Source organism: Sinorhizobium sp. 8-89, assembly GCF_030124325.1.
Classification (GTDB): domain Bacteria; phylum Pseudomonadota; class Alphaproteobacteria; order Rhizobiales; family Rhizobiaceae; genus Sinorhizobium.
Window position 1 is genome coordinate 1 of the sequence record NZ_JASKLR010000011.1, and the last position, 57206, is coordinate 57206.

The following is a 57206-nucleotide window of genomic DNA, read 5'->3' on the forward strand; positions in this document are numbered from 1 at the left end:
TAGCTCGTCAGGCTCATAACCTGAAGGCCGCAGGTTCAAATCCTGCCCCCGCAACCAACAATCCACAAAAGGCGCCCTCCCGGGCGCCTTTGCCGTTTCCGGACATCGGTCCCCCATGTATCCGCAATGCCCGCCGCCTGTGGGGCGAAGCGGCGGGCTGCGAGCTCATGAATGGCCGCATCGCATCAGGATCTTGCGGCCGCGGCCCGCTGACGGCGATACTGCGCTGTTGGAAGCCCGCCCCACCCCCAATTGTCGAGGTCGACCTCCTCGATCACCACGTAGGTCGATTCGAGCGGCTTGTTCAGGACGTCGAAGAGCACCTCGCTGACGCCCTTGATGATGGCAGCCTTTTCCTCGGCGGTAACCGAATTGCGGTCTGGTGTCGTTCCTTCGCGGGTAACCTGTACGGTGACGATAGGCATCGCAGTCTCCTTTCGGGAATTGCTTCTGTCGTTGATTGGATCGCGACCGGGGCCGTTTCGGCTTACGGGCGCTGTCGTGCTACCAACGGCCAGCGTTCTGGCCGCCGTCGACGTGGAGAATTTCGCCGGTCACGAAGCCTGCGGTCTCGAGGTAGAGGACGGCATCGACGATGTCGCGAATTTCGCCCATGCGGCCAACCGGATGCAGCGCGTGCAACGTCGCGTGTGTCTCAGGCGCATGCATCGGGGTCTTGATGATGCCCGGCGAGACCGCGTTGACGCGAACGCCGCTCTTCGAGAATTCCATCGCCAGCGACCGGGTCGCCGCGTTCAGGCCGCCCTTGGTCAAGGAGGCGAGCGCGGAGGGCATGCCGGCCATTGGCTGGTCGACGAGGCTGGTGGTGATGCTGACGATATGGCCCGAACCCTGCTTCAGCATCTCCGCCGCGGCGCGCTGTGTGATGTGGAAGAAGCCGGCAACGTTGACTCCGAGGTTGTGGTCATAGTCCTCCTGGGTCATTTCGATGAACGGCTTGGCGAGGAAGACGCCGGCATTGTTGACCAGCGAGTCGATGCGGCCGAAGCGTTCGATCCCTTCGCGCACGATTCGCTCTGCGGTCTCGGGCCTGCTGATGTCGCCCGGCACCACGAGGATGTCCGGGTCGGCGCTCTCCTTGATCGACCTAGAACTGGCGATAACGCGGTAGTTCCGGTCACGGTAGGCGCGAACCAATCCGGCGCCGATCCCCTGCGATGCTCCGGTGATAATAACGACTTTCTGTTGAGTGCTCATGGATGTGATCCTTTTCGATTGCAGCAGTCGCTTCAGCGACCTGCCCTCCGCCCTCGGCGTTGGTGCAACTGTTTTAGATCCATCCGCTGATCGGGAGAATTGGCGCCGATTGACAGACAGTCGACCGTATCTCGGCATAATTAACCGAGGGTACCGGCTTCCACCGCGAGGCGTGCAAATTCGGAGCGCAGACGCGGCGCGGCGAAATCGACAAAGGCGCGGACCTTCGGCACCGACATACGGCCTTGCGGTGCGATGAGATGAACAGGCAGCGGCGGATGCTCGGCGTCTGCGAGCACGATCTTCAGCCGCCCGTCCTTCACATATTCCGCGACGTGGTAGGAATAGAGCCTGGTCAGGCCGTGGCCGGCAACGGCGGAAGCAGCCGCGGCGCGCACGCTGTTGACGATGCACCGCGGCGTGAACTGGACCGTCCGGGGGATGGACGACCCGTCTGCCGGCGTGAAGTTCCACGAATCGAGACCGAAATTGGTGAACGCGACGATCTGGTGCCTGGCAAGATCGGCCGGCTCCTCGATGCGGGGATGATTGGCAAGGTAGCGAGGTGAGGCGACCACGACACGCCGCACATCGCCCCCGAGCCGCGTGGAGATCTGTGACGAATCGGCAAGATGGCCAATGCGCAACGCGATGTCGACGCCTTCGTCCACCAGGTTGACGAAACGATCGAGGAGGAGAAGCTGGGCGGAAACGGCCGGGTGGAGGTCAAGGAAATCGTCCAGAATGGGGCGCAGCACCTCTTCCCCAAGGATCGGCGGCACCGAAATCGTCAGCATTCCACGAGGAGCCGAGCGCTCCCCGCCGGCGAGCATGTCGGCTTCCTCGAGATCGACGAGCACCCTCCGGCAGGCGGCTGCATAGCGTTGGCCGGCCTCGCTTAGCTTGAGCGTGCGGGTCGTTCGATGCAGCAGCTCGACGCCCACATGGGCTTCCAGAAAGCTCAGCGCCCGGCTGACCGCCGTTGGTGATCGCTTCAGCCGGCGTGCCGCACCGGCGAGGCTGCCCTCGTCGATCGCCGTGACGAAGACTTTCATTGCATCGATGCGATCCATCTATTCTACCGATCCGCGGGAGAGTGACTGCCGATCGGCAAGTATTCACCCGAAGATGGCATGAAGTAAATATAGCGACGGAGGCGGCAGTGGCCAACATACGGCCAAGCATCAGGAATAGGCTGCGAAGCGAAGGTCGGGCTGCGCCATCGAGGCATCCAAGCGGTCCAGTGCCCCGAGTTCGAGAATAATCCCGGCGATCCCGCATTTGGGCACGCCTCAACAGAGGGAGAATGACGATGAAGATCCTGATGGTTTTGACGTCGCATGATCAGCTCGGCAATACCGGCGAGCCGACCGGTTTCTGGCTCGAGGAGTTCGCCGCGCCCTATTATGTGTTCAAGGACGCCGGGGCCGAGATCACCGTCGCGTCGCCCAAAGGCGGCCAGCCGCCGATCGATCCGAAGAGCGACGATCCGGCCAACCAGACCGAGGCGATGGCGCGCTTCAAGGAGGACACGGCAGCTCAGAAGGAACTGGCGAACACCGCAAAGCTCGGCGACGTCAAAGCGAACGGTTTCGACGCGGTCTTCTATCCCGGCGGCCACGGCCCGATGTGGGACCTCGTCAACGACAGGAACTCGATTGCCTTGATCGAGGACTTCTACAACGCCGGCAAGCCGGTTGCCGCCGTCTGTCATGGCCCGGCTGTCCTGCGAAAGGTAACCTATCAGGGACAACCGATCGTCAAGGGAAAGCGCGTCACCGGCTTTACCAATTCCGAGGAGGAGGCGGTGCAACTGACCGACGTCGTGCCTTTCCTCGTCGAGGACGAGTTGAAACGCCTCGGCGGCCGCTACGAAAAGGCTGCCGACTGGGCGGATTTCACGATCGTGGACGGCCGGCTGATCACCGGGCAGAACCCGTCGTCGTCGACTTCTGCTGCCAGGGAATTGCTCAAGCTTCTGCAGGCGTAGCGCAATTCAAGTGCCTAACGGTTTTCCGCCCGGAGTTGGATAGTTTCAAAGCGTCAGATCATTTCGCTGGCTCAAGGAGACAATGAAATGATCGAGTTCTGGTCCGGCGCGAGCCGCGGGGTCCGCGCCGGATCTGCCCTCGTCGGCACCTGCATTCCGATACAGATCCCCCTGAAACAGGACACATCCCGGATACGTCCGGCTGATCCTCTGCAGTGAGCGTCAAGCGATCAACGCAAGAAGGCGTTGCTCCACTGCAGAGGAACGACAATGATCCTTTTCACAATAGCCTTTCTCGCGGGCGTGCTGACCATTGTCAGCCCCTGCATCCTTCCGGTCTTGCCATTCGTCTTTTCTCGGGCCGGTCAGCCATTCGCCCGGAGCGTCCTGCCGATGCTCCTTGGCAAGGTCGTGACATTCGCCGGCGTGGCGACGCTTGCCGCGCTCGGCGGAGAGTGGGCGGTGCAGGCCAATGAGATCGGCCGATATGCGGCGATCGCGGTGCTGGCCGTCTTCGGGGTGACCTTGCTTTCGCCGCGGGTGGCGGCGGTGGTAACCCGTCCGGCGGTTGCGCTCGGCAACCGGCTTTCGCAAAGGGCGGCCGGGCAGAAGGGGAGTGTCGGAGCATCCTTTCTTCTCGGCGTCGCAACCGGACTTCTGTGGGCGCCCTGCGCCGGGCCGATTCTGGGACTGGTGCTGACAGGTGCCGCCCTCCACGGGGCCAACGTCGAAACGACGCTTCTGCTCACCGCCTATGCGGCGGGCGCGGCTACCTCGCTGGCGTTGGCGGTTGTGGTCGGAGGAAGGGTGTTTGCGGCGATGAAGCAATCGCTCGGTATCGGCGAGCGACTTCGACAGGGTCTCGGCGTCGCCGTGCTGGCGGGCGTCGCGGCCATTGCGCTCGGGCTCGATACCGGGCTGCTGGCGCGCCTGTCCTATGCGAGCACCACCAATCTTGAGCAGTCGCTGCTTGACCATCTGCGCGGCAACTCCGCGCGCGCGGAAGCGGTGGCAAGCAACCGCATCGCGCCGGCGACGAATGATGCGCGGAATGCATACCAGAGCAACCTGCCCGTGGAGGGCACGTTCCCGTCACTTGATGGTGCCGTTGAGTGGCTCAATTCCGAGCCGCTGACCACGGAGCAGCTTCGCGGCAAGGTCGTGCTCGTCGATTTCTGGACTTATTCCTGCATCAACTGCATTCGAACAGTCCCCTATGTTCGCGCCTGGGCGGAGAAGTACCGGGATCAGGGCCTGATCGTGATCGGCGTGCATGCGCCCGAGTTCGCCTTCGAGAAGCGGATCGACAACGTCAAACGAGCGGTCCGGAATTTTGAGATCGGCTATCCCGTCGCGATCGACAACGATTTCGCGATCTGGCGCGCGTTCGGGAACAATTATTGGCCGGCTCATTATTTCATCGATGCAAAGGGGCGGATCAGGCACTCTCACTTCGGTGAGGGCGATTACGAGAGATCCGAGCGGGTCATTCAGGAACTGCTGGCGGAAGCGGCAGGTGACCGGAGGACTGGCGGCGGTCTTGTTACTCCGAATGCGCAGGGCGCCGAGGCCGCGCCGGACTTCGCCCGCCTTGGGTCTGGCGAGGACTATATCGGGTACATGCGCGCCTCCAACTTCATCTCGCCCGAAGGCATCGGGGTCGATGAAGCGCGCGACTACACGGTGGAGGAACTGCGGCTCAATCAGTGGGGTCTCGCCGGCAACTGGACGATGGGGGCGGAGCAAGCAACGCTCAATCGGGCCGGCGGGGGGATCACGTATAGATTCAGCGCGCGGGACCTCCACCTCGTTCTCGGACCAGGAGCAAGCGGCAGGGAGGTGCGCTTCCAGGTGAAGGTCGACGGGGTGGCGCCGGGTGCGGACCACGGTTCGGACATCGACGCCGACGGCAACGGGACCGTCTCGGAAACGCGGCTCTATCAGCTCATACGCCAGTCGGGAGACGTGCGGGAGCGGACGTTCGAGATCCGCTTTCTTGATCGGGACGTCGAAGCCTTTGTTTTCACCTTTGGATGAGAGGACCCGGCTGCAGTGTCGGGGGCCCTGTGAGGATCTGGTGGATCGCGGGCGCGAGAAGAAAAAGGAGAGATCAATGCGCATTTTCGTGACGTTCATCGGCGTAATCGCGCTGGCGGCAGCGCCATGCGCCTGGGATAGCGACCCGCGGGAGCCGCCGGCGATCGCAGCGCTTTTCGCGGTGCCCCCGGATGGCGGGCGCACAATCTTTGCTGCGCAGGTCCCGGCCGGGGCGGCCGTGCCGACGTCATCGGCCGTGAAGCCGATGGCCGAAATCTCAGACCGCTGAGGCGCACCGCGATGCATGCATGTTGCGCCGGCGCGCGCGCCGGAAAGCCAAAAATGTAGCTCAATGTATCGCCTCGCTCGATTCCTACACGGGCTTTCAATTTCGGCTGCCACACACACAGTGGCGACACATGAGTACCGGCTTCTGCGGCTGTGTTTCATGTAGAGGGGAGAAATCGATGACAGAGGAAATCAACCAGCCGCGTCGGCGGTTCATGGGCGTGGCGGCGCTCACCGTTGCGGCCGCTCAGTTCAATATGTTTGGCGTCGCCCGCGCGCAATCCGCCAGCAAGGCGGGGTCTAGCATTCCGGCGATCACGCCGGGAACGAACACGTCCTTCGCGTTGCTCAGGCAGATCGACGCGGGCGTCCTGAATATCGGCTACGCGGAAGTGGGGGCCAACGATGATGCGCCTGTGGTCATCCTTCTGCATGGCTGGCCCTACGACATCCACACCTATGTCGATGTGGCGCCGCTGCTGGCGGCCGCCGGTTATCGGGTGATCGTTCCCTATCTGCGCGGCTATGGCACGACGCGTTTCCTGTCTGCCGACACGCCGCGCAATGGCCAGCAATCGGCGATCGCCGCCGACGTCATCGCCTTGATGGATGCGCTGAAGATCGAAAATGCCGTCATCGCCGGCTGCGATTGGGGCGCGCGAACCGCCAACATTATCGCCGCTCTCTGGCCGGAACGCTGCAAGGCCATGGTTTCCGTGAGCGGCTACCTGATCGGCAGCCGTGAACTCAACAAGATGCCGTTGCCGCCGAAGGCCGAGCTTGCCTGGTGGTATCAGTTCTATTTCGCCACGGAACGCGGACGGGCCGGCTACGAGCAGCACCGGAACGAATTCGCCAGGCTTATCTGGCAGCTCGCATCGCCGAAGTGGAACTTCGACGACGCCACCTTCAACCGCAGCGCGGCGGCATTCGAGAACCCGGATCACGTCGACATCACCATCCACAACTACCGCTGGCGGATCGGTCTGGCTGACGGCGAGCGGAAGTATGACGGTCTGGAAGACCGGCTTGCCGGGTTTCCCCTCATAGGCGTACCGACAATCACGCTGGAGGGCGATGCCAATGGTGCCCCCCATCCGGAACCGAAGGCCTATGCGAAGAAGTTTTCGGGCAAGTACGAACATCGTCTGATCACCGGCGGCATCGGCCACAATCTGCCGCAGGAAGCGCCACAGGCCTTTGCTCAGGCCGTGCTGGACGTCGATCGTTTCTGATCATCTTCATCCAAAAGGCTGGGCGGGCCGGGGCCCGGATCCGCCCAGCCCCGAACTCTGGCCGGCCGCGAACCCTGGCCAGATCCTCAAAGCTCCAAAACCGCCTGCCGCAACTCTGAAGCGGTCGAAATCTCGCTCCGATCGCGATTGCTGGTGCGTCAGTTGCTCGGGAGAACATCTCACCGGCAATGAGCGCTTCGTATCACAGTGTGTCCGCACGGCATTCTCTTGGGAGTCGATTACATTTCGGCGCCGGTTGCGAAACATTCGATACACGTGCGGAGCGTCAAATGTGTCCCGACAGTCGGACAAGGCACTCAAGCCTCGACGTCATCAACTCTGTCGAAAAGAAGGACATCATGACCGAGATCGAGAAGGTACTTTACACTGGCAGGACCCATACCACCGGCGGTCGCGAGGGGGCATCCCTCAGTTCTGACGGGCGTCTGGACATCCAGCTCTCCTCGCCCGGCAGCTCAGGGCCTGGGACCAATCCGGAACAGCTCTTTGCCGCCGGCTGGTCGGCCTGTTTCATCGGTGCGATAGGAAAGGCGGCCGGCGAGCGGAAAGTTACGCTCCCGATCGATCTGGCCGTCGATGCCGAAGTCGATCTCGGCAGCGGTGCCGGCGGGTATTTCCTACAGGCGCGGCTCAATGTCAGCCTGCCGGGGATCGATCGCGACACTGCCCGGGCGCTGGTCGACAGGGCGCATCAGACCTGCCCCTATTCCAAGGCGACGCGCGGCAATATCAACGTTGCGATCAACATCGTCTGACGTGATGAAAGGCCCTGTCTGGAGAACCAGGCAAGGCGCTTCTCGAAGAAGCGGTGGCTGTGAAGGCTGCCGCTTTTTGTTTGGCTGCTGTCTTCGCCTTAAGACTGACCGTCTACTTTTTACGTTCGAACGCGGCGATGCAGCCTGCAATACTCCATCAGGGGTGTATGGCAATTTCTGCGGAAAGGCCGCCGCCGTCGCGGTTGCGCAAGGTGAGTGAGGCGCCGATCGCCGTCGCGAGTTGTTGGGCGATGGCAAGACCAAGACCGGTTCCGCCCGTATCCCGGTTGCGGGATTGCTCCAATCGATAGAAGGGCTTCAGGACTGCTTCCAGCTGATTTTCCGGAATACCGGGGCCGCGGTCGAGTACCTTGATGACCACGGTTTCATCGGCGAGGCGTTGCATCTCTATTTCGGCGCTGCCGCCGAATTTGAGCGCATTGTCGATCAGGTTGGTGAGAATCCGTCTGAGTGCGTGTGGGCGGGTCAAGATCGTGCCGCCCGTCACTTCGGTGATCGTGACCGCCTTGCCGGTATCCTGGTAATCATAGGCCAAGCTTTCGGTGAATGAGGCCAGATCGATGCGGGAGGCCTTTTCGACCTTGCCATGGGCACTCTTTGCATAGTCGACACCTTCCTTGACGAGGCGCTCTATTTCGCCAAGGTCCTGGATCAGCTTGTCCCTCTCGATGAAGTCCTCCGCCATTTCCGTCCGCAGCTTCATGCGCGTGATCGGCGTTTGCAGGTCATGTGAGATTGCAGCGAGGATCTGCACGCGTTCTTCGAGATACTGCGCGATGCGATCCCGCATCGCATTGAAGGCCGTTGCCGCATAGGCGACCTCACTCGGTCCCGCTTCGCTGAGCCGGGGCGTCTGCCTGTTTGGGTCGAGCGTGTCTGCGGCCGTCGCGAGATTGACGAGAGGGCGGATTGCCTGACGCACGGCAAACCAGCAGCACAACACCAGGAGCCCAAGCTGCACGACGAGCACATAAGGCAGCCAGTCTGCCAGGGGCATTACGCCTCTCGGCTTGACGTCTATTGTCAGCGGTGCGCCGTCGCTCAAGCGCAGATGCGCCTGCAGCCGCCTGCTTTCACCGGGAATGGATTCCACTTCGATCGGATAGCGCGCGCCGATCGTCGCCTGAATCTTGGAAGCAATCTCGGCGCTGCGTGCGTCGAGCGCGGGATCGCCCGGCATGCCTTGCCCGAGAATGAAACTGTAGCTCCCGCGATCGAGCCGATCCAGCCAGTCGGCACGTTCGGCAGCGGGCAGCCGGTCGAGAATGGCGATCGACGTGGCGACGTCGCTTTCAAGCGTATTGAACATCACCGACCTGGCGGCCATGTAGCGCTCGAAAAACAGCACGGTGAACGACATGGCATGCGCGAGCGCCAGTCCGGCAAGGAGAATGACGAACAACCGCACCCTGAGAGTGCGTGGCCATAGGCGAAATCCATTGAGAACGGCGCGCGCCACCATCAGCGGGCCTCGACGATCTCGACCGGCATGGAAAAGACATAGCCTTCGCTGCGGACGGTCTTGATGTAAGTCGGCTCCCTCGCATCGTCGCCAAGCCGCTGGCGAACCCGGCTGACCAGGAGATCGATCGACCGGTCGAAGAGTTCGGCCTCGCGCCCCTGGGTAAGATTGAGCAGCTGATCGCGGTTGAGTACGCGCTGTGGGTGGTCGATGAAGACGCGCAGAAGGCGGTATTCGGCGCCGCTGAGCGCAATCACCGTGCCATCGGAATCGACGAGATGCCTTGCCGTCGTGTCCAGTCTCCATTTGCCGAAGCGCAGCAACTGGCCGGCCTCGGAGACCTGCAGGTTCGGAGGCAGCATCCGCGTGCGCCGCAGGACCGCCTTGATGCGCGCCAGCAGCTCGCGTGCCGAAAAAGGCTTGGCGAGATAGTCGTCAGCGCCCATTTCGAGACCGAGAATGCGATCCATCTCGTCGGTGCGCGCAGTCAGCATGACGATGGGCGTCGCTTTGTGCCTGCCCGCGCGCAGCTCGCGGCTGAGCACGAGGCCGTCATCTCCCGGCATCATCACGTCGAGGATGACGAGATCGACGGTATTCGCATCGAGAAATGCGCGCATATGCCGGCCGTCGGCGACCGCGGTGACGCGCAGGCCGTTCTTCTTCAGGTAACTCGAGACAAGCTCTCTGATTTCGCGATCGTCATCGACGATCAGAATATGGTCGATGTGCTCCATTGCACGATGTTCCTAATTGCCAACTCTTAGTGACCTTCCCGATGTATCCTTTGTGTGTTCACATCCTCGCAGGTCTGCGTCTTAATGTAACGCGCGGCCGTCGGATACATTCCGATACAATATCCGTTCGCCTTACAAGCGTTGTAATCCTTCGCCGCGCTTCCAGCTTTGTCGGTCGGGTGGCTAAGGGAGCCCATCTCGGCGGTTTCTGCCCGGGAGGGACCTTGCTGAAGATCGCTAGCCTTGTTTGCAATAAGAAAGTCCGCCGCGCATGCGCTCAGCATGTCGGCCAAAACCACGTGACCGCATTGGAGTGTTTGAGCCAACCTCCGTTCTCACCCCGTCTGCTCGACGATCGGCGGGATCTGGATCAATTTCAGCTCGGATGCGCCGGAGTCGATGATCTCGAAGACCGCGTCGAGCATTCTCGGCACGTCCTGACGAACCATTTCGATGTGGTCTCCGAGCATCGCCACAAAGGGGTCCCAGTCGAAGCAGCCGAGCAGAGGCATGCGATCGGCATAGTGGCCGGAGCGACGAATCCATCGCATGACGCCTTCAAGCGAAATGGTCGAGTTGACAAACATGCCCCGCGGCAGTGGTCCGACCTTGTCGGCGAGCGACTTCATTGCGTTCTCGGCCTTTTCGGGTGCATAGCCGCAGGTAAGCACGAGCGCCTCGTCGACCTCCACCCCCGCCTCGGCGTGGGCGGCACGAAACCCCCTCACGCGTTCCGATGTGTTGTGGTCGGTTCCGCGTCCGCCGACGAAGAGCAGCGGTGTCTTTTCGCCGAACTCCCGCTCGGAGTTGGCGAGCACGCGCCGCGTAAGCTCGAGCGCGCCGCCGAAGTTGTCAGAGATGACCGAGGGGACACGCGAACCCGGCAGGTCGAGGTTCACGGTTCGAACGCCGGCGGCGGAACAAATGTCCGCGATGCGATCCGGATCGGTCGCGCCGGTCGCGATCAGGCAGTCCACCTGATACGAGAGCATTGCACGTGCGGCCTCGATCTCCAGTGCGGGGTCGCGGCGTGTGCAGGTGATGATCGGGAAGAGCCCTCTCTCGCGCGCTCTCGTCTCGAACTGTTCGACGATCGAGCCGAAATAGCGGTTGTCGTACTTCGGGACGAGCATGCCGATGATCTTCGATCGCTCGCGGCGCAGCACGCTTGCCTGCATGTTCAAGGCATAACCCTGTTCCTCGGCAAGGCGGGTGATCTTCTCCGCCAGCTGGCTGCTGATGCGGCGCTTTTTCCAGTTTCCGCTCAGCACGGCACTCACCGCACTCGCCGACGTCCCGGCCAATTCGGCCAGATCGTAGATCGTTGTCCTTTTCGTCTGAGTTCCGCGCTTCACGAATTTTGATCTCCACTTTCGTGCGTCACCTTGACATCAATAGAGTAAAGTGGCAATTCTGCTTCATCGATTGAGCAAGCGAGCGCAATCGATGAAGCTACCAGTTCAGCAAAAGCTGTCCCGGGGAGGAGTCTGACAGGAATCAATAAGCCCAGCGCTACAGTGCCTGCTGCAGCGAGCGACTGGCCGCGCCCTGATTGGCCTAAAGAAGTCGCGGCGGAATTTGTCGCCGAAAGACTTCGCGATATCGTGGGGGTGTCGCCCTTCAAAAGCTTCAGAACGCCGGCGCAAAAATCAACCGTGGAGGAAACTTATGAAGACGATTTGTTACTTGCTTGCCTCGACCGGCCTTGCCGTGTCGCTCAACAGCGCGGCCGTCGCGCAGGACGCGGCCACCGTGGCCTTCCTGATGCCAGACCAGGCCTCTACCCGCTACGAAGAGCACGACTATCCTGGCTTCAAGGCGGAGATGGAGAAGCTCTGCCCGAGCTGCACCGTCATCTACCAGAATGCCAATGCGGACGTGGCGCTTCAGCAGCAGCAGTTTAACTCCGTGATCGCCCAGGGCGCCAAGGTCGTCGTGCTCGATCCGGTCGATTCTGCCGCGGCCGCAGCGCTCGTCGAAATAGCCCATTCCCAGGACGTCAAGGTGATCGCCTATGACCGTCCGATCCCGGATACGCCGGCGGACTACTACGTTTCGTTCGACAATGAAGGCATTGGCCGCGCGATCGCGCAGTCGCTGGTCGATCATCTGAAGGCTACCGGCGTGGCCGAAGGTTCCGGCGTGCTGCAGATCAATGGTTCGCCGACTGACGCGGCAGCCGGTCTCATTCGCGACGGTATCGACTCTGCCCTCGACGCATCTGGCTACAAGACGCTCGCCGAATTCGACACGCCCGACTGGGCGCCGCCGAAGGCGCAGGAATGGGCAGCAGGCCAGATCACCCGTTTCGGCGACCAGATCAAGGGGATCGTTGCCGCCAACGATGGAACGGGCGGCGGTGCAATCGCGGCGCTCAAGGCAGCGGGCGTCAAGCCTGTTCCGCCCGTGACCGGCAACGATGCGACGATCGCGGCATTGCAGCTGATCATCTCCGGTGACCAATACAACACGATTTCGAAGCCTTCCGAGATCGTAGCGGCGGCTGCGGCCAATGTCGCGGTGCAGCTGATCAAGGGCGAAACGCCTGAGGCGACGCACAAGCTCTACGAAACGCCCTCACAGCTCTTCACCCCGGCGGTGGTCACGGCCGAGAACATCAAGGCCGAGATCTTCGACAAGAAGATCAACACGCCGGAAGAGATCTGCACCGGCGAATATGCTGAAGGTTGCCGCAAACTCGGCATCATCAACTAAGCTCCGACTGCCGCTGTGTTCGGCCGCATGACCGCGGCCGAGCACCTCTCCCGATCACGATGATTGTGGGTCGGATCGGCCCGAAATCGTGAAAGTAATCGATTCTGGTAAGTTAGGGCCGGATGCCGGCGAAAACCGCCACCAGGTTTCCGTGATCCCGCTCTATAGCGCCGCGCGTCTGATCAGACACGTAAGGGTCGCTGTAAAACTGTGAGTTTCTGCATGATTCTGTCCATGCAGTGGTCGAAAGGTCAAAAGGCGATGACACGCGATATCCAGAGTGCTCCCGCAAAGGGTGAGCCTGTGCTGCGTCTTCGCGGCATATCCAAGAATTTCGGAGCCGTTTCCGCTCTCACCGACATCGAACTCGACGTCAATGCCGGCGAAGTCGTCGCGTTGGTCGGAGACAACGGCGCCGGCAAGTCGACGCTCGTCAAGGTTCTCGCCGGAGTGCACCAACCATCCTCGGGCACGATCGAGTTCTGCGGCGAAGGTGTGACGCTCGATAATCCCGGAAAGGCACTCGACCTGGGTATTGCGACCGTCTTCCAGGATCTGGCGCTGTGCGAAAATCTCGACGTCGTCGCAAATCTGTTCCTCGGCCAGGAGATGTCGCCCTGGCACCTGGATGAAGTTGCGATGGAAGTCCGAGCATGGACGCTTCTGCGGGAACTGGCCGCCCGCATCCCATCCGTTCGGGAGCCGATAGCGTCGCTTTCCGGCGGCCAGCGTCAGACGGTCGCGATCGCGCGTTCGCTGCTGCTGAACCCGAAGGTCATCATGCTCGATGAGCCGACCGCGGCGCTCGGCGTCGCCCAGACCGCAGAAGTCCTCAACCTGATCGAGCGCGTCCGTGATCGCGGGCTCGGCGTCATCATCATCAGTCACAACATGGAAGACGTGCGCGCGGTGGCGGATCGAATCGTCGTGCTTCGGCTTGGACGGAACAACGGCGTCTTCTCGCCGGATGCGTCCAACCACGAACTCGTCGCTGCAATCACCGGTGCGACGGAGAACGCCGTCTCGCGCCGTCTCGACCGCAAGGCCGGTCTCGCCAACGAGCAGAGCGGAGGAGCCGCATGAGCCAGAACCCCTCGAACCAGGCCGTCCAGGGCCAGCAGAGGCTTGATCGCAGCGATGAACGCGTGCGCCACGACGAGGGAATCCTCGACATGGTATGGGGGTTCATTGACCGTGTCCGGTCCGGCGATCTCGGCATGCTGCCGGTGGCGGTCGGTCTCATCGTAATATCGATCATCTTCTCGGCCCTCAATCCGGTCTTCCTCGCGCCAAACAACCTTGTAAACCTGCTCTTCGATTGCGCAACCGTGGGCGTGATCTCGCTCGGCATCATCTGCGTGCTGGTGCTGGGCGAAATCGACCTTTCGGTGGGCTCGATGAGCGGACTGGCCTCGGCGATGGTCGGTGTGTTGTGGGTGAATTCCGGTTGGCCGATTGCTGCGGCGATATTTGTTGCACTGATGGTCGGTGCCGCAGTCGGGCTGCTCTACGCCACGCTCTACAACCGCCTCGGAATGCCGAGCTTCATTGCCACGCTCGCCGGTCTTCTCGCGCTTCTCGGCATGCAGCTCTACATCCTCGGGCCGACTGGTTCGATCAACCTGCCCTATGCTTCCTCGCTCGTCCGGTTCGGACAGATAATGATCATGCCGGACTGGCTCTCCCACCTGCTGGCGCTGGCGCCGGGCCTGGTAATGATCGGCAAGGGCATGCGGACGATGCGCCAGCGGCAGGCGGCGAACCTCTCCTCCCAGCCGCTCGGCGCGCTGATCATCAAGGCGCTGGTGCTCACGGTTCTCCTCGAAGTGGCTGTCTTCTACCTCAATCTCGGCCGCGGCGTGCCGTGGATGTTCGGGCTCTTCGTCGCCCTCGCGGTGATCCTCAACTACGCGCTGACGCGCACGAAGTGGGGCCGCTCGATGTTCGCGGTCGGTGGTAACCGGGAGGCCGCGCGGCGGTCGGGCATCAACGTGCGCCGGATCTACATGAGCGCCTTCGTGCTCTGCTCCACGCTCGCCACGCTCGGCGGCATCCTGTCGGCGTCGCGCCTTGCCTCATCGAGCCAGCAGGCCGGCACGGGTGACGTCAATCTCAACGCGATCGCGGCGGCCGTCATCGGCGGCACCAGCCTCTTCGGTGGGCGTGGCAGCGCCTATTCGGCTCTGCTCGGCATCATCGTCATCCAGGCGATCTCGAACGGTCTGACGCTGCTCAATCTGAGCTCGTCGCTCCGCTATATGATCACAGGCGGCGTTCTGGCAATCGCTGTCATCGTCGACTCGTTGGCCCGTCGTTCCCGTGTCAGCCACGGACGCGCGTAACCCAACCTCTCGTTATGGAGTTTTAATATGGCTGACCTCATGAAAGGCAAGGTTGCCGCCATCACCGGCGCAGCATCGGGGATCGGACTGGAATGCGCCCGCACGCTGCTTGCGGAAGGGGCGAAGGTCGTTCTCGTGGATCGTGCGCGGGACAAGCTGGAACAGCTCTGTGCCGAGCTCGGCGAAAACGCCCTGCCGCTGGTCGTCGACCTTCTGAAGCCCGCCGAAGTCTCCGGCATGCTTCCGAGAATCCTCGATCTCGCCGGGAAGCTGGATGTCTTCCACGCGAATGCCGGCGCCTATATCGGCGGTCCGGTGGCCGAGGGCGACCCGGATGCCTGGGACCGGATGCTCAACCTCAACATCAATGCGGCATTCCGCTCCGTGCATGCGGTGCTGCCCTACATGATCGAGCAGAAATCCGGCGACATCCTCTTCACCAGTTCGATTGCGGGTGTCGTCCCTGTCGTCTGGGAGCCGATCTACACGGCATCGAAATTCGCCGTGCAGGCTTTCGTGCACAGCACTCGTCGACAGGTGGCGCCGCATGGTGTGCGCGTCGGCGCCGTGTTGCCCGGGCCCGTGGTGACGGCGCTGCTCGACGACTGGCCCAAGGCGAAAATGGAAGAAGCGCTTGCCAATGGCAGCCTCATGCAGCCGAAGGAAGTGGCGGATGCGGTACTCTTTATGTTGACGCGTCCGCGCAACGTTACGATCCGCGATCTGGTGATCCTGCCTAACAGCGTCGATCTCTAGATCACGATGATTTTGGATCGAATCGACCCAAAAATCATAAACGTGATCGATTCAAAGAAGTTAGAGCGGGATGCGGGCGGAAAACCGCGCACACTTTTCCTCATCCCGCTCTGATTGCCTCCGGCGGCGCGAGACTGCGGCCTCCGCCGATCCATGTTCCAGATTGCAGGCGGTAGACCATGACCAACATTTCTTCCGCACGCCCCACGGGCGGCGAACGATATCTCATCGGCGTTGACGTCGGGACCGGAAGCGCCAGATCGGGCATTTTCGACCTGACCGGCCAGCTGCTGGCTTCGGCCAAGCGCGATATCACGCTCTTTCGCGAGCCTGGTTCCATCGTCGAGCAATCGAGTGCCGAAATCTGGGCCGCCGTCTGCGAGGCCGTTCGAGAAGCGGTTTCCACGGCGGGCGTGAATCCTGTCCAGGTCGCAAGCATCGGATTCGACGCAACCTGTTCGCTGGTCGTCCTAGGTGAGCATGGGCGATCGCTTCCGGTGGGGCCTTCGGAGGACACTCAGCGCGATATCATCGTCTGGATGGATCACCGCGCCGTCGATCAGGCGGAACGCATCAATGCCAAGGGCCATAGTGTGCTGCGCTATGTCGGCGGGCGCATATCGCCGGAGATGGAGACGCCGAAGCTTCTCTGGTTGCGCGAGAATCGTCCCCACGTCTTCGATGCCGCCTGGCAGTTCTTCGACCTTGCGGACTTCCTGACCTGGCGCGCGACTGGCGACCTTGCCCGATCCACATGCACGGTGACGTGCAAGTGGACCTATCTCGCGCACGAAAGGCGCTGGGATCCGGACTATTTCCGTGAGATCGGCCTCGGCCAGCTCGCGGATGAAGACTTCATGCGCATAGGCCAGCGTGTCGTGGATCCGGGCACGCCGGTTGGAAATGGGCTGACCGAACGCGCCGCCGAGGAACTTGGCCTGGCACCCGGTACTCCGGTCGGAGCCGGCATGATCGACGCCCATGCCGGCGGGATCGGAACCGTCGGTGTTGACGGCCCCCCCGAGAGCAATCTTGCCTATGTCTTCGGCACCTCCTCCTGCACGATGACCTCGACGTCGGAACCGGTCTTTGTGCCGGGTGTGTGGGGACCCTACTATTCCGCCATGGTCCCGGGGATGTGGCTGAACGAGGGCGGGCAGTCCGCGGCGGGGGCTGCGATCGAGCAGCTTCTGTCGTTCCACCCGGCGGCCGGCGAGGCGCTGGAGCTCGCAGAGCGCCGCGGTCTCCCTCTGCCGGTCCTGCTGGCGGAGCTCGCGGCGACGAAGGCTCAGACGCTTTCGCAGTCCGTCGAACTGGCCGGCGGGCTGCATGTCGTTCCGGAATTCCTCGGCAACCGTGCGCCGTTTGCCGATCCGCATGCCCGCGCTGTTGTCGTGGGGCTTGGGATGGAAAGGGAGATCGACAACCTCGTTTCGCTCTATGTGGCAGGGCTATGCGGCATCGGCTACGGGCTCCGGCAGATCATCGATACGCAGGCGTCGTCCGGCGCCATAATCGAGAAAATCGTCATCAGCGGCGGCGCAGGCCAGCTCGATCTCGTCCGCCAGCTCCTTGCGGACGCGACGGGAAAGCCCGTGTTGGCGACGCGCTCGGAGGAGCCCGTGCTTCTCGGTGCAGCCATCCTCGGAAGCGTGGCGGCGGGCGAGTTCCCGGACGTTCGGTCAGCAATGGCAACGCTTTCCGGCACGGATCGCACCTACGCGCCCGCCGTCGGTGAAATCGCAGCCCTTCATGCGCTGAGATACGACGCCTTCAAGAGGCTCCAGTCACTGGCACGGGATATAAGGTAGGTGCCTCAGCGCCACCCGAGAGCGGGGGCAACGTGGGTGAGACTCGCCTCGATGACATGCGCGTTGTAGTCGACGCCAAGCTGGTTGGGGACGGTCAAGAGCAGCGTGTCGGCCTCCGCGATCGCCTCGTCCTTCGCCAGCTGTTCGATAAGGACGTCCGGCTCGGCCGCATAGCTTCGACCGAAAATTGCCCGGGTCTTCTCGTCGATGAATCCAATCTTGTCTTCATCCTGGCTGCCTCGGCCGAAATAGGCGCGGTCGCGGTCGTCGACCAACGCAAAGATGCTGCGGCTGACCGACACTCTCGGCTCGCGTTCGTGGCCTGCCGCCCTCCATGCCTCGCGAAACGCCCGGATCTGATCGGCCTGTTGGACATGGAACGGAAGCCCGCTCTCGTCGTCCTTGAGCGTGGAACTTTGCAAATTCATTCCCATCTTGGCCGCCCAAACTGCGGTGGCGTTGGAACTGGCGCCCCACCAGATCCGCTCGCGCAGGCCCTCCGAATGCGGCTCGATGCGTAGCAAGCCGGGAGGATTGGGAAACATCGGCCGCGGGTTGGGCTCAGCGAAGCCTTCGCCGCGCAGCACATCGAGCAGAACTTCCGCATGGCGTCGGGCCATGTCCACGTCGGTCCCACCTTCGGGCGGCTGGTAGCCGAAGTAGCGCCATCCATCGATCACCTGCTCGGGCGAGCCGCGGCTGATGCCGAGCTGCAGGCGCCCGCCGGCGATGATGTCGGCCGCGCCCGCGTCTTCGGCCATGTACATCGGGTTCTCGTACCGCATGTCGATCACGGCGGTGCCGATCTCGATGCGGTTGGTCTTGGCGCCGACGGCCGCAAGCAGCGGAAACGGCGAGCCCAGTTGGCGGGCGAAGTGATGCACACGAAAATAGGCCCCGTCCGCGCCCAGCTCCTCGGCAGCGACGGCCAGGTCGATGGACTGCAGAAGCGCGTCGGATGCCGACCGCGTTTGCGATTGCGGCGAGGGTGCCCAGTGCCCGAACGATAGGAAGCCGATCTTCTTCATGGTTATGCCGCTTGCAAGTGTGGTGTTCTACGCTTCATGGCATGATTCCGGCTTGAGTTACAGGCATGACCATCATTGCAGCGCGTTTGCGCAAGGCGACCGGCGTTGAGCTCGCCAAAGCGATCCAGCGACGTCGAACCGCTCACGCATCCGGCAGAGTGAAGACGGTGCAGGGCGCCGCGATGCCGCGCAGCACGTGTTCGCCGAGCGGCACCAGCGGCGTGGTGATTTCGGCGGCGACCGCGCCCGAGATCAGCACCGACCGGCCGAGCGGCCGGCACAGCCCTTCCAGCCGGCTGACCAGGTTGACCGCGGGACCGATGGCGGTGAAGTCCAGCCGGTCTGCCGCGCCGATATTGCCCCACAATATCTCGCCGAGATGCAGCGCCACGCCGAAGGGCAGCGGCGGCAGCCCCTGCGCTTCACGCGCGGCATCGAGATGGGCCATGCCAGCGCGGGCAGCGACCACCGCGCGCAACGCCGCTCCGCTTGCCTCGGCTGGTGTACCGGCAACCGGAAAGATCGCCAGCAGGCCATCGCCCATGAACTTCAGCACTTCGCCCCCGAAGACGTGTATCGCGCCGGCGACGCGGTCGAACCAGGCGTCGAGGGTAGCGATCATCGCCTGAGGCTCCGTCGCCTCGGACAGGGCGGTGAAGTTGCGCAGATCGGTACAAAGCAGCACGGCACGGATGGTCTCTCCGGTGCCCCGGCCGAGGGCGCCGGCCTGTACCCGGGCGGCACTGCGCCGGCCGAGATAGGCCTCCAGCAGCGTTGCAAGTGCCGTCCGTTCAGCTAAGACAGCCAAAGGCGCGGCGGCGAAGCGCGCGGCCTGGCGCAGCCGGCCGGTCTCGGCGGGGCCGAATGCCCGGCTGCCGGCCCAGCCCAGCACCAGTCTGTCCGCCGCCGGTCCGACCGTGCTCTCCTCAACCGGACCAAGCCCGGCGAGCCAGTCGCGTCCAGCATGGTCGGCTGCACCGCCCGCGAAGCCCAAGGCCTCGATCACCGCTCCGGTCTCCGCCCGCCACAGCCATGTGCGGTGGGCGACGATCGGATGCGGCACTGCCAGCGTCAGGGCACCGCCGGCGAGCGGAAGGCCGTCGTCCACCAGCCGGCCGCCGAGATCGGCCAGGAACCGATCAGGGCCGGGCGAAGTGCCGGCCTCGTCCACCAGCCAGGCAAGGGGTCCGGGAAGGTCCATGCCGAGATCATAACGTTACGTCCCCTGACCTGTCATCCGCGCTACTGCATTTTTCCTTAAATCGGGACCGACTTGAGGATGAAAAAACGCGGCAAATTCAAAGCGTTACAGCGACCCTTGTATGCCTGAAATAACGCTTGGCGCTGTAAGTGGTGGCGCAGCCGACCCCAGCGGTCTATCATCGGCTCGCCCCGATCCGGCGCTTGTCCCTTTCGCCGTAGTCGGGCAGGCCATCGCAACTTTTGGGGGAGACCGATGCAAGAGGCCCTCGTCGTCCGCCGTGAAACGCATATCCCGGCGCCGCCCGCCGCAGTATTCGCCCTGCTCACCGATCCTGAAAAGATCCTGCGCTGGATGGGAACGGAAGCCGAGGTCGAGCCGGAGGCCGGCGGGCTTTATCTCGTCAACGTCACCGGGGCTCGCTTCGCCCGCGGCTCCTTCCGCGAGGTCGTACCGGTGCACCGCCTGGTATACAGCTTCGGCTGGGACGACAGCGAGATCGTGCCGCCGGCGTCGAGCCTTGTCGAGATCGACCTCATTGAGCAGCCGGACGGAACGCTGTTGCGCCTGACCCATAGCGGCCTGCCCAATGCCGAGCAGTGCGCCGGCCATGCGGAAGGTTGGGCCCATTACCTCGACCGGTTGGCCGAGGTTGCGGCGGGGCGCGATCCGGGGCCGGATCCCTGGCACGGCCGCACCGGCTGACCTCTCGGTCGTCGAGTAGGTGCTGGACCTCAAGGCGCCGTTTCGCAGATGGCCCGCGCGTTCAACAGACCCCAGCCGAAGACCGGATCCTTGCCCGGATCCCCGAGATCCTCGACGCTCCCGGTCAGCGTCTCGCGGATGTGTGTGGGTGCGAGTTCCGGTTTCGACGCCTTCAACAGTGCCAGCGCGGCGGTCACGAAAGGTGCTGCAAAAGACGTGCCCGTTTTCAGACGAGCCCCGCTGACAGAGGCCGCGGTCCAGACCGCGACGCCCGGAGCGGCGAAGTCGATGTGCTCGCCGCGGCCGGCGCGCCTGTAGGGCCGCTTGCGCCTGTCGGTCGCGGTTACCGCAACCACCTCTTCGTAGGCCGCAGGATAGGCTGGCTCGGCCTTGGGCCCGTCATTGCCGGCGGCAGCAACCGTGATGATCCCGCGTTCGCCCACTTTCTCCACGGTCCTTTCAAGCAGCAGATTGGGCGGGCCGGAGAGGCTCAGATTGATGACCTGCACCTGGCGGTCGGCGAGCAGGTCAATGGCGCGAACAAGATCGAAGGCGCCGGAGCGATCGTCCTGGCGCCCGGCGCGGTGAAACGCGTCCACCGCGATGAGCTTGCCGCCCGGTATCAGGCCCGGCGTACGGCTCGTCGCCGATCCCACGAGCAGTGCCGCGACAGCGGTGCCGTGCTGCCGGCCGGATTCCGGCAACTCTTTGTCGGCGAGGCGGATGATCTCGATGTTCCCGTGTTCGAAGGCGTCGTGTTCAGGGTTGATCGCCGTATCGACAAGACCGATCCGCACCCCGCCCGCGCAAGCGCCGGGCCAGTCTCGGGCCGACGGCCAGCCAATGACGCTGCGCGCCAGGCAGTCGGTGGCGGCACATGGCCGCTCGGCCCGTTGCTCCGGCCGGAAAAAATGATTGAAGTCGACGACCGCTTGAGGCGCGAGAGTCCGGGCTTGCTCCCGGGCGGCGTCAAGCGTCAGCCCCGAGGGAATGCGAAGCTTGATTACCGTGGTGTCGAACGTCGACATCGCAGCCCGTTCGAGGACCTGGAAGCCGGACGCCGTCAACTGCTCGAGTTGAGCCGGGCTGAAGCCAAGCGCGACGATTTCGTTCGGCGCCTGTATAGCGGGCGCGGGCGGCTGTGAGCGTCGCGAACTGCCTCGCCTTGGCAGCAGGCCGCGGAACGGGAACTTTCCGCCACTCCATCCTGCACCGGCGCGGAAGGAGCCGGAGCCTCGGGAGCCGCCGCCGTCGTCGTCATCGTCGTCGTCGGCGAGCGCCTCATTGGTCCCGAGCATTTGAAACACCATCGCATCCCGGGGAACCATGATGTCGCCTGCCACCAGTGCGATTGCTGTAAATGGGGCGATCAGTGCAACTTTGAGCGCGAGACTGGTCAGCATCCGAGAACCTCGATCGGCTTGGCAGTGTTCAAACAGGCGGTGCATACCTTGTACGGCGGCGGCCGGTGCCGGCAGATTGGAATGAAACGGTCGAGTTGTCGAACTATTCCCTCTTCTATAGCAATGCGTCTTCTCAGATGCACAAAGGTCGCTATAGACTTTGAATTGCCGCATGTTTTTATCGTCGGTACCGATTTAAGTAGCGGTAGCCAGAATTGCGGAGTTTCCGGATGAGCGGTGCGGTGAAAGATGTCGGTGAACGCCTGATAGCGTTCCTGCCCAATCTCCGCCGCTTCGCCATCTCGCTTTGCGGCTCGCGTGATATCGCCGATGATCTGGTACAGGCGGCCTGTGAACGGGCGCTCGCCAGTGCCGAACGCTTCGAGCCGGGCACGCGGTTCGACGCCTGGATGTTTCGCATTCTCCGCAATCTCTGGATCGACCAGGTGCGCAAGCGGAAGACCATGGGCGTGCAGGACGATATTTCCGAACGCCAGGATATCGCGGGAGCGCACGGAGAACGCGAAGCCGAGGCGCGGCTGACTCTGAACACGGTGGCTGAGGCGATCGCCGACTTGCCGAACGAGCAGCGCGAGGTGCTGCTTCTGGTCTGTGTCGAGGAGCTTTCCTACCGCGAAGCGGCTGACGTGCTCGGCGTTCCGATCGGAACGGTCATGAGCCGATTGGCGAGGGCACGCAAGAATCTCGCCGAGGCCGCCGGAATAACGGCGACGACCACTCGTTCTCAGGTGATGAAGGACGTGAAGGAATGACCAAAACGGATTTTTCCGACGAAATACTCATGCGCTACGCCGACGGCGAGCTCGATGCCGACACTTCCGCTGCGCTCGAGCGGGCGATGGAGCTGGACGACGAACTCGTCTCGCGGGTGGCGCTCTTCATCGAAACGCGCGCGGCGGCACAGACGACTATGAAGCCGCTTCTCGACGAGCCGCTGCCGGCCGAACTCTCGGCTGCCGTCGAAAAAATGGTCAAAGAGAAGACGCAGGGTGCTTCCGAAGCCAGCGTTCTGCCTTTCCCGCCGCGCGCTGCAAATAACCGTCGGGCGAACCGCTGGCTCGCCCCCATAGCCGCCTCTCTTGTGGTCGTCGTTGCCGGCATCGGCGGATATTGGCTGCGGGGCGGCGGGGAAGCGGTGCTCGATGGCGGTTTGCACGTCGCCGGCATCAGCGGCTCCGCGCTTGACGACGCGCTGGCGACGGTCGCCACAGGCGAGGAAAGACAATTGCCGGATTCCAATCAGCGCTTCCGTGCGATAGCGACGTTCCGCGATAATGCACAGGCCTTGTGCCGGGAGTTCGAAGTGGACTCGGCCGACCGCTCGACCGTGGTATCGGTTGCGTGCCGCACCGGAGCCGAATGGCGCGTGACCTTCGCCGTCGTTGCGCCCGGCGTCAGTGGCGGTTACGCGCCGGCATCGTCCACCGAGACCCTCGACGCCTATCTCATGGCGATCGATGCCGGGCCGCCGCTTGAGGCAGCGGAAGAGGCTCAGGTTCTCAGCCATCTCCGCGAGAGCACGCCAAGGTGAGGCTCCCAATGCCGCTGCCTGTTTTCTTAAATCGGCGCCGATTGAAGGGCAAACGTGCAGCAAATCCAAAGTGCTGCAGCAACCTTTGCGCGTCTGATGAGACACGCGCGCTGTAGTGATGGAATAGAGGTGTCGATCGCCCGTTACTCCACCGGACCGAAAGAACGGTCCGGTTTTCAGAAGGAGTAATGGCATGAAAAGGCATTGGAAGCTGAGCACCGCGCTCCTCGCCAGCCTCGCAGCATTTGCAGGTTCCGCGGCCGAGGCGAGGGAACATCCGTTGATCTATCCTGACGTCGAGAATTCGCCCAGGCAAACCGCGCACACGGCTGGCCGGAGTGACGGCGAGATCATCGTGGCCGGCAACAGTTCGTCCAATTCGAGTTCGAATTCGTCGAGCAATTCAAGTTCCAACTCGTCTTCCAACAGTTCCTCGAACTCGAGCGCCAATTCGTCCTCGAACAGTTCTTCGAACTCCAGCTCGAATTCGTCCTCCAACAGTTCGTCCAACTCGAGTTCGAACGGGTCCGACCGGTCGTATCGTCCGGGCAAACTTTGGCGCGTATGGCGCTGAGATCTTAGATCGGTACCGATTTAACGATAAAACCAAAGAGCGGGGGCCGGATGAACGATCCGGCCCCCGCTCTTTGGTCTCAGGAAGGATCAGCGGGCAGTGCGCGCCGTTTTTCGATACCAGGCGGCGCTGGAGATCGTGTTTCGGTAGATTGTCTCACGCTCTTCGGCTTCCTTGCGAGTCTCCGCACGGATGTCTGCCGTGACGGCCGCATCAGCGCGGCGGAACGGTATGACCTGCACGAGCGGCGTCCCCTTTTCGATGGCATAAAGTCCATCGGGTGCCGTCGCGAAGAACGGAAAATGGATATGAGCGGCGTAGGTGTCGGTATCGACGACGCCGGCGACGCATTCGAACGGTTGCCCCGGCCGGTTGAGGGGCGGCAGAAACAGGCAGCTCCAGCCGGGCGGCGTGCGGATGGACCAGTAGTTGTGAAACTTGCACGGCGGCGACGGCTCTCTCGGGTTTCCCGCTACCTGATGGGCACCGTGATTGCTGACCATGACCCGGTCGAACTCCCAGCCTGCCTCGACGCTGCGGCCGCCATCCTTGATTTCCAACCTGACGGTCGCCGCGAGCGGCAGGACCCAGCCGGTGGCCATGGCATCGAGAAAGGGCATGCAGCGTTTGACCGTCAGACCATTGTTGGTCGTCGACAGATGCTTTTGATCGACTGCCGGCAGCTTACGGAACCAGTCCGGTAGAACCGATTTGGCAGGGAGCGGCGCCGCGATAACGCCGTTGTCCTCCGGACGGCAGAGAAAGCGGATCACCCGCGGTTCTTTCTTCGGTAAGTGAAACATCCCGGTTCTCCAGTTGAATAGGATGGGAGAAACGGAACTGCGCGACTTGTATTCCGCCGCGATTGCATGAGACCTTACAAACCTTTGCGGGTTCGACAAGCCCGCCTGAAAAGCGCCGCGCACGGCCGCCGACGCTGGAAACGGGTTGAAGTCGCCGGCCGGACACACGATTCTTATGTCATCGGAAATGCGGAGGCTCACGCGATGGCACCGACAGTGCACCATTACCACATCTTCGAAACGGCAGGTGGTTTCTGCGGCATCGCCTGGAGCGACCATGGCATTACACGCTTCCAGCTGCCGACCAAAAGCGCCGGCACGACGGAGCGAATTCTGCTGCGTCGCCTGCCTGGTGCCGAACCCGGTACCCCTACGCCGGACGTGCTTGAAGCAGTCTCGGCTGCAAAGCGCTACTTCGAGGGGCAAGAAACGGATTTCTCCGGCTTCAGGCTCGATCTTGCCGGGCAGGACACGTTCTTCGGGGAGGTTTATGCAGCAGCGCGGCGCGTCCAGTGGGGGCAGACGACCACCTATGGTTCGTTGGCGAAGGAACTCGGAGCCGGACCGGAGGCGGCGCGAGACGTTGGCCAAGCCATGGCGAAAAATCCAGTTCCGCTGATCATTCCCTGCCACCGCGTCTTGGCCGCTGGGGGCAAGATCGGTGGTTTCTCGGCGCCGGGCGGCGCATCGACCAAGACGCACATGCTCGAACTGGAGGGCGTCCATGTCGGCGCTCCAGAGCCTGTGCAACATTCGTTTGGCTTTTAGAAATGACGTGATTCGGGGCGGAAAACCGCCACAGGCTTTCCTGGAATTGCTCTAGCCCTCAACACCGCTCTAGGGCTTCACATCGATCGGTATCGAAGGCAGCACGCGCCGCGAATCGAGCGGCACGCAGCGTTAACCACAAATCCAGGTTATCCGCGTGTGGGTGTCGCCGAAGCTGTTAAAAAGTCATTAATGATAATAGAAATCGAGCAAGGGACAGAGTTTGGGGCGCTCGAACCTCGCTTGTCCATGTTGTTTCGCTGGTTTCGGAAATAAACATTAATTGAGAAATTGTGTAAAATTTTAAGAAAGGACCGAAGAGTCGAGTTTGTATTGTTGGACCGCATGAGAGCTGCATTCTTTCTTTGGTCCTGAATAATTTACCATCCCAATGAAAACACTCGACAGTTAAACTCTTGCTGTCGAGACCCGGTCTATGTTTTGCGCTGTTGTCAGCGGGCGTGAGAGTGTCTCGTCATGTGCGGTTTTGGTGGCTATTTCGGTTCTGTTCCGGATGGAAGGGTTCTTCTCGAAAAGATGACGGCCGCGATCGCCCATCGCGGGCCTGATGAAGAAGGCGTGTTTACCGCGCCGCAAGCCGGTCTCGGCCACGTCAGGTTGTCGATCGTCGGGCTCGGAGATGGCCAGCAGCCCATGTCCGACGCCACCGGCGAACTGACGATCGCCTTCAACGGCGAAATCTTCAACTATGTCGAACTGCGCGACGAGCTTCGCGCCAAGGGCCGCCGCTTCCGCACGTCCAGCGACACGGAGGTCATTCTCCACCTTTACGATGAAATGGGCGAGGACTGCGTCTCCCGCCTAAACGGCGACTTTGCCTTCGCCCTATGGGACAATCGCCGCCGGCGGATGATGCTGGCGCGCGACCGCATGGGGGTCCGGCCCCTGTTTTATACGACGCAGGGGGGAACGTTCTATTTCGCCTCCGAGGTCAAGGCGCTTCTTCAAGTCCCCGGCCTGTCCGCAGAGATCGACCCCATCGCCCTCGATCAGATCTTCACGCTGTGGGCGCCGATCGCGCCGCGCACGCCTTTCCGGGACATATGGGAACTGGAGCCCGCGACCCTGATGATCGCCGATGAGCGGGGCGCGGCGGCGCGTGCCTATTGGAGGCTCGAGTTTCCGGATCGGGATGCGCCGCCTCGGCATAAGGACGAAGGTCAGGCTGCCGAGGAATTGCGCGCACTCCTGACCGACGCGACGCGCATCCGCATGCGGGCCGACGTGCCGGTCGGCTCCTACCTGTCGGGCGGTCTCGATTCGTCCATCGTCTCGGCGCTCGCCGCCGGCATGGCCCCGCAGGGCCTTCGAACCTTTTCCGTGACCTTCGACAGCGCCGAGCATGACGAAAGCGCGTTTCAGAACGAAATGGCCGCCGCTCTCGGCACCGACCACAGGGCGATTGCCTGCCGTGCAGGGGATATCGCCAAGATTTTTCCGGATGTCATCCGTTTTGCCGAAAGGCCGGTGCTTCGAACGGCGCCGGCACCCTTGTACCAACTCTCCGGCCTGGTGCGCGATTCCGGCCTGAAGGTGGTGCTCACAGGGGAGGGGGCGGACGAAGTTTTCGCGGGCTACGACATCTTCAAGGAATCGCGCGTGCGCCGCTTCTGCGGCCGGCAGCCAGGTTCGCGCATGCGGCCGCACCTTTTCCGCAAGCTCTATCCCTACCTGCCGGGCCTCAAGCAGCAGTCGCCCGAATACCTGGCGGCGTTTTTCGGCGCCGGGGACGACCCGCTTGACGACCCGCTCTTTTCGCATCGTCCACGGCTCAAGGGGACGGCAGCGACGAAGATGTTCTTCTCCGGCGATTTGCGCGCCGAGCTGGCGGGTTACGCCGCCGCCAATGAACTCGTCAGCCGGTTGCCTGAAGCCTTCGGCCGCTGGCATCCGCTGCATCAGGCGCAATATCTCGAGAGCCGCTTCCTCCTGCCCGGCTACATTCTTTCGAGCCAGGGCGACCGAATGGCGATGGCCCATGGGGTAGAAGGCCGTTTCCCCTTCCTCGACCACCGTCTGGTGGAGTTCGCCGCCGGGCTGCCGCCGGAAATGAAGCTCAAGGGTCTGGTCGAGAAGCACATTTTGCGTGAAGCGACGAAGGATCTTTTGCCGCCCTCGATCGGCAAGCGGACGAAGCAGCCTTATCGCGCGCCGGACAGCCATTCCTTCAGCGGCACGGGCGAGCTCGACTACGTTCGCACCGCGATGGGCGAAGAGGCGATTGCCACCGGCGGTCTCTTCAACGCAAAGGCCGTCGCGAAACTTTGCGAGAAGTGCCGGGCGCGCCCGGCCTCGGGCTTCCGCGACAACGCGGCTTTCGTCGGCATCCTGTCGACGCAACTGTGGCTGCAGACATTCACCGGCACCAACATCCGCGCGGCGCAAGCCGCCTGAAACCAGACGGAAAGGACGAGACATGACAGAGACGATCAAGGACAGCATCAAGGCGTTCATCGTCGAGAATTTTCTCTTCGGCGACACGTCTTATGAACTCGCCGACACCGCATCGCTGATCGAAAACGACATCATCGATTCGACCGGGGTTCTGGAGCTCGTGGCCTTCATTGAGGACCGTTTCGGTATCGCCATGGCCGACGCCGATATCGTCCCGGCAAACCTCGATTCTTTGGCACGCATTTCCGCATTCATCGCGGCGAAGAGCGCCGTGCCGGTTTCGGCATAGACGGCGGCTGGTTGGGAGCGTCACGCGCATGCGGTTCGAGCAATTTCTTATCAGGAACGCCGGAGCAAACGGAGGCAAAGCGGCGCTCGTCACCGAGCGTAAACGGCTGCGGTACGACGAGCTCGATGAGCTCTCGACCCGTCTCGCCGCCGCCCTTCATGCAAATGGCGTCAAGCGGAACGACCGGGTCCTTGTTTTCATGGACAATTGCTGGGAGGCGGCGGTTTCGATTTTCGCGGCCCTCAAGGCCGGCGCCACCTTCAGTCCGATTAACGCCTCGACCAAGGCCGACAAGCTCGGCTATATCATCGGCGATTGCGATGCAGCGGCGATCCTGACCCAGGCCAAGCTGATGCCGATCGTCACGGAGGCGCGCACGCTTCACGCTGCTGCGCCGCTCTTTGTCGCCGCCACGGCGGCCGGGAATGGCCGCACACCCGAAGGAGCCGCGTCGTTCGAGGGATGCCTGGCGTCCGAACCTCTGCCGGTTCTTCATGGCGGCATCGATATCGACCTCGCTATGCTGATCTATACCTCCGGCTCGACCGGCAGGCCCAAGGGAGTGATGATGACGCATCGCAATATCGATGCGGCTTCGGAGTCGATCACCACCTATCTTCGCAACACGCCGGACGACGTCATCCTCAACGTCCTGCCGCTTGCCTTCGATTACGGCCTTTATCAGCTCCTGATGGCCATCAGGCTTGGCGCGACGCTGGTTCTCGAAAAGTCCTTCGCATTTCCGCAGGCTATCTTCGAGCGGATCCGTGCCGAGGGCGTAACCGGCTTTCCGCTGGTGCCGACCATGGCCGCGATGATCTTGCAGATGCGCGATATCGAACCCGGGTTCCTGCCCAGCCTTCGCTATATTTCCAATACCGCTGCGGCCTTGCCGCCGGCGCATATCGCCAGGCTCCGGGAGCTCTTTCCCAGCGCGCGGCTTTATTCCATGTACGGCCTGACGGAATGCAAGCGCTGCACCTATCTGCCGCCTGAAGAGTTGGATCGCCGACCCGGATCTGTCGGCATCGCCATTCCCTACCCCGAAGCCTTCGTCGTCGATGACGAGGGAAACCGTGTGCCGCCGGGCGTTCCGGGTGAACTGGTGATCCGCGGTCCGCATGTGATGCAAGGATACTGGCGCAACGACGCAGCGACCGAGCGCATGCTGCGCTCCGGCCCGAACCCCTGGGAAAAGGTGCTTCATACAGGTGATCTCTTCCGCGCGGATGAGGCGGGTTTCCTCTATTTCGTCGGCCGAAAGGACGACATCATCAAGACGCGCGGCGAAAAGGTCGCGCCGAAGGAAGTCGAAATGGTGCTGCATGCCCATCCGGGAATCGCGGAAGCCGTCGTCATCGGCGTCCCCGATCCGGTGCTTGGCGCTGCGATCGGCGCGCTCGTCGTTCTTTCAGACCCGGCACTGAGCGAGAAAGACATCATCCGTCACTGCACTCGCCACCTTGAGGATTTCATGGTGCCGAAGATCGTCGAATTCCGCGCCGAACTCCCGAAGACCGACACAGGCAAGGTCAGCCGCAGACTGGCGGCGGAAACATTGGAGCTTGCAGAATGAACATCCGCCCGGATCAGGATAAATTTGTCTTCTCGGCCGACAGCTTGAAGATCGACGCGGCCGCAGAGACGGACCGCATCGTCGCGGGGCTGCGTGCGCAACTGCGCGGCATGCGCAAGCGCGGTCTCGTGCTCGGCCTTTCCGGCGGCATCGACTCGAGTGTCTCGGTGGCACTGGCCGTACGCGCCGTCGGTGCCAGAAACGTCTTCTGTCTGTTCATGCCGGAAAACGACTCCGATCCCGAGAGCCTTCGCCTCGGCCGGCTGGTGGCGGAAACCTTCGGCGTCGAGGCGATCGTCGAGGATATCGGACCACCACTCGCGGCGATGGGCTGCTACGAACGCCGCGACGCCTTCATTCGAGAGCTTGTTCCCGACTATGGGCCGGGCTGGGCATCGAAGATCGTGATAGCCAATGCGCTCGAAGGCGACGGCTACAACATCTCCTCGCTGGTCGTGCAGGATCCGGAGGGAAGGCAGACGAAATTGCGCATGCCGCCCTCCGTCTACCTCGGCATCGTCGCCGCGACGAACATGAAGCAGCGCACCCGCAAGCAGATCGAGTATTATCATGCCGACCGGCTGAATTTCGCCGTTCTAGGAACGCCGAACAGGCTGGAATACGACCAGGGTTTCTTCGTCAAGAACGGCGACGGAGCGGCGGACGTCAAGCCGATCGCACATCTTTACAAGTCACAAGTCTATGCGCTCGCCGCCCATCTCGGCGTCCCTGAGGAAATCCGGCGCAGGCCGCCGACGACGGATACCTATTCGCTCGAGCAGACGCAGGAGGAGTTCTATTTCTCGCTCCCCTACGACCGCATGGACCTCTGCCTCTACGGTCTCAACAACGGCGTCAGCGCCGAGGAGGTCGCCCGCGCGGCGCAACTGACAGCGATCCAGGTCGAACGCGTCTGGGCGGATATCGCCGCCAAGCGCAAGGCGACACGTTACCTTCACCTGAGCCCGCAGCTCGTTCACGCGGTCGAGGAAATCTGCCACGAATAGGGCCAAGTCGTGAGGCATGCGGCTGCCGCTTGATCTAGAGCGCCGTGCCTTCAAATGAAGGCACAAAGGACGCTCTGGCACTTGATTCTAGAGTATCTTATCCGCTTTCGATGATTCCACCCGAAAACGGGATGCTCTAGTCGAAGCGTCCTCCGATCAGCCGGCTCCAGTGCTCGCCCGCCAGCCCGTTCATGAAGCCTTGCGCATTGCGGAAGGCTTCGACGAGTTCCCCGTCGCGGGAATGGATGACGGTCGAGGCGGCATGGACGAAGCCGATGCGACGGCCGAGCATCGCTTCCAGCAGGGCTGGCTGGATTCGGCCACGCAGACCTGCGGCGCCGCGCGCGGCGGCGTGTTCGATAAGGCAGTCGATCACGGTACCGGCTTGCCCCGGCGCGGCCAGGACCTGGAGCACCCGGGCGATGCCGCCAGCGCGCCCATGGTAGAAAAACGCACCCACCGGCGTTCCGCCACGGGCGGTAACGGCGGCGAAGACGGGCTCGCCATAATCCGGCTTGTCGACGGCATCCGCCAATACACGATCGAGCTGACCCGCAGCCCAGTCGGGCCGGAGCGCGAACTGCCCCGTCAGCCGCTCGAAGAGGCCGGCGAAGGCGTGCCGATCGATGTCGGCGGCCTGCAATGTTCCGCGGATCGGGGGGCTTTCCGGCAGTCCGGACCAGCGCAGGTCATCGCGGTCCATCCTGCTGCGATAAATTTGATCGATCGAGCGTGCCAGCGGGCTCAGCAGACGGGCCGGACGGATGCGGCTTGCAACGAGGTCGAGCGCGAAAGCCGAGGGCCGCACGACCCGCACCCAATCGAGGCTGTATTGCGGCAGGGCAATGCCGCGCAGTTTCGTCCACATTTGCGCGGAAACCTCGCTTGCGGTTTCGCTGAAGGAAAGATCCTGCGGTCCGGCGAGGAAAGCCTTGAGAAGTCTCGCGCCGGCCAGCGGGTCGCTCTCGCGCCCTTCGACCATCAGCGAACCGCAGATCGCGGCGCGCAATCGCCTGCCATTGAAGGTCATCGGCAGGACGTTCACGCCGACGAAGCCGGAAATGCGTCCTTCGCTGTTGACGTATACGAGCGGCGAGATCTCCGGGTCGCATCCGGGCGATTCCAGGTAGAGCTGGCGAAGATAGTCGATGAAGGCAGGCGACGCGGTGTCGCCGTTGCGGAATATCCTCTGGAACAGCCCGGCGACGGCCGGAATGTCGGCCGTCTCCAGAGGACGGATATCGCTCATCTGCCACGTCCTTCGCCTGCGGACCCGTCGGCGGGGCTTTCGAGTTTCTGCACCAGCGCGACGCGCGGCTTGCCTGTCGCGTCCATGGCAAATGTGACGGCGCGATAAGCCTTTGTCCGGGCGAGGAGCGCGGTCGCCTGCCGCTCCTGTCCCTCTCCGAACTCGAACAGCAGCCAGCCACCGGGCTTCAGAAAGGCGATGGCCTCGCGCACCAGCCGCTGATGGATGGATATGCCGTAGGGGCCGCCGTCGAAGGCTTCCCGCGGTTCGGTTGCCAGAAGATGGGCGCTGTCGCTTTCGAGACGCGATGTCGAGATGTAAGGAGGGTTACAGACGATCAGATCGACCGCACCTTCCAGACCCTCGCCTTCGAGCGCCGCGAAAAGATCGCCTTGCCGAATGGTTACGCGTTCCTGAAGCGCCAGACGCTCGACGTTTCGGCGGGCAAGCGCCACGGTGCTGTCCGTCAGGTCCGCGCCCCATACCCGTGCGGAGGGAATGTCCGCCGCGATACCCAAAGCAAGATTGCCCGAGCCGCAGCACATGTCGATGACTGTGGCTTCTGCGCCGAGATTGCGAAGGACGGCCGCGGCGCGGCGTCCGAGGAGCTCGGTTTCCTCTCTGGGCACCAGGACGTCGGGTCCCAGTTCGAGCTCGACGTCCATGAACCGAACGAGCCGAGCCGAAGGGCCGCCTGCGTGATTGCCGCGCAAATGATCATGGGCCTGCTGCACGAACGCTCCTTCGATTGCTGCTGCATGTTTCCTTAGATCGGAGCCGATTTAAGGACAAAAACATACAGAAATTCAAAGCACTACAGCGTCCTTTACGCGTCTTAGGACGCGCGGCGCTGTAGATGGAAAATCAGATCGTCGCGACACTATCGCATTCAGGTAAACGGAAGCTGAAATGCAATTGAAGCGAGTATGTTAACCGCCCAATCATTTCTGCTTGATAGTGTTCGCGGCGGTCGATGCCGGCGACCGCGCGGACCACGCGTCCGCCCGAATGCCGCGCACAACGTCAGGTAGTTGTCAAAGGCAGATCGTAATGGCTTCGGAATGCGCAACGGAACCGGGCAGGTACAAGCCATTTCTGCCGATGCTGCTGTCCTATATCGCATCGGGCGGCAGTCTCGTCATCGGGTCCGCTGCGCAGCTTCTGACCTTCGCCATTCTCGCTCGCTGGCTCGGCGTTCATGAATTCAGCGTCTTCGTGGCGATTACCGCGGTCGCCAACATTGCCGTTCATTTGTGCGGGCTCGGTGCCATGGAGTGCCTCGTGCGCCGGGTCGCGCGCGACCGCACTATGTATCCGCAAATGCTTGGCCACAACGTCATCCTGACGGCGGCAAGCGGCACGGCGCTGGTTCTGATCGGCGCCGTGGTCTTGCCGTTCTTCCTTACGCTTTCCGCCGACCCGCTAATGAATTTCGCGGCGATCACGCTGATGCTCGTGACCAACGTGGTGCTGGTTCGGATCATCGTTCTGGTGGAGCAGATCTTTCTTGCCCACTCCGATTTCGCTTCGGCGAACATGGTCGTGGTTGGGTTCGCGGTTGCACGCACGGCCGCGGCCGCGCTCGCCTGTCTTGCCTTCGGTGTCGCCACGGTCGCGTCCTGGGCTGTCTGGCAGTTCATATGCCACGTTCTGGTGGCTTTGGCCTGCATGTGGGCCATCAGAGGGTTGGGCAAGCCGCGCTATTGCATCGTTCGGGAGGAAATGCCGCAAGGCCTCTATTTCAGCATTCCGTTTATCCTGCGCGCGGTACGCCAGAACGCTGACCTGCTCGTCTTGAGTCTCGTTGCGACGGCCGAGATAGTTTCGAGCTACAGCGTTGCACGCCGGATACTGGAGAGCAGCTACCTTTCCGTCGAGGCGCTCCATCGCCTCATCTATCCCGGTTCAGCCAGGATTTCCGCGGCTGGGCTGCACCATGCGCTGGAGCGGGTGCGAAAGGTACTCCTCGCCGCCACCGGCATAAGCATCGCGGCGGCGGTGGCGGTTTTCGTGTTGGCGCCAATCCTGCCCTATCTGTTCGGCAAGGATTACATTTCTCTCGTCGCTTTCGTCAGGACTCTTTGCTGGGTCGTCGTGCCGATGGCGATTTGGTCGGTTGCGGTGGAAGCACTCGGCGCCTCAGGGTACCACGCTGGCCGCGCAACAGTCATGGGACTTGGCAGTGTGGCAGGGGCCGCACTGGCCGCCTGGGCGAGCTGGTATGCACCGCCTCTCGGCACATTCGTTTCGTTCTATGTGATCGAGATTGCGATGGTTGTTTCCGCATGGAGCGTGTTCCTGCATTTCGTGCGCCGTGACAGGGAGCAGGCCGGTCCGCCGGAACTTCCGACAAGGATGGTGCATGAAGGCTGAAGCACGGGACGTCCAGACCTTCACGACCGCTGAAACCGACCTGTGCCGCTCGGCCGGCATCAGGGCCATGGAGCGCGGCGATATCCCCACGATCGGCAAAATGTTCAACAAGATCTTCCGCGAGAGCGACTGCGAGACGGGGGAAGATCTCGGGCGATACCTGGAGACCGTCTTCTTCGGCAGTCCCCATTACACTCCGGAGTGCGGGAGTGTCGTGCACGAGAATGGTGCGGGCGACATCGACAGTGCGATCCTTTCCGTTCCGATCGGGTTCGTGGTTCACGGCCGTCCCACTGTGGCCCGGCTCCTCTGCGCCTTCATGGCGGACGGCAGAGCCGGAGCAGTCGGCGCGGCGCGGCTTGCCCGCATGATGCGCGCAGCGCGCCAGGAGATGTGCTTTTCGGACAACTCCTCTCCGGTGAGTGCCGATCACTGGGTTGCTGGCGGAGGCGTCGTTCTGCCCATCCAGAGTCTCGAATGGCGACGCTCGTTTCGGCCGTTCGTCGCGGGCGCCGTCCTTGCGAGCCGGCGAGTTCCGCTATTGCGGTCGCGCGCCGTCATTGGTGCTCTCTTATTGGCCGATCGCGCGCTGCGCTGGCGAAAGCCGTCGACGAAACCGGCTTCGGTGCCGGGATATGAGACGCGGGCGGCAAGTATCGAGGAGTTTCGTCAATGCGCAGGACCGATGCTGGAGCGTTTCTCGGTCCGGCCCAGCTGGTCGAGGTCGGAGTTTGATTGGCTCGCCGGCGTCGCCTCGTTGAACAGAAGCCTCGGCACGCTGCAATGCAGGAAAGTGATTTGTGAGGGCGGACGGACCGTTGGTGCATTCCTCTTTTTCGGCAACGAGAACGGCATTGCCAATGTCCTGAACGTGTTATGCGAGGAGGGCCGCGAATTCGACGTCACCGCCGAATTGTTTGCCTGCCTCGATCGCGAAGGTTACGCCGCTGCCGTCGGGATGGCACAGCCCTTCCTGATGAACGCCATATCGCGCCAGCGGTGGCTGTCCTTCCGCCACAGGGGTTATTTCTGCATGGTGACGCGCCATGCCGATCTCAAGGAGGCGGCATTGCGCAATGACATCTATATCGGCGGCCTCGCTTCGGAGAGCTGGAGCAGGCTGCTTACGGATTTCTAAAGCAATCCAGGAAAGGTGCGCAGCGGTTTTCCGTCCGATTTCAAGCTCGATGAGCCCTAGAAGGTTACCGACCACAAGTAGCACTTAACGGAATATTCACCGTGCGGCCCTAATTCTTAACAATCGATGCGGGGTACGCAGGACGCTCTTTGGTGGCTTCAAGGGCACGCGTGGGGAAAAACGGATGTATCGGCGGAGCGAGCCCGAAGAACAAGGATTACGCCTTGAGACACGCTATCGGCGGCTTCGCTCTGGTGGAGGCTCGCTGCTTGATCTCGTTCCAACACCGGAGGAGGAAGAGGCGACCGTTCTCGAAGAACGCAGGACTTCTTCCCGGGCAGTGGATCTTCCACCGTCGCCGCCGGTCTCGCAGCCGCGCCCGTCGGCCGTTGGCGAATGGCTCCCCGGCCTTCAACTGCTCGGCGAGATCGGCGTGGATGACGTCATCCTGTGGCTGCGTGACGGCGTGCGATGGATCGTCATCGCCGTCGTCCTTTGCGTCGCGGCCGCTCTTGCCTATGCGCTGACGGCATCACCGCGCTACACCGTCTATACCGATATCGTCGTCGACCCATCCAACCTCAACGTCGTCAGCGACGACGTCTTCACGTCGAATCCTCAGCGCGACGCGCAGTTGCTCGAAGTCGAAAGCAAGCTCAGGGTTCTCACGTCGCGGAACGTTTTGGCGCGCGTCATCGACAAGCTGCAACTGACGAAAGATGCTGAGTTCGTCAGACCGTCCCCTTTGGATTTTCTGAAGAACCTGTTCCTGTCTGATGCGGACGAAGACGCCGACAAGCACCTGGCAGTGATGCGCGCCCTTACGGAGCGGGTCGAGGCACGGCGGGAGGAGCGCTCCTTCGTCGTTGTCATGAAGGTCTGGAGCGAAGAACCGGAGAAGGCCGTCGTCCTCTCGGATGCGATCGTCGACGCCTTTGAAACCGAGCTTTTCCAATCGGCTGCGGAAAGCGCCGGCCGTGTCGCCCAGAACCTGAACGCCCGTCTCGACGAACTGCGCCGCAACGTGACGGCGGCCGAGAAGAAGGTAGAGGATTTCCGGCGCGCGAGTGGCTTGCAGTCCAGCAACGGCGAGCTCGTCAGCAACCAGCTTTCCAGCGAGCTCAACACCCAGGTTTTGGCCGCCCAGCAGGGCTTCATCCAGGCGGAAACGCGCTACAAGCAGATGCGCGCCGCAATCGCCCAAAAGCAGACCGCGAGCGCTTCGGTTTTCGAATCCGCCAATATGACAAGTCTGCGGCAGCAGTATAATGCGCTCCAGCAGCAGGTCGGTTCGATGCGGCTCACCTATGGCGACAGGCACCCGCGCCTCGTTTCCGCGCGGTCCGAACAAACCACACTCGAAACCGCCATGAACGAGGAGGCCCGCCGCATACTGGAGCGCGCGAAGGCCGAGTTCGACCGGGAGCAAGCGGCGCTCGACGCGTTGCGTAACAAGGCACGCGCCGAGAAGTCGAACGTCTTCACCGACAATGACGCCCAGGTCGAACTGCGAGATCTCGAGCGCGACGCCCGCGCAAAGGCGGCGATTTACGAGACGCACCTGGCCCGTGCGCAACAGGTCGCCGAGCGCCAGCAGATCGACGCGACGAATGTCCGTGTCATCTCGCGCGCGATGCCACCGAACTCCCGAACTTGGCCACCCCGGACGGTCATCCTCCTGATCGCGGGCGGGATCTTGGGGCTCATCATGGGTGTGGCCGCGGCGCTGGCCCTTGGCGCATGGAAGTATGTTCGCGCCCCGCGGCCGACGGCCGAATAAAGGGAGCCGCAGGCATGAGCAGTGCCACCTACAGCGAGCACCGTTCCACGGAAACCCTGATGGCACCTGCCGGGACCGTGCTGTTTATGGCGATCTTCCTGTTCCTATGGATTTCCATCGATCCGTTTGTCGATTTGACGGGCGAGGCGATCCTGGACCCTTCCGCCGGCAACTCCAATCGACTGAACCAGATTATATCGTTGGCTCTCTTCGCCGGCACGCTTTGCTACGGCGTGCTTCATCCGATGCGGAATACGATCTTGCAGCCGCGCGTCCTTTTGGCTGTCCTGTTCACCTGGTTTCTTCTCGTCTCGGTCATTTCCGCCCATCCGACCCTTGGCATCAAGGGCGTCGTTCTCAGCGTGATGATGGCGGTGAATGCGAGTATCTATCTGCTGATGCCGGCCTCGGAACGGCATTTCGCCAAGATGCTCGGGATAGGCACACTCGTCATGCTGGCGGTTGCCTATTACGGCATCCTCTTCAAGCCGCTGCTTGCCATCCACCAGGCGTCAGAACTGCGCGAACCGATGAACGCCGGATTGTGGCGGGGCCATTTTCCGCACAAGAACAGCGCCGCCGCCGCGATGGTGATCGGCGCCTTCTTCGGTCTCTTCGTCATGAACACCTGGTCGCGCCTCGCCGGTATCGCGATCGTTGTGCTGTCCTTCACCTTTCTCGTCAACACCGGCGGGAAGACGTCGACGGCAATGCTTCCTGCGATACTGATCCTCGCGTGGATTTTCGAGAAAGTGCGGTTCCTGCGCATCCCGATTGCCGTCGGCGGTGTCGGGCTCTTCAATCTCTTCGCCGTCGGGTCGGCTGTCTTCGTTCCGCTCGGCGAGTTCATTAGCCAGCTTGGCATCGATGCCACCTTCACAAACCGGGCCGACATCTGGCGTTTCGCCTTCTCGGCGTTGGCGGAGCGTCCGTTGCTTGGATATGGCTTCAGGGCGTTCTGGCAGACGGAAGAATTGGTTTACAGCGGCGGCTCGGTGGAGACGTGGGCCGTCGCCGCTGCCAACGGGCACAATTCCTATCTGGACATCGCATTGATGACCGGATTTCCCGGATTGATCCTGACCGTGATCTGGGTCGTTCTACTGCCGCTACGCGACATCTCCCGGATTGCTCCAGACCGCGAGCACGCCCACCTCACGCGGCTATTCATCCGCATCTGGCTTTACACAATCTTCCATGCTGGCCTCGAGACACTGTTCTTCGAAGGCGGAAACCTTATCTGGTTCACGTTCATGCTCGCGCTCTACGGTCTGCATCTCCAGTCCTCCGCGGTGTTGACGATCGATCGGCAGCCGTTGAAAAGGAGCACCGTCGCGCATGCCTGAGATCGCACGCAAAATCGACGGGCTGGTCGATCGCTTGGCAAACCGGTTGATCTGGCGCTTTGCCCGGCAACGGCGCAGATTGGAAACGGAAACGCCGCTCGTCTCCTTCACCTTCGACGACGTTCCCGACAGCGCGCTCGATCATGGTGCGGCCATTCTCGAACGGTACGGCGCGCGCGGCACTTTCTACATCGCCGGCGGGCTTGCCGGTCAGGTGGAGCCGGACCGAACGCTTATTTCGCCGGCTGGCTGCGGAGAGCTATTCGTTCGAGGGCACGAAATCGGCTGCCACACCTTTTCGCATCGCAGGATACGCGACATGTCCGTGGCCGCTCTCGGCCGGGATCTCGACCGCAACGCGGACTATCTCCAAAATGTCGGCGTCACGCCGGCCGCGGTAAACTTCGCCTTTCCGTACAATGCCGCCTGGCCTTGGACGCGTGCGGAGCTTCGCAGGCGTTATTGCACGTGCCGCGGCGGCGGCGAGGCCATCAATCGTGGACCGGTCGATCCGTTGATGCTCAAGGCGGTCGAGATCCGCCAGCCCGAGCAGCATGCACGCGCGCTGACCCGGTGGATAGACGAGGTTGTCGAACGCCCCGGCTGGCTCGTCTTTTTCACCCATGACATAGCGCCACGTCCGACGCCCTACGGCTGCAGCCCCGAAACCTTCGATCATCTGGTCCGCTATGCGGTCGACAAGGGATGCCAAGTGCTTCCGGTCGACCGGGTGCTGAACCGGATCAACTGGTGAGGCGCGTATGAAGGCGTTCGAAAGCACCGGAAAGAGGCTGCTGGCGATCAACAATTACTTCTATCGTCGCGGTGGCGCGGAGACGGTCTTTTTCGACCACATGGCGATGTTCGGAGAGATCGGCTGGGACGTCGTGCCGTTCGCGATGCGGCACGACAGCAACGAAGCGTCGCCGTGGTCGGAATATTTCGTATCCGAGATCGAATACGGCCGGCAAACGGGCTTGCTGCGGAAAGTCTCCCAGGCGGCGAGCGTCATCTATTCCGTCGAGGCTCAACGCAATATCGCCCGGCTGATCGAGCGCGTGCGTCCGTCTATCGCCCACGCACACAATGTCTATCACCACCTGTCGCCGGCAATCTTCTCGACGCTCAAATCCGCGGGCATTCCGGTGGTTATGACCGTTCACGACCTCAAGCTCGCCTGTCCGTCCTACAAGATGCTCCGTGACGGAAAAGTATGCGAGGATTGCAGCGGCGGGCGAATCCACAACGTCCTGCGCCACCGTTGCGTCAAGGACTCCGCATCGCTTAGCGCCGTCGTCCTCGCCGAAACCATGCTGCATCGGCTGCTCGGGCTCTATCGCGAAAAGGTGGACCGCCTCGTCGTGCCGAGCCGGTTTTACCTGGAAAAGCTGGTCGAATGGAACTGGCCGCGCGAAAAGATGATCCATATCCCGAACTTCGTCGATGTCGAGGACTATCGCGGCGATTGGCAGGAGGGTGGTTACTTCGTTTTTGCCGGCCGACTCGCTCCGGAAAAGGGGCTTGCGACGCTGATCCGGGCCGTCGCCCGCTCGAAACAACGGCTGATCGTCGCCGGTACCGGGCCGGAAGAAGCAGCCCTGAGGCAGCTTGCGGACGAACTTAATGCGAATGTGACCTTCGCCGGCTATCTTTCAGGCCAGGATCTGCATCGGCTTATCGGCGAGTCTCTCGCGCTCGTGCTCCCCTCCGAATGGTACGAGAACGCTCCGGTCAGCATTCTGGAGACCTACGCGCTGCGGCGTCCGGTCATCGGCGCGGCGATCGGCGGTATTCCTGAGATGGTGAAGGAAGGCGAAACCGGCCTGATGGCGACGTCCGGCGAGGTCGAAGACCTCGCGAGAGCCTTGAACGCCATGGCTGCTCTTACACCTGCCGTTCGCGCGCAAATGGGTGCCGCGGGCCGGACCTGGATCGCCAGCGAGTTCTCCGCGGCGGCCTATCGCGCCAGGACGCTCGACCTCTACGCAACATTCGGGGCTGCCTGAAACACCTGAAACAGGTTCCGCGATATCAGAAAGCGGCTGGCGCGTTTGGAAATCCGTCCGCCCGCGTCGCGCAGACGTTTGATTTTCGAGCATTTCCTTCGGAGTTTACCGAATTTCTTACCGCGATAGTAAGTGCTCCGGATGCATAAGCCATCGAGGGAAATCCCTGGGGCTGACAACCATGAGCAGAAATTCCGAAGTCTCGCGAAATCGGATGACGCCGCCGAGCGTCCTGCCGCGCCCGCAGGCCGTGGCCGCCGACCAAGTTTCGCCGAGTTCGGTGGGTGATTTGAGGGCGTCCGGTAACGGCCTGCTTGGCGGCGCCGGTGTACCGGAAGAAATCTCCACCGTCCGGCCTGCGAGCAGCGGACGCGCGCGGCGGCGCGTGATGATGCTCGGCTTGCGCGGCATCCCGAACGTCCAGGGCGGCGTCGAGAAGCATGTCGAAATGCTCGCGGGCAAGCTCGTGGAGCATGGTTGGGATGCGGAGGTCATCGGACGCCGCCATTATCTTCAGAGGCCGTCGTCGTTTTCCTGGAACGGGATTTGGGTGTTTCCGCTCTGGGCCCCGCGACGGATGGCGTTGGAAGCCTTCGTTCATACCTTCGTCGGTGTCTGTTTCGCGGCTTTGCGTCGGCCCGACATCCTGCATATTCACGCCATTGGACCAGCGCTCCTGGTACCCCTTGCCAGGCTTCTCGGCATGAAGGTGGTCGTCACACACCACGGCTACGACTACGATCGGCAGAAATGGGGCGCCTTCGCCAGACTCATGCTGCGAGTCGGGGAGTTCATGGGCATGCGCCTCTCTCACGGCCGCATCGCGATCTCGAAGGAAATCGTTCAAGCCATGAGCGAGAGGCACAAGGCAGCGGTAACCTTCGTTCCAAACGGGGTTGCTGTTTCACCCTTCCGCGGCGCCACCGGCATTCTCGAGGAGTTCGGACTGCAGCCGCGACGATATATTCTCCTTGCAGCGCGGCTTGTCCCGGAGAAGCGCCAGACGGACCTGATCCAGGCGTTCGCGAAGCTGGGCAAGGCCGAATACAAACTCGTGCTCGCCGGTGACGCGGAATTCGAGACACCCTACGTTCAGCAGGTGAAGGCGATGGCCGCGAACGTCAGGGGCGTCGTTTTGGCGGGCTTCCAGACCGGGGACCGGCTGGCGGAACTCTTCGCCAACGCGGCCCTCTTCGTGCTGCCTTCCAGTCATGAGGGCATGCCGATCGCACTCCTGGAGGCAATCGCTCATGGCCTGCCGGTGCTAGCAAGCGACATCGTCGCCAACCGCGAGCTGGAACGTCCTTCCGACGACTATTTTCCGCTGGGGGATATAGACGCCCTGGCAGCGGCGATCGGCAGCAAGATTGCCAATCCTCCGAGCGAGGAGCAGGTGCTTTCCCAGGTAAGGCACGCGGAGCTCACCTATAGCTGGGCGGGCGTGGCTGCAAAGACGCTGGCGGTCTATGGGGCGCTGCTGGTGAAATGAGCCCCGTCCTCTTTCGGAAGCGGGTTTCGCCGTAACGCTTTGAAGGAATGCATATTTGTCCTCGGGTCCGCTCCGATCTGAGGAAAAGCAGGTCACGACGATTTGGACCAGGTCATGAATTTCAAACGCATCGCATCGCTACTCGCATGGCTCCTGTTCGCCGTGATCGCCTATTCGACGCTGTCTCCGATCGGCATGCGCCCGCATGTCGGCACATGGGTGCATGTCGAAAGGTTCGGCGCCTTCGGGCTGCTCGGCCTTCTGTTCGCTGGCGCCTATCCGGGACGTTTGCCGCTCGTCGTTGCAATCGTGCTCGCGACGGCGGTCGGATTCGAATTGCTGCAAATGCTGTCCATGGACCGCCATGCGCGCTGGGAAGATTTTGCGGTCAAGCTTGCCGGCGGCGGGTGCGGCGTTGCGGCCGGATCGTTCATGGCGCGGCGCTGGCCGCGCTTCGCGCACCGGCCGCCGCAAATAAACCAAAACTCAAATTTTCCGGGCTAGAAACGGTGCTGTCACGCTCTTGCGCGGTCGCGAAACCCTGCCGGCATCTGGGGGCTCCTTTGACAATATCCGTCATCATCAAGACCTTGAATGAAGAAAAGCGGATTGCCGCGACGATCGAAAGCGTCATTGCGGCGCTGGAAGGCAAGCAGGGCGAAATCATTATTGCCGATAGCGGATCGTCCGATCGGACCGTGGAGATCGCTTTAAAATATCCTGTCACCATAGCGCAGATCATACCGCCGGCTCTTCCGAGCTGCGGCATCGGCCCGCAACTCGGTTTTCAATATTCCCGATACGACTACATCTGCCTGCTCGACGGCGACATGCTGCTCGATCCCGGTTTTCTCGACGCGGCGATCGGTTGTCTTGCGGACAACCCCTCCGTTGCCGGCGTCACCGGCCACGTGGAGGAGATGCTCGTTTCGAACCTGGAATTCGCACGGCGCGTCAAACGCAACGCGCCCGAGAACAGAATCGGCCCGATCGACCGCATGAATGGAGGCGGCCTTTACCGACGCACCGCCATCGAGAACGTCGGCTATCTTTCGGACCGGAATCTTCACGGCTACGAAGAGTTCGACCTCGGTGTCCGCCTGCGAAGCGCCGGATGGGGGCTCCATCGTCTCGACCGTCGTTTCGTCCGGCATTTCGGTCACACCGTCAATTCCTACCGGCTGCTCGTCCGCCGCTGGAAGAGCAAATACCTCTACGGCATCGGCGAATTGCTGCGCGCTTCCCTCGGCAAGCCTTATTTCATCCAAGTGCTGCGGGAATTGCCGGAATTGAAGCTGTGGGCCTTCGTCTATCTCTGGTGGACGTTGTCTCTCGGCCTGATCCTGTTCCTGCCCGACAAGAGCGTGGCGATTGCCTCGGTCTCAGCCATGCTTGCGGCCGTTGTCCTGCTGGTCAGCCTGAAGAAGGGCGGCCTTGGCATGGGCCTCTATACGGTCGTTGCCTGGTTCTTTCACGCCGCTGCGCTGCCCGTTGGATTGTTCAGGTCGCGGAAGAAGCCAGGCGCCCCCATCGAGAGCAGAATTCTCGGTAAGCCTGCATGAGAGGCCGCTTACTGCTTTTCGCAGCAACGATATTTTTCGGCTGTCTGCCCGCCCACGCCTCCGACCAATGGCTGCCGGTCCGGGAAACCTCGCTTGAGGTTCGCGCGGGCAGCCCGCTCGACTTCTCTTCCTTCTTGCCGAACCGGCCCATCGATGCGGGCCATCGGCTGACTACCGGTCCTAAGGGTCAGTTAGCCTACGCCGAAGCACCGGAAAAGCCGGTCAGGATGCTCTGCGCCTCGCTCGCCTGGAGCCCGGCTTCCGGCGGCTTTCCGGATCACGACGGCGCGGACCGGTACGCCCGGCAACTGGCGCTGCACGGTTACAACATCGCGCGGCTGCATTTCACCGATGCGAGCCTGATGTTCGGCCGCCAGCAGGATTTCGACTTCGATCCGGAGACGCTGGACCGCATCCAGTATCTGCTTGCCGCGCTCAAGCGCAACGGCATCCACTGGATCATCGACGGCCTGTCGTCGCCGCGCGGCGCTTACGGCGGCTATGATGATCGCTGGGACGCCAACGGAAATCTGAAGCTCCTGCTTCATCTCGATGAGGAAGCCTTCGTCCATTGGAAAAAACTGCAGGAGAAATTCCTGGCCCAGGTCAATCCCTATACGGGGATTGCGCCGATCCACGACGATGCTCTGGCTCTGGTGATCCTCGCCAACGAGAACGGCATTGAGTTCGACGGCGTCGTGCATGATCGCCCGGGCAAGCCGCCCTATGATCCGGTGCTCGCTGCCCCCTTCAATCGTTGGCTTGCGCAGCGCTACACGTCGACGGAGATGCTCTCCAAAGCCTGGGGCGGTGTCGAGGACGACGAGCGGCTTGAAGCAGGATCGGTGAAATTGCCCGCCGATCGCTATGCCGATAGTCCCCGTATGCGCGATCTCCAAGCCTTCATCGTGGACGTCGAGCGATCATCGGCGGCACGGATGAGCAAAGCCCTGCGGGACCTCGGATATAGAGGGTTGATCAGCACCTACAACAACTGGCCGACGGTACAGACGGCGCTGAGCAGGCGCGACCTCGAGGCCGTGACCATGAATACCTATCACGACTGGGTCGGCGGCTATTCTCCAGGCAGTGCGCTCCTGCAGACAAGCGCCATCGCCGACAGCGCCAACTATATGCGGATGATCGCGGCTGCGCGCTGGCTCGGAAAGCCCTTCGTCGTCAGCGAATACGATCACCTTTTCTGGAACCGGTATCGTTACGAGGCGGGCCTCATGATGCCGGCCTATGCGGCACTGCAGGGCTGGGATGTGCTCTGCCGGCATGGGCATGGGCCGATCGCGCTCGCCTACGGCGAGCCCTATCCCCACAAGAAGGCGATGCTTCCCTATGCGATTGCGCTCGATCCGGTCGCCCGTGCGGGCGAGACGCTTGCAGCGCTCCTTTATAGACGGGGAGATATCGCGACCTCTGGCATCACGATTCCTTTCGCGGTTCGTGGCGAGGAAGATCTTGGCGAGGACATGCAGGCGCGCGAACCGGAGCGATTGACCGATCTGGCTCTGGTCGGCCGTATAGGGCTGAAACGCTCGGATCCGTCGCGCCTCGACACCGGCGTTGCACAACCACGGGCCCAAGCCAGCGCGGACATTCTCGCTGACCTTCGCGACATCGGCATCCTGCCCGCCGCCAATGGCGCGGACGTCGAGCGGGGGCTCTATCAGAGCGACACCGGAGAAATCGTGCTGGATCGCACGGTCGGGCAGCTGCGCGTCTCGACGCCGTCGACCGAAGCCGCGGCATTCTCCTCGCTTCGCGAGCCGGTGGACCTTGGTCTGCTCCGGATAGAGCGTGCGGACGGCAACGGTCTCGTGGCGCTCTCGGCGCTCGAGGGGCCCGGCACGCTTGCCGACGCCCGGCGTTTTCTGCTGACCTTTGCGACCGATGCCCAGAATACCGGCATGATCTTTCGCGACAGCGAGGAAAAGGTCATCGAAGACTTCGGCAGATTGCCCGTCCTGATCCGAAAAGGGGAGGTCGACCTGACGCTGTCGAGAACGGCGGTAAAATGGAAGCTCTCGCCCGTTGGTCTCGACGGCACCGTTCATTCGCCGGTTAAAAGCGGAACGGGGCCGATCTCATTCCGCCTTTCGAACGAGACTCCCAACGGGCCGACGACCTATTTTCTCCTGGAACTTGAAGGCTGATCCGCGGACGGCATCCAAAGCGAAATCCAATTTCTGCCTTGCACCTCTAGTGGCTAGAGGTCGTAGCCTGTTCTCGATTTCACAAGGAGCAAGGCATGACGGGCAGCGTTCAGGAAAGCAGATACCGGGTCGAAGGCATGGATTGTGCGTCCTGCGCAGCAAAGATCGATACTGCCGTGCGGCGCATCTCCGGCGTGGAAGACGTCAGGGTTTCGGTGACCGCGGGCACCGTGACGGTTCGTCACGCAGACGGACACGAGATCGGCCCGGTGATCACGCGCAAGATTGGCGGTCTCGGCTACAAGCTTTCGCCGCTCGCCGGCACGACTGCCGTCGAAGCGCCTGGCGGCGATCATTCCTGTCGCGACCACGCGCATGGGCACGATCGCTCCACGTCAGGGGATAAGCAGGTCAATGCCCGTTCCACCGAGGCGCGCCCCGCGGTCACCGCAAGCCATGGCCACGATCATGGATCCGCCGGTCCCTGGTGGAGAACCGTCAAGGGCAAGCTCGTGATCGCTTGCGGCCTCGCGCTCGCTGTCGCCTATGGCGCGGGTCAATTTCTTCCCGCAGCCGAGCCTTGGATCTTCACGCTCGCCATGCTTGTCGGCCTGGCGCCGATCGCAAGACGCGCGCTGATGGCGGGGCTTGCCGGCACGCCCTTTTCCATCGAGACGCTGATGACCGTCGCAGCTACCGGAGCCGTCTTCATCGGCGCCACCGAGGAAGCGGCGATGGTCGTCTTCCTCTTCCTGATCGGTGAACTTCTGGAAGGCGTCGCCGCGAACAAGGCGCGGGCGAGCATTCAGTCGCTGACGGCGCTCGTGCCGAAATCGGCGCTCGTCGAGATTGACGGGCGGACAAGCGAAGTTCCGGCCGAGAGCCTGTCGATCGGAGCGATGATCCTGGTGCGCCCGGGAGAAAGGATTGCCGCTGACGGCATGATCATCTCCGGCGAAAGCACGGTCGACGAGGCGCCGGTAACAGGTGAAAGCACGCCCGTTCGCAAGGAAGCAGGCGACAGGGTCTTTGCGGGAACGGTCAATGGCGACGGGGCGCTGCGTGTGCGGGTCACCGCCGTTTCTGCCGACAATACCATTGCGCGTGTCATCCGGTTGGTCGAGGAGGCGCAGGAAAGCAAGGCGCCGACCGAGCGTTTCATCGACCGCTTCTCCCGCTACTACACGCCGGCCGTCGTCATCGTCGCCGCTCTGGTTGCGTCGGTGCCGCCGCTCTTTTGGGGTGCCGCCTGGGGCGAATGGATCTACAAGGGGCTTGCGATCCTGCTGATCGGTTGCCCCTGCGCGCTCGTGATCTCGACACCGGCGGCTATCGCCGCGAGCCTTTCGGCCGGCGCGCGACGGGGTCTCTTAATGAAGGGCGGCGCCGTCCTCGAAAGCATCGGCCGGATCACCGCTGCTGCCTTCGACAAGACGGGGACACTCACCGAAGGCAAGCCGAAGGTCACCGATCTCGTCGGCTTTGGGCTGCCGGAGGCGGAGATCCTCCGCCATGCGGCGGCGCTCGAGCAGGGCTCCAGCCATCCGCTGGCGCTGGCTATACGGACGCGCGCCGATGCGGACGGGCTAGTGCTGCCACCGGTGGCAAGCGCCAAGGCAATCGGCGGCAAGGGTCTCGAGGGATCGGTCGACGGCGTAGGGCTTTTCGTCGGCTCGCCGCAGGCAGCCGATCAACGTGCACCGCTGACCACGGCACAGAAGGAGCGCATCGCCGCCCTTCATGATCAAGGAAAGACCGTTTCCGTACTGGTCGTCGATGGCCGGGTCGCCGGCGCTCTGGCTATGCGCGACGAGCCGCGCGCCGATGCGGCGGAGGGGGTGCAGGCGCTGAGCGACGCCGGTATCCGCGTCGTGATGCTGACGGGCGACAACCGCCGCACGGCCCACGCGATCGGTCGCCCGTTCGCAATGGAGATCCATGCCGGACTGCTGCCGGAGGACAAGCAGCGCATCATTCGTCAGCTGAAGGCCGAGGGTCTTCATGTGGCCAAGATCGGTGACGGTATCAATGACGCTCCGGCGCTGGCGGCAGCCGATGTCGGCATTGCCATGGGCGGTGGAACGGATGTTGCCCTCGAAACCGCCGACGCTGCCTCATTGCATGCGCGTGTTTCCGACATCGCCGCCATGGTCAAGCTTTCACAGGCGACGATGCGCAATATTTACCAGAATATCGGCATGGCGCTTGGCCTGAAAGCCGTCTTCCTTGCAACAACCATCGCCGGCATCACCGGTCTGTGGCCGGCGATCCTGGCGGATACGGGCGCCACAGTCCTGGTCACGATGAACGCCTTGCGACTTTTGCGACCGCCGGGTTCCGCCTGAAGAAATCGAGCCCCGCTGCCGTTTGGCGCCGGAAAATCGCCCGATCTGGCTGTGTATATTCACGCTGGACTCTCACCAGCGATCCGGGGAGAGTATAAGGAGATCGCGATTGAGGGCTTTCGCGCCCGAAAATCGATGATAAACCTATACCAGATGGTAAAAAAATTGCCGGCACGGTTTGTAGAAAAACCGAAGCGGGCAAGATTGGGGATCGCAGGGCCAATATGGATAATATTGCCATCGAATTGCGTGGGATCGACAAGAGTTTCGGCCCCGTCCACGCCAATAAGAATATCAACCTCAAGGTTCGCAAGGGCACCATCCACGGCATCATCGGTGAGAACGGCGCCGGCAAATCGACCTTGATGTCGATCCTCTACGGCTTCTATCAGGCCGACAGCGGTGAGATCATCGTCGATGGGCGGCCGGTTACGATCCGCGACCCGAATGCGGCAATCGCCGCCGGCATCGGCATGGTGCATCAGCATTTCATGCTGGTCGAGAACTTCACCGTGCTCGAAAACGTCATGCTCGGCGCAGAAGACAGCCAGATCCTCAACAAGGGCATCGCCAAGGCACGCGTCGAGCTCAGGCGGCTCGAGAAGGAATATGCGCTCGAGGTCAATCCGGATGCGCTGATCGAGGAACTGCCGGTTGGTCTCCAGCAGCGCGTTGAAATCCTGAAGGCGCTCTATCGCAAGGCCGACATCCTGATCCTCGACGAGCCGACCGGCGTGCTGACGCCGGCCGAAGCCGACCATCTCTTCCGCATTCTCGAACAGCTGAAGGACCAGGGAAAAACGATCATCCTCATCACGCACAAGCTTCGCGAGATCATGGCGATCACGGACGAGGTTTCCGTGATGCGTCGCGGCGAAATGGTCGCAACCCGCACCACGAGCGAGACGTCGGTGGAAGAACTCGCGGAACTGATGGTGGGCCGCCGCGTGCTGCTGCGCGTCCAGAAGGGGGAGGGCACGCCCGGCGATGTGAAGCTCTCGGTTCAGGGCCTGACGGTCAAGGACAGCCGCGGCGTGACCATGGTCGACAACGTCTCTTTCGACGTCCGGGCGGGCGAGATCGTCGGCATCGCCGGCGTCGCCGGCAATGGCCAGTCGGAACTGCTCGAGGCGATCGCCGGAATCCGCAAGGCAACGACGGGAACGGTGCTTCTGAACGGCAAGTCCGTCGATGTAACGGGCCATAGGGATCCCGCTGAACTCAGGGCTCGCGGGCTCGCGCATGTGCCGGAAGATCGGCATCATGTCGGCCTCGTGCTGAAGTTCGAGGAGAGCGAAAACGCGATCCTCGGCTACCATCATGACTCTAGCTACTCGAACGGCGTCTTTCTGAATATCGACGCCATCCGCAAGGATGCCGAGGAGAAGATCGCAAAATACGACATTCGCCCACCGAACGCGCGGTTGAAGACGGCCAATTTTTCCGGCGGCAATCAGCAGAAAATCGTGCTTGCGCGGGAAATGGAGCGCGGGCCGGACGTGCTGATCATCGGTCAGCCCACCCGCGGCGTCGACGTCGGCGCCATCGAATTCATTCACAAGCGGATCATCGAGATGCGCGACCAGGGCAAGGCCGTCCTGCTCGTCTCCGTCGAACTCGATGAGATCCGCGCGCTTTCCGACCGCATTCTCGTGATGTTTGCCGGACGTGTCGTCGGTGAACGCAGCCCCGATGCGACCGAAGGCGAACTCGGTCTGCTGATGGCCGGCGTCGAAGGCCGCAAGGAGGCCGCAGAATGAGCACCCCGTACGCAAAGCTTCCGGGCTGGGTCGAATACGGTCTGGTCCCGCTGATCAATCTTGCCGTTGCCTTCGTCGTCGCCGGGCTGGTCGTTCTGCTCGTCGGTGAAAATCCGTTCGAGGCCGCCTATCATCTGATCAATGGCGCCTTCGGTCGCGGCGAATATATCGGCTTCACGCTCTACTACGCGACAACCTTCATCTTTACCGGTCTTGCCGTCGCCGTTGCGTTCCACTGCGGGCTCTTCAATATCGGCGGCGAAGGACAGGCCTATGTCGGCGGCATCGGCGTAGCGCTTGCCTGCCTCTGGCTCGACCAGACCATGCCCTGGTACGTGGTCTTCCCGCTCGCGATCATCGGATCGGCTTTCTTCGGCGCGCTCTGGGCGTTCCTGCCCGGATGGCTGCAGGCGAAGCGCGGCAGCCACATCGTCATCACCACCATCATGTTCAATTTCATCGCTTCGAGCCTGATGGTCTATCTGCTGACGCGGGTCCTGAAGCCGCTCGGATCGATGGCGCCGCAGACGCGCACCTTCGCCGAAGGCGGGCAACTGCCGAAACTCGACTGGTTGCTGTCCATCTTCGGATTGAACATCGGCACGGCGCCGTTCAACATTTCCTTCCTGCTGGCGCTGGCTGCGGCCTTTGCCGTCTGGGTGCTGATCTGGCGTACGAAGCTCGGCTACGAGATGCGGACCATGGGCCACAGCCCGTCGGCCGCCCGCTATGCCGGCATTCGCGAAAGCCGGATCACCGTCATCGCCATGATGATTTCGGGTGGCCTTGCCGGCATGATGGCGCTGAACCCGATCATGGGTGAGCAGTTCCGCATGCAGCTCGATTTCGTCCAAGGCGCAGGCTTCGTCGGCATCGCCGTCGCGCTGATGGGGCGTTCGCATCCGGGCGGGATCATCCCGGCCGCGATCCTTTTCGGCGTGCTCTACCAGGGCGGGGCGGAAATCGCCTTCGAGATGCCGTCGATCTCGCGCGATATGATCGTCATCATCCAAGGCCTCGTCATCCTGTTTGCCGGCGCGCTCGAAAACATGTTCCGGCCTGCGATCACGCGCGCCTTTGCCATGCAGGGCCGGCGCGCGGCCGCCGTGGCGCAGACCAAGGGAGCTTGATGCCATGGATTTCTTCCACGTCCTCGTCGTGCTCCTGGAATCGACGATCCGGGTTTCCGTTCCGCTGGTCTTTGCTGCGCTCGCCGGGCTCTTCACCGAGAGGGCCGGCGTCTTCGACATCGGCCTCGAAGGCAAGATGCTGGGTGCCGCCTTTGCCGCCGGCGCGGTCGCCGCCGTGACCCAGTCGGTCTGGATCGGCCTGCTTGCCGCGATCCTCGTTTCGATACTGCTGTCGCTCGTCCACGGCTATGCCTCGATCACCCAGCGCGGCAACCAGATCGTCTCGGGTGTTGCGATCAACTTCATCGTTGCCGGCTCCACCGTCATCCTCGGCGAAGCCTGGTTCCGCCAGGGCGGCCGCACACCGGCGCTTGCCGAAGGCGCACGCTTCCAGACGATCAACTTTCCCTTCGCGGATGCGGTGAGGGACGTGCCGATCCTCGGTCCGATCTATGCGGACCTGCTTTCCGGCCATTTCCTGCTCACCTATCTTGCCTTCGCGATGGTGCCCGCTAGCTGGTGGATCCTCTATCGCACCCGCTTCGGCCTGAGGCTGCGCGCCGTCGGCGAGAATCCGGGCGCCGTCGACACCGCCGGTATCTCGGTGATCTGGCTGCGCTATCGCGCGGTCATCTGCTGCGGCATTCTCTGCGGCTTTGCCGGCGCGTATCTTTCGCTGGCGATGACGGCGGGCTTCGTCAAGGGCATGACCGCGGGCAAGGGTTATATTGCGCTTGCCGCCCTCATCTTCGCCAAATGGCGGCCGAAGAATGTCATGCTTGCCTGCTTGCTCTTCGGCTTCCTCGATGCCCTCGCCATACGTTTGCAGGGCACGCCGCTGCCGCTCGTCGGCCAGGTTCCGGTGCAGCTGATGCAGGCTCTGCCATATATTCTGACGGTCATCCTGCTTGCCGGCTTCATCGGCAAGGCCATTCCGCCCAAAGCGGGTGGCGTACCATACGTGAAGGAGCGCTAACCAAGATGGAGAACGACCTGTTCGTAGCGGCGCGTGACGCCATGGCAAAGGCGCATGCGCCCTATTCCAAGTTCCCGGTGGGCGCCGCCATTCGCGCGGAGGACGGCAAGATCTATACCGGCGCAAATATCGAAAACCTGTCCTTCCCGGAAGGCTGGTGCGCCGAGACGACCGCTATCAGCCACATGGTCATGGCCGGTCAGCGCAAGATCATGGAAGTTGCCGTTGTCGCCGAGAAGCTTGCGCTCTGCCCGCCTTGCGGCGGCTGTCGCCAGCGGCTGGCGGAGTTCTCCGGCGCAAGCACGCGCATCTATCTCTGCGACGAGACGGGCGTGAAGAAAACCCTGGCGCTCTCCGATCTTCTTCCGCACAGCTTCGAAACAGAGATCCTCGGATGAGTGATGCCGCGGAATTCCTGAAGACCAGACTTGGCGGGCTTTCTCCGCGCTACGGAATCGTGCTCGGCTCAGGGCTCGGGGCCTTGGTCGATGCGGTGGCTGAGCCGATCCGCGTGCCCTATGCGGAGATCCCGGGCTTTCCCTTGAGCAGCGTTTCCGGCCATGCCGGCGAACTGGTGGCGGGCAAGCTTGGCGGCGTGCCCGTTGCGATGCTCTCCGGCCGCATGCATTATTACGAGCGCGGCGACGCAAATGCGATGCGCGTGCCGATCGAAATACTGAAGCAGTTCGGCGTCGAAAATCTCATCCTGACCAATTCGGCCGGATCGCTGCGGGAAGACATGCCACCGGGCTCGGTGATGCGCATTGCCGATCACATCGGCTTTTCCGGCTTGAACCCGCTGATCGGCGTCGAAACTGACGATCGCTTCGTCGGCATGACGAATGCCTACGACGCGGAGCTTGCCGAACGGATGCAAAAGGCTGCGGCCCGGCTCGGTATTCCCCTGCAGAGCGGCGTCTACATGTGGTTCTCGGGTCCGAGCTTCGAGACCCCGGCCGAGATCAGGATGGCGCGCATTCTCGGGGCAGATGCGGTCGGCATGTCCACGGTCCCCGAGGTCATCCTCGCGCGCTTTTTCGGATTGCGGGTTGCCGCTGCCTCCGTCATCACCAACTTCGGTGCGGGCATGACCGGCGCCGAGCTCAGCCATCACGAGACGAAGGATATGGCGCCCGTCGGCGGCAAGCGGCTGGCTGCGATCCTGAAAGAGATGATCGCGAGCGAAGCCTGAACGGCGGTCTGACCATGCTCCCACAGGAAGTGATCCGACAGAAGAGGGACGGCGGCCAACTCAATGCAGCGGAGATCGCCGGCTTCGTCAAGGGCATTGCTGATGGCTCCATCTCGGAAGGCCAGGTCGCCGCCTTCGCGATGGCCGTGTGGTTTTCCGGGATGAGCCGCGATGAATGCGTGGCATTGACGCTGGCGATGCGCGATTCCGGCGACACGCTCGACTGGAGTGTCATCGGGCGCCCGATCGTCGACAAGCATTCGACGGGCGGCGTCGGCGACAATGTCTCGCTGATGCTGGCGCCGATCGTTGCCGCCTGCGGTGCCGCGGTGCCGATGATTTCCGGAAGGGGCCTCGGTCATACCGGTGGCACCCTGGACAAGCTCGAAGCCATTCCGGGCTATGATATCCAGCCTGCCCCGGCACTTTTTCGCAAAGTGGTCGATGAGGTCGGTTGCGCGATTATCGGCCAGACAGCGAACCTTGCACCGGCCGATAAACGCCTCTACGCCATTCGTGACGTGACGGCGACCGTCGATTCGGTGCCGCTGATCACTGCCTCCATCCTCTCGAAAAAGCTTGCCGCCGGGCTCCAATCGCTCGTCCTCGATGTGAAGTTCGGCAACGGTTCGTTCCTGACCGACCCGGACGAGACGGAGATCCTTGCGCGCTCGCTCGTGGAGGTTGCCAACGGCGCCGGCGTCCGCACGTCGGCGCTGGTCACCGACATGAACGAGCCGCTCGCGGACGCCGCCGGCAACGCGCTCGAAATCGACAACTGCCTTGCTTATCTGCGTGGCGGGAAGAAAGGCACGCGCCTTGACGCCGTGGTCATGGCCTTTGCCGCGGAAATGCTGGTAGCCGCCGGACTGGCGGCTGATTCGAAGCAAGGGGAAGCGATGGCGCGCCAGGCCGTTGACGGCGGTGCCGCGATGGAGCGTTTCGGCCGCATGGTCCATCGGCTCGGAGGGCCGGCCGATTTTGTCGACCGGCCGCAGACCTATCTGCAAAAAGCGCCCGTGGTGGTGGCCGTGGAGACGCGCCGGGATGGCCATCTTGCGGCTTGCGAGACGCGCGAACTGGGCATGGCGGTCATTGCACTCGGCGGCGGAAGAACCCGTCCCGACGAAAGGATCGACCATGGCGTCGGTCTTTCTGGTTTGCGCCCGCTTGGAACGAAGGTGAGCAAGGGCGAGCCGATTGCATTCGTTCATGCCACCGATCGGGACACGGCCGAAGACATCAGGAAAAAGGTGGCTGCGCTCTATACGATCGAAGACCAGAGACCGGATCCGCGTCCGGTCATCGTCGCCCGCATCACCTGACGAGATGCAGGGCGCCGTTCTCCGCACGGTAGGACGATAGCCGGCTTAAGAAACTCATGCCGACGAGCATCCCGGACAGTGCCTTGTCGGGCAGGACCATTGCGTCGACACCCTTGAGCGCGATGCTGCCGATCTCGACGCGATCCAGGCGGACGTAGGCCGCCTCGACAATCCCGTTGGCGGTCTGCGCCCGCGCATTGAACGCGAGGCTGCCGACGGAAATGCCGAAGCGACGCGCGGCTGAGACGTTGATCGCGATCGTGCTCGCGCCCGTATCGACGAGACCCCTCTCCGAGCGCCCATTGATGCGAAACGTGCCGAAGAAATGACCGGCGGCATCCGCTTCGAGAACGATGCTTTTGCCGCTCGCATATTTGGCGGCGGTAACGGGCGCGGCACGCGGAACGCCCTGCGTCGTTGTCTCGTTCTGTCGTTCGAGGTAGCTGGAGGCGAGATCGGAAACGACCAGCGCGACGAGGGCGAGGCCGCCGACAATGGCAAGCAGACGTGTGATCATTGCGCAGGCTCCCGCTTTCGTGCGGACCCGTGTTGTTGCGCACGCAAGGAGCCACACGCGATCTATCTGAGCAGCCGATCGCTAACGGGAGGCAAAAAAGCCGCCGGAAAGCCGGCGGCCGCGCATATGCCTGATGATGTGGTTAAGAAAAGGAAACTATTTGGTCCCGTACATGCGATCACCGGCGTCACCCAGGCCGGGCATGATGTAGCCCTTTTCGTTGAGGTGGCTGTCGATCGAGGCGGTAAAGATCGGCACATCGGGATGCACGCCTTGAAAATTGCGGATGCCTTCCGGAGCCGCGAGCAGGCAGAGGAAGCGGATGTTCCTCGCACCGCGCTCCTTCAGCTTGTCGATCGCCGCAATCGAGGAATTGCCGGTGGCAAGCATCGGGTCGACGACGATGACGAGCCGCTCCGAGAGGCTTTCCGGCGCCTTGAAATAATACTCCACCGGCTGCAGCGTCTCGTGGTCGCGGTAGACGCCGATATGTGCGACGCGCGCCGAAGGCACGAGTTCGAGCATGCCTTCGAGCAGGCCGTTGCCGGCGCGCAGGATCGAGGCAAAGACAAGCTTCTTGCCTTCGAGAACGGGGGCATCGACCTCCTGCAGAGGCGTCTCGATCCGCTCCAGCGTGAGTTCGAGGTCGCGCGTCACCTCGTAGCAGAGCAGCGTCGAGATCTCGCGAAGCAACCGGCGAAAGCCTGCAGTCGACGTTTCCTTCTTACGCATGATGGTCAGCTTGTGCTGCACAAGCGGATGATCGATCACTGTAACGCCGTCCATGGCTCACCTTCCCGCAAAATTTCGATATCCGCCCTCTTTTCCATGGAAAGGGGCGAAGCTGCAAGGGTGTTGCAGCGCTCGGGCCGACCTTACCCCCGCAGGGGCGTGTCAGATCGCGGCCAACAGTCGCTGCCTTGTCGCCTCGTCGACGAAGGCAGCCTCGATCGCGGTTCTCGTCATCCGATTTATCTCCCTGTCCTCGAAGCCCATGACGTGAGAGGCGATCTCGTATTCCTGCGCCAGCGACGTGTGGAAGAAGGGCGGATCGTCGGAGTTGAGCGTGACGCGCACGCCGGCTGCGTGCAGGGCCTTGAGAGGATGCGCGGCGAAGTCCGGGAAGACTTGCAGCGAAATATTGGAGCCGGGGCAGACTTCCAGAACGACGCCCTCGTCCGCGAGCCGTTTTACGAGGTCCGCGTCCTCGATCGCCCGCACACCATGGCTGATCCGCGATGGCCGCACGTGATCCAACGCGTCGCGCACGCTGAAGGCGCCGGAAAGTTCGCCGGCGTGGATCGTAAGTCCGAGATCCGCGTCGCGGACGATATCGAAGGCGCGGGAAAATTCGGCGACGCTGTGCATCCTTTCCTCGCCCGCCAGATTGAAGCCCGTGACGAGCGGATGCCGCAGCCTGGCCGCATATTCCGCGGTCCTGATGACTGCCTCCGGTCCCAGATGGCGGATGCCGGTGATCAGCATGCGCGATTCGATGCCGGTCTTCGCCTTCGCCGCGTCCATACCGGCGGCAAGACCTTCAATGTAGGCGTCGGCACCGAGGCCGATCGTATTGCCGTGGTCCGGCGAAACGATGATTTCGCTGTAGATCGTGCCGGCTTCGGCGAGCTCCGTCAGATAGGCCTCGGCGAGAAGCGCGTAGTCGCCTTCAGTTCGAAACAGCGACGCGACGGCGTCGTAGCACCTGACGAAACTGGTGAAGTCCTCCCAGACATAGGCCTTGTCGCGGATGATCGCGCTGGTGTCGATTCCGTATTTCCTGGCCTGCCGCAATGCGAGTTCCGGCGGCGTCGCGCCCTCGATGTGGCAATGCAGTTCGGCTTTTTTCAAATGAAGGGTCAAATAAGGCTTCTCCCATGCGGGCCGGGGGCGATACCGAGATGTCTGGCGACCGTCTCGCCGATATGTGCGAAAGTGTCGGCGACGCCAAAGGAGCGGCTGCGCAAGGACGGGCCGAACATCAGCACCGGCACGCGTTCGCGCGTGTGGTCGGTCCCGCGCCAAGTCGGGTCGCAGCCGTGATCGGCGGTCAGGATGACGATATCACCGGGTTTGAGGCGCCGGTCGAGGTCCGGTAGGCGTGCATCGAAGGCTTCCAGCGCCGCGGCGTAGCCCGGCACGTC

The 57206-nt window shown here is 62.5% G+C and carries 52 protein-coding genes (1 of these 52 running past the window's edge); 35 read left to right on the top strand and 17 right to left on the bottom strand.

Features of this window, described 5'->3' with window-relative positions; translation table 11 throughout:
- Nucleotides 1-185: 185 nt before the first annotated feature.
- The 3 genes from QN219_RS20015 to QN219_RS20025 all read right to left on the bottom strand — a co-directional run bounded on the left by QN219_RS20015 (nt 186) and on the right by QN219_RS20025 (nt 2291).
- A complete protein-coding gene (locus tag QN219_RS20015; RefSeq protein ID WP_284001610.1) occupies nt 186-425 on the bottom strand; it encodes a 4-oxalocrotonate tautomerase family protein in 240 nt (79 codons plus the stop codon).
- A gap of 79 nt (nt 426-504) precedes the next feature.
- Complete coding sequence (locus tag QN219_RS20020) at nt 505-1218, bottom strand: SDR family oxidoreductase (protein WP_284001611.1); 714 nt, start codon at nt 1216-1218, stop codon at nt 505-507.
- Between the two features lie 140 nt (nt 1219-1358).
- Nucleotides 1359-2291 (bottom strand): LysR family transcriptional regulator, encoded by a 933-nt coding sequence (locus QN219_RS20025; RefSeq protein WP_284001612.1) that lies wholly within the window; start codon nt 2289-2291, stop codon nt 1359-1361.
- 239 nt (nt 2292-2530) lie between these two features.
- Between QN219_RS20025 and QN219_RS20030 the strand changes: the two genes are divergently transcribed.
- The 5 genes from QN219_RS20030 to QN219_RS20050 all read left to right on the top strand — a co-directional run bounded on the left by QN219_RS20030 (nt 2531) and on the right by QN219_RS20050 (nt 7544).
- Nucleotides 2531-3208, top strand: coding sequence for a type 1 glutamine amidotransferase domain-containing protein (locus QN219_RS20030; protein WP_284001613.1), 678 nt, complete (start codon nt 2531-2533; stop codon nt 3206-3208).
- Nucleotides 3209-3478: 270 nt separating this feature from the next.
- Nucleotides 3479-5245 carry a cytochrome c biogenesis protein DipZ gene (locus tag QN219_RS20035; RefSeq protein ID WP_284001614.1) on the top strand — a complete coding sequence of 589 codons (1767 nt, stop codon included), beginning with the start codon at nt 3479-3481 and terminating at the stop codon, nt 5243-5245.
- Nucleotides 5246-5321: 76 nt separating this feature from the next.
- Nucleotides 5322-5534 carry a hypothetical protein gene (locus QN219_RS20040; RefSeq protein ID WP_284001615.1) on the top strand — a complete coding sequence of 71 codons (213 nt, stop codon included), beginning with the start codon at nt 5322-5324 and terminating at the stop codon, nt 5532-5534.
- A gap of 178 nt (nt 5535-5712) precedes the next feature.
- Nucleotides 5713-6768 (top strand): alpha/beta hydrolase, encoded by a 1056-nt coding sequence (locus tag QN219_RS20045; protein WP_284001616.1) that lies wholly within the window; start codon nt 5713-5715, stop codon nt 6766-6768.
- 359 nt (nt 6769-7127) lie between these two features.
- Nucleotides 7128-7544: an organic hydroperoxide resistance protein gene (locus QN219_RS20050; protein WP_284001830.1), complete on the top strand. Its 417-nt coding sequence runs from the start codon at nt 7128-7130 to the stop codon at nt 7542-7544.
- 157 nt (nt 7545-7701) lie between these two features.
- On the opposite strand, the gene QN219_RS20055 is transcribed toward QN219_RS20050, so the two are convergent.
- The 3 genes from QN219_RS20055 to QN219_RS20065 all read right to left on the bottom strand — a co-directional run bounded on the left by QN219_RS20055 (nt 7702) and on the right by QN219_RS20065 (nt 11119).
- Nucleotides 7702-9027 carry an ATP-binding protein gene (locus QN219_RS20055; RefSeq protein ID WP_284001617.1) on the bottom strand — a complete coding sequence of 442 codons (1326 nt, stop codon included), beginning with the start codon at nt 9025-9027 and terminating at the stop codon, nt 7702-7704.
- Nucleotides 9027-9764, bottom strand: coding sequence for a response regulator (locus tag QN219_RS20060; protein WP_284001619.1), 738 nt, complete (start codon nt 9762-9764; stop codon nt 9027-9029). The genes QN219_RS20055 and QN219_RS20060 overlap by 1 nt, the downstream gene beginning before the upstream one ends.
- 335 nt (nt 9765-10099) lie before the next feature.
- Entirely contained in the window at nt 10100-11119 is a 1020-nt protein-coding gene (locus QN219_RS20065; RefSeq protein WP_173511454.1) for a LacI family DNA-binding transcriptional regulator, read from the bottom strand.
- A gap of 313 nt (nt 11120-11432) precedes the next feature.
- On the opposite strand from QN219_RS20065, the gene QN219_RS20070 reads away from it, so the two are divergent.
- The 5 genes from QN219_RS20070 (at nt 11433) to QN219_RS20090 (ending at nt 17388) form a co-directional block, all read left to right on the top strand.
- Nucleotides 11433-12479: a sugar ABC transporter substrate-binding protein gene (locus QN219_RS20070; RefSeq protein WP_284001620.1), complete on the top strand. Its 1047-nt coding sequence runs from the start codon at nt 11433-11435 to the stop codon at nt 12477-12479.
- Nucleotides 12480-12740: 261 nt separating this feature from the next.
- The gene (locus QN219_RS20075; RefSeq protein WP_405052180.1) at nt 12741-13562 is read left to right on the top strand and encodes an ATP-binding cassette domain-containing protein; all 822 of its coding nucleotides are present in this window, start codon (nt 12741-12743) and stop codon (nt 13560-13562) included.
- Nucleotides 13559-14821, top strand: a complete 1263-nt coding sequence (locus tag QN219_RS20080) for an ABC transporter permease subunit (RefSeq protein ID WP_284001622.1) — start codon at nt 13559-13561, stop codon at nt 14819-14821. The genes QN219_RS20075 and QN219_RS20080 overlap by 4 nt, the downstream gene beginning before the upstream one ends.
- A 27-nt stretch (nt 14822-14848) precedes the next feature.
- The gene (locus QN219_RS20085) at nt 14849-15577 is read left to right on the top strand and encodes an SDR family oxidoreductase (RefSeq protein WP_284001624.1); all 729 of its coding nucleotides are present in this window, start codon (nt 14849-14851) and stop codon (nt 15575-15577) included.
- A gap of 179 nt (nt 15578-15756) precedes the next feature.
- On the top strand, nt 15757-17388 hold the full coding sequence (locus tag QN219_RS20090) for an FGGY-family carbohydrate kinase (protein ID WP_284001626.1): 1632 nt from the start codon (nt 15757-15759) through the stop codon (nt 17386-17388).
- Nucleotides 17389-17393: 5 nt separating this feature from the next.
- Here QN219_RS20090 and QN219_RS20095 read toward each other — a convergent pair whose 3' ends face one another.
- On the bottom strand, nt 17394-18416 hold the full coding sequence (locus tag QN219_RS20095; RefSeq protein WP_284001627.1) for an LLM class flavin-dependent oxidoreductase: 1023 nt from the start codon (nt 18414-18416) through the stop codon (nt 17394-17396).
- A gap of 142 nt (nt 18417-18558) precedes the next feature.
- On the bottom strand, nt 18559-19617 hold the full coding sequence (locus QN219_RS20100; protein WP_284001628.1) for an adenylate/guanylate cyclase domain-containing protein: 1059 nt from the start codon (nt 19615-19617) through the stop codon (nt 18559-18561).
- Between the two features lie 255 nt (nt 19618-19872).
- Here QN219_RS20100 and QN219_RS20105 point away from each other — a divergent pair, with 255 nt between their 5' ends.
- Entirely contained in the window at nt 19873-20322 is a 450-nt protein-coding gene (locus tag QN219_RS20105; RefSeq protein WP_284001629.1) for an SRPBCC family protein, read from the top strand.
- Between the two features lie 29 nt (nt 20323-20351).
- On the opposite strand, the gene QN219_RS20110 is transcribed toward QN219_RS20105, so the two are convergent.
- Nucleotides 20352-21725 (bottom strand): S8 family serine peptidase, encoded by a 1374-nt coding sequence (locus QN219_RS20110; protein WP_284001630.1) that lies wholly within the window; start codon nt 21723-21725, stop codon nt 20352-20354.
- Between the two features lie 230 nt (nt 21726-21955).
- On the opposite strand from QN219_RS20110, the gene QN219_RS20115 reads away from it, so the two are divergent.
- Together QN219_RS20115 and QN219_RS20120 are read left to right on the top strand one after the other, a co-directional pair.
- Nucleotides 21956-22498: an RNA polymerase sigma factor gene (locus tag QN219_RS20115; protein ID WP_284001631.1), complete on the top strand. Its 543-nt coding sequence runs from the start codon at nt 21956-21958 to the stop codon at nt 22496-22498.
- A complete protein-coding gene (locus tag QN219_RS20120) occupies nt 22495-23277 on the top strand; it encodes an anti-sigma factor (protein WP_284001632.1) in 783 nt (260 codons plus the stop codon). The genes QN219_RS20115 and QN219_RS20120 overlap by 4 nt, the downstream gene beginning before the upstream one ends.
- Nucleotides 23278-23562: 285 nt before the next feature.
- Here the strand turns inward: QN219_RS20120 and QN219_RS20125 are convergent, their stop codons facing one another.
- Both QN219_RS20125 and QN219_RS20130 read right to left on the bottom strand, forming a co-directional pair.
- A complete protein-coding gene (locus QN219_RS20125; RefSeq protein ID WP_284001633.1) occupies nt 23563-23787 on the bottom strand; it encodes a hypothetical protein in 225 nt (74 codons plus the stop codon).
- A 153-nt stretch (nt 23788-23940) separates the two neighbouring features.
- A complete protein-coding gene (locus tag QN219_RS20130) occupies nt 23941-24654 on the bottom strand; it encodes a DUF6065 family protein (protein ID WP_284001634.1) in 714 nt (237 codons plus the stop codon).
- Between the two features lie 204 nt (nt 24655-24858).
- Between QN219_RS20130 and QN219_RS20135 the strand changes: the two genes are divergently transcribed.
- From QN219_RS20135 to nadE, 5 genes are all read left to right on the top strand, one after another.
- Nucleotides 24859-25422 carry a methylated-DNA--[protein]-cysteine S-methyltransferase gene (locus QN219_RS20135; RefSeq protein WP_284001636.1) on the top strand — a complete coding sequence of 188 codons (564 nt, stop codon included), beginning with the start codon at nt 24859-24861 and terminating at the stop codon, nt 25420-25422.
- A gap of 477 nt (nt 25423-25899) precedes the next feature.
- The gene (asnB, locus tag QN219_RS20140) at nt 25900-27837 is read left to right on the top strand and encodes an asparagine synthase (glutamine-hydrolyzing) (RefSeq protein ID WP_284001637.1); all 1938 of its coding nucleotides are present in this window, start codon (nt 25900-25902) and stop codon (nt 27835-27837) included.
- Between the two features lie 22 nt (nt 27838-27859).
- Nucleotides 27860-28126 (top strand): acyl carrier protein, encoded by a 267-nt coding sequence (locus QN219_RS20145; protein ID WP_284001638.1) that lies wholly within the window; start codon nt 27860-27862, stop codon nt 28124-28126.
- A 28-nt stretch (nt 28127-28154) separates the two neighbouring features.
- Entirely contained in the window at nt 28155-29702 is a 1548-nt protein-coding gene (locus QN219_RS20150; protein ID WP_284001640.1) for a class I adenylate-forming enzyme family protein, read from the top strand.
- Entirely contained in the window at nt 29699-30709 is a 1011-nt protein-coding gene (gene nadE / locus QN219_RS20155) for an NAD(+) synthase (protein WP_284001641.1), read from the top strand. Before QN219_RS20150 ends, nadE begins: the two co-directional genes overlap by 4 nt.
- Before the next feature lie 136 nt (nt 30710-30845).
- Here nadE and QN219_RS20160 read toward each other — a convergent pair whose 3' ends face one another.
- Nucleotides 30846-31958 (bottom strand): hypothetical protein, encoded by a 1113-nt coding sequence (locus QN219_RS20160; protein WP_284001642.1) that lies wholly within the window; start codon nt 31956-31958, stop codon nt 30846-30848.
- Entirely contained in the window at nt 31955-32623 is a 669-nt protein-coding gene (locus QN219_RS20165; RefSeq protein WP_284001832.1) for a HemK family protein methyltransferase, read from the bottom strand. The genes QN219_RS20160 and QN219_RS20165 overlap by 4 nt, the downstream gene beginning before the upstream one ends.
- A gap of 385 nt (nt 32624-33008) precedes the next feature.
- On the opposite strand from QN219_RS20165, the gene QN219_RS20170 reads away from it, so the two are divergent.
- The 17 genes from QN219_RS20170 (at nt 33009) to deoA (ending at nt 54545) form a co-directional block, all read left to right on the top strand.
- Complete coding sequence (locus QN219_RS20170) at nt 33009-34331, top strand: lipopolysaccharide biosynthesis protein (RefSeq protein WP_284001643.1); 1323 nt, start codon at nt 33009-33011, stop codon at nt 34329-34331.
- Nucleotides 34332-34398: 67 nt separating this feature from the next.
- Nucleotides 34399-35469 carry a GNAT family N-acetyltransferase gene (locus QN219_RS20175; RefSeq protein ID WP_284001834.1) on the top strand — a complete coding sequence of 357 codons (1071 nt, stop codon included), beginning with the start codon at nt 34399-34401 and terminating at the stop codon, nt 35467-35469.
- Nucleotides 35470-35653: 184 nt separating this feature from the next.
- On the top strand, nt 35654-37249 hold the full coding sequence (locus QN219_RS20180; protein WP_284001645.1) for a GumC family protein: 1596 nt from the start codon (nt 35654-35656) through the stop codon (nt 37247-37249).
- Between the two features lie 14 nt (nt 37250-37263).
- Nucleotides 37264-38595: an O-antigen ligase gene (locus QN219_RS20185; RefSeq protein WP_284001647.1), complete on the top strand. Its 1332-nt coding sequence runs from the start codon at nt 37264-37266 to the stop codon at nt 38593-38595.
- On the top strand, nt 38588-39349 hold the full coding sequence (locus QN219_RS20190) for a polysaccharide deacetylase family protein (protein WP_284001648.1): 762 nt from the start codon (nt 38588-38590) through the stop codon (nt 39347-39349). Before QN219_RS20185 ends, QN219_RS20190 begins: the two co-directional genes overlap by 8 nt.
- A gap of 7 nt (nt 39350-39356) precedes the next feature.
- Nucleotides 39357-40601 carry a glycosyltransferase family 4 protein gene (locus tag QN219_RS20195; RefSeq protein WP_284001649.1) on the top strand — a complete coding sequence of 415 codons (1245 nt, stop codon included), beginning with the start codon at nt 39357-39359 and terminating at the stop codon, nt 40599-40601.
- A 388-nt stretch (nt 40602-40989) separates the two neighbouring features.
- Nucleotides 40990-42090 (top strand): glycosyltransferase family 4 protein, encoded by a 1101-nt coding sequence (locus QN219_RS20200; protein ID WP_284001835.1) that lies wholly within the window; start codon nt 40990-40992, stop codon nt 42088-42090.
- Nucleotides 42091-42204: 114 nt separating this feature from the next.
- Nucleotides 42205-42594 carry a VanZ family protein gene (locus QN219_RS20205; protein ID WP_284001651.1) on the top strand — a complete coding sequence of 130 codons (390 nt, stop codon included), beginning with the start codon at nt 42205-42207 and terminating at the stop codon, nt 42592-42594.
- 59 nt (nt 42595-42653) lie between these two features.
- Nucleotides 42654-43652, top strand: a complete 999-nt coding sequence (locus QN219_RS20210; protein ID WP_284001653.1) for a glycosyltransferase family A protein — start codon at nt 42654-42656, stop codon at nt 43650-43652.
- Nucleotides 43649-45817, top strand: coding sequence for a glycoside hydrolase (locus QN219_RS20215; RefSeq protein ID WP_284001655.1), 2169 nt, complete (start codon nt 43649-43651; stop codon nt 45815-45817). Before QN219_RS20210 ends, QN219_RS20215 begins: the two co-directional genes overlap by 4 nt.
- A 95-nt stretch (nt 45818-45912) precedes the next feature.
- Nucleotides 45913-48162, top strand: coding sequence for a heavy metal translocating P-type ATPase (locus QN219_RS20220; protein ID WP_284001657.1), 2250 nt, complete (start codon nt 45913-45915; stop codon nt 48160-48162).
- Between the two features lie 224 nt (nt 48163-48386).
- Nucleotides 48387-49922 (top strand): ABC transporter ATP-binding protein, encoded by a 1536-nt coding sequence (locus QN219_RS20225; protein WP_284001658.1) that lies wholly within the window; start codon nt 48387-48389, stop codon nt 49920-49922.
- Nucleotides 49919-51052: an ABC transporter permease gene (locus QN219_RS20230; RefSeq protein WP_284001659.1), complete on the top strand. Its 1134-nt coding sequence runs from the start codon at nt 49919-49921 to the stop codon at nt 51050-51052. The genes QN219_RS20225 and QN219_RS20230 overlap by 4 nt, the downstream gene beginning before the upstream one ends.
- 4 nt (nt 51053-51056) lie before the next feature.
- Nucleotides 51057-52028: an ABC transporter permease gene (locus QN219_RS20235; RefSeq protein WP_284001661.1), complete on the top strand. Its 972-nt coding sequence runs from the start codon at nt 51057-51059 to the stop codon at nt 52026-52028.
- Between the two features lie 5 nt (nt 52029-52033).
- Entirely contained in the window at nt 52034-52426 is a 393-nt protein-coding gene (locus QN219_RS20240) for a cytidine deaminase (protein WP_284001662.1), read from the top strand.
- Nucleotides 52423-53220 (top strand): purine-nucleoside phosphorylase, encoded by a 798-nt coding sequence (locus QN219_RS20245; protein ID WP_284001663.1) that lies wholly within the window; start codon nt 52423-52425, stop codon nt 53218-53220. The genes QN219_RS20240 and QN219_RS20245 overlap by 4 nt, the downstream gene beginning before the upstream one ends.
- 8 nt (nt 53221-53228) lie before the next feature.
- Nucleotides 53229-54545, top strand: a complete 1317-nt coding sequence (gene deoA / locus QN219_RS20250) for a thymidine phosphorylase (protein WP_284001838.1) — start codon at nt 53229-53231, stop codon at nt 54543-54545.
- Here deoA and QN219_RS20255 read toward each other — a convergent pair.
- From QN219_RS20255 to QN219_RS20270, 4 genes are all read right to left on the bottom strand, one after another.
- Nucleotides 54538-55062, bottom strand: coding sequence for a TIGR02281 family clan AA aspartic protease (locus QN219_RS20255; RefSeq protein WP_284001664.1), 525 nt, complete (start codon nt 55060-55062; stop codon nt 54538-54540). The genes deoA and QN219_RS20255 overlap by 8 nt on opposite strands.
- 156 nt (nt 55063-55218) lie before the next feature.
- Nucleotides 55219-55848, bottom strand: a complete 630-nt coding sequence (gene upp / locus QN219_RS20260) for a uracil phosphoribosyltransferase (protein WP_173511417.1) — start codon at nt 55846-55848, stop codon at nt 55219-55221.
- A gap of 108 nt (nt 55849-55956) precedes the next feature.
- Nucleotides 55957-56925, bottom strand: coding sequence for an adenosine deaminase (locus QN219_RS20265; protein ID WP_284001665.1), 969 nt, complete (start codon nt 56923-56925; stop codon nt 55957-55959).
- Nucleotides 56922-57206: the final stretch of a phosphopentomutase gene (locus tag QN219_RS20270; RefSeq protein WP_284001666.1), read on the bottom strand. Its footprint extends 936 nt past the window's final position; the window shows 285 of its 1221 coding nt (coding positions 937-1221); the start codon falls outside the window, past its right edge; the stop codon is at nt 56922-56924. The genes QN219_RS20265 and QN219_RS20270 overlap by 4 nt, the downstream gene beginning before the upstream one ends.

Bases quoted from the DNA above. Each gene is read 5' to 3' on its own strand.
- QN219_RS20015 (WP_284001610.1), bottom strand. From the start codon at position 425: ATGCCTATCGTCACCGTACAGGTTACCCGCGAAGGAACGACACCAGAC.
- QN219_RS20020 (WP_284001611.1), bottom strand. From the start codon at position 1,218: ATGAGCACTCAACAGAAAGTCGTTATTATCACCGGAGCATCGCAGGGG.
- QN219_RS20025 (WP_284001612.1), bottom strand. From the start codon at position 2,291: ATGGATCGCATCGATGCAATGAAAGTCTTCGTCACGGCGATCGACGAG.
- QN219_RS20030 (WP_284001613.1), top strand. From the start codon at position 2,531: ATGAAGATCCTGATGGTTTTGACGTCGCATGATCAGCTCGGCAATACC.
- QN219_RS20035 (WP_284001614.1), top strand. From the start codon at position 3,479: ATGATCCTTTTCACAATAGCCTTTCTCGCGGGCGTGCTGACCATTGTC.
- QN219_RS20040 (WP_284001615.1), top strand. From the start codon at position 5,322: ATGCGCATTTTCGTGACGTTCATCGGCGTAATCGCGCTGGCGGCAGCG.
- QN219_RS20045 (WP_284001616.1), top strand. From the start codon at position 5,713: ATGACAGAGGAAATCAACCAGCCGCGTCGGCGGTTCATGGGCGTGGCG.
- QN219_RS20050 (WP_284001830.1), top strand. From the start codon at position 7,128: ATGACCGAGATCGAGAAGGTACTTTACACTGGCAGGACCCATACCACC.
- QN219_RS20055 (WP_284001617.1), bottom strand. From the start codon at position 9,027: ATGGTGGCGCGCGCCGTTCTCAATGGATTTCGCCTATGGCCACGCACT.
- QN219_RS20060 (WP_284001619.1), bottom strand. From the start codon at position 9,764: ATGGAGCACATCGACCATATTCTGATCGTCGATGACGATCGCGAAATC.
- QN219_RS20070 (WP_284001620.1), top strand. From the start codon at position 11,433: ATGAAGACGATTTGTTACTTGCTTGCCTCGACCGGCCTTGCCGTGTCG.
- QN219_RS20075 (WP_405052180.1), top strand. From the start codon at position 12,741: ATGACACGCGATATCCAGAGTGCTCCCGCAAAGGGTGAGCCTGTGCTG.
- QN219_RS20080 (WP_284001622.1), top strand. From the start codon at position 13,559: ATGAGCCAGAACCCCTCGAACCAGGCCGTCCAGGGCCAGCAGAGGCTT.
- QN219_RS20085 (WP_284001624.1), top strand. From the start codon at position 14,849: ATGGCTGACCTCATGAAAGGCAAGGTTGCCGCCATCACCGGCGCAGCA.
- QN219_RS20090 (WP_284001626.1), top strand. From the start codon at position 15,757: ATGACCAACATTTCTTCCGCACGCCCCACGGGCGGCGAACGATATCTC.
- QN219_RS20095 (WP_284001627.1), bottom strand. From the start codon at position 18,416: ATGAAGAAGATCGGCTTCCTATCGTTCGGGCACTGGGCACCCTCGCCG.
- QN219_RS20100 (WP_284001628.1), bottom strand. From the start codon at position 19,617: ATGGACCTTCCCGGACCCCTTGCCTGGCTGGTGGACGAGGCCGGCACT.
- QN219_RS20105 (WP_284001629.1), top strand. From the start codon at position 19,873: ATGCAAGAGGCCCTCGTCGTCCGCCGTGAAACGCATATCCCGGCGCCG.
- QN219_RS20110 (WP_284001630.1), bottom strand. From the start codon at position 21,725: ATGCTGACCAGTCTCGCGCTCAAAGTTGCACTGATCGCCCCATTTACA.
- QN219_RS20115 (WP_284001631.1), top strand. From the start codon at position 21,956: ATGAGCGGTGCGGTGAAAGATGTCGGTGAACGCCTGATAGCGTTCCTG.
- QN219_RS20120 (WP_284001632.1), top strand. From the start codon at position 22,495: ATGACCAAAACGGATTTTTCCGACGAAATACTCATGCGCTACGCCGAC.
- QN219_RS20130 (WP_284001634.1), bottom strand. From the start codon at position 24,654: ATGTTTCACTTACCGAAGAAAGAACCGCGGGTGATCCGCTTTCTCTGC.
- QN219_RS20135 (WP_284001636.1), top strand. From the start codon at position 24,859: ATGGCACCGACAGTGCACCATTACCACATCTTCGAAACGGCAGGTGGT.
- asnB (WP_284001637.1), top strand. From the start codon at position 25,900: ATGTGCGGTTTTGGTGGCTATTTCGGTTCTGTTCCGGATGGAAGGGTT.
- QN219_RS20145 (WP_284001638.1), top strand. From the start codon at position 27,860: ATGACAGAGACGATCAAGGACAGCATCAAGGCGTTCATCGTCGAGAAT.
- QN219_RS20150 (WP_284001640.1), top strand. From the start codon at position 28,155: ATGCGGTTCGAGCAATTTCTTATCAGGAACGCCGGAGCAAACGGAGGC.
- nadE (WP_284001641.1), top strand. From the start codon at position 29,699: ATGAACATCCGCCCGGATCAGGATAAATTTGTCTTCTCGGCCGACAGC.
- QN219_RS20160 (WP_284001642.1), bottom strand. From the start codon at position 31,958: ATGAGCGATATCCGTCCTCTGGAGACGGCCGACATTCCGGCCGTCGCC.
- QN219_RS20165 (WP_284001832.1), bottom strand. From the start codon at position 32,623: ATGGACGTCGAGCTCGAACTGGGACCCGACGTCCTGGTGCCCAGAGAG.
- QN219_RS20170 (WP_284001643.1), top strand. From the start codon at position 33,009: ATGGCTTCGGAATGCGCAACGGAACCGGGCAGGTACAAGCCATTTCTG.
- QN219_RS20175 (WP_284001834.1), top strand. From the start codon at position 34,399: ATGGAGCGCGGCGATATCCCCACGATCGGCAAAATGTTCAACAAGATC.
- QN219_RS20180 (WP_284001645.1), top strand. From the start codon at position 35,654: ATGTATCGGCGGAGCGAGCCCGAAGAACAAGGATTACGCCTTGAGACA.
- QN219_RS20185 (WP_284001647.1), top strand. From the start codon at position 37,264: ATGAGCAGTGCCACCTACAGCGAGCACCGTTCCACGGAAACCCTGATG.
- QN219_RS20190 (WP_284001648.1), top strand. From the start codon at position 38,588: ATGCCTGAGATCGCACGCAAAATCGACGGGCTGGTCGATCGCTTGGCA.
- QN219_RS20195 (WP_284001649.1), top strand. From the start codon at position 39,357: ATGAAGGCGTTCGAAAGCACCGGAAAGAGGCTGCTGGCGATCAACAAT.
- QN219_RS20200 (WP_284001835.1), top strand. From the start codon at position 40,990: ATGATGCTCGGCTTGCGCGGCATCCCGAACGTCCAGGGCGGCGTCGAG.
- QN219_RS20205 (WP_284001651.1), top strand. From the start codon at position 42,205: ATGAATTTCAAACGCATCGCATCGCTACTCGCATGGCTCCTGTTCGCC.
- QN219_RS20215 (WP_284001655.1), top strand. From the start codon at position 43,649: ATGAGAGGCCGCTTACTGCTTTTCGCAGCAACGATATTTTTCGGCTGT.
- QN219_RS20220 (WP_284001657.1), top strand. From the start codon at position 45,913: ATGACGGGCAGCGTTCAGGAAAGCAGATACCGGGTCGAAGGCATGGAT.
- QN219_RS20225 (WP_284001658.1), top strand. From the start codon at position 48,387: ATGGATAATATTGCCATCGAATTGCGTGGGATCGACAAGAGTTTCGGC.
- QN219_RS20230 (WP_284001659.1), top strand. From the start codon at position 49,919: ATGAGCACCCCGTACGCAAAGCTTCCGGGCTGGGTCGAATACGGTCTG.
- QN219_RS20235 (WP_284001661.1), top strand. From the start codon at position 51,057: ATGGATTTCTTCCACGTCCTCGTCGTGCTCCTGGAATCGACGATCCGG.
- QN219_RS20240 (WP_284001662.1), top strand. From the start codon at position 52,034: ATGGAGAACGACCTGTTCGTAGCGGCGCGTGACGCCATGGCAAAGGCG.
- QN219_RS20245 (WP_284001663.1), top strand. From the start codon at position 52,423: ATGAGTGATGCCGCGGAATTCCTGAAGACCAGACTTGGCGGGCTTTCT.
- QN219_RS20255 (WP_284001664.1), bottom strand. From the start codon at position 55,062: ATGATCACACGTCTGCTTGCCATTGTCGGCGGCCTCGCCCTCGTCGCG.
- upp (WP_173511417.1), bottom strand. From the start codon at position 55,848: ATGGACGGCGTTACAGTGATCGATCATCCGCTTGTGCAGCACAAGCTG.